This window comes from Streptomyces sp. NPDC001880 (assembly GCF_053594575.1).
Window position 1 is genome coordinate 1 of the sequence record NZ_JBSFET010000036.1, and the last position, 57,671, is coordinate 57,671.

General features: G+C 70.3%; 43 protein-coding genes and 3 pseudogenes (1 of these 46 running past the window's edge). 23 read left to right on the top strand and 23 right to left on the bottom strand.

Annotation, left to right across the window (positions count from 1 at the left end):
- Positions 1–26 precede the first annotated feature (26 nt).
- The 5 genes from ACWCQ6_RS20350 to ACWCQ6_RS20370 all read right to left on the bottom strand — a co-directional run bounded on the left by ACWCQ6_RS20350 (position 27) and on the right by ACWCQ6_RS20370 (position 6,996).
- Positions 27–1,628: a YfbK domain-containing protein gene (locus ACWCQ6_RS20350; RefSeq protein WP_451091049.1), complete on the bottom strand. Its 1,602-nt coding sequence runs from the start codon at positions 1,626–1,628 to the stop codon at positions 27–29.
- A gap of 132 nt (positions 1,629–1,760) precedes the next feature.
- Entirely contained in the window at positions 1,761–2,639 is an 879-nt protein-coding gene (locus ACWCQ6_RS20355) for an ABC transporter permease (protein WP_451091051.1), read from the bottom strand.
- Complete coding sequence (locus ACWCQ6_RS20360; protein ID WP_451091053.1) at positions 2,636–5,296, bottom strand: alpha/beta fold hydrolase; 2,661 nt, start codon at positions 5,294–5,296, stop codon at positions 2,636–2,638. Before ACWCQ6_RS20360 ends, ACWCQ6_RS20355 begins: the two co-directional genes overlap by 4 nt.
- A gap of 136 nt (positions 5,297–5,432) precedes the next feature.
- Positions 5,433–6,155 carry a DUF981 family protein gene (locus ACWCQ6_RS20365; RefSeq protein ID WP_451091055.1) on the bottom strand — a complete coding sequence of 241 codons (723 nt, stop codon included), beginning with the start codon at positions 6,153–6,155 and terminating at the stop codon, positions 5,433–5,435.
- A gap of 235 nt (positions 6,156–6,390) precedes the next feature.
- Entirely contained in the window at positions 6,391–6,996 is a 606-nt protein-coding gene (locus tag ACWCQ6_RS20370) for a DUF4291 domain-containing protein (RefSeq protein ID WP_451091057.1), read from the bottom strand.
- A 226-nt stretch (positions 6,997–7,222) separates the two neighbouring features.
- Between ACWCQ6_RS20370 and ACWCQ6_RS20375 the strand changes: the two genes are divergently transcribed.
- Both ACWCQ6_RS20375 and ACWCQ6_RS20380 read left to right on the top strand, forming a co-directional pair.
- A complete protein-coding gene (locus ACWCQ6_RS20375) occupies positions 7,223–7,993 on the top strand; it encodes a VC0807 family protein (RefSeq protein WP_451091059.1) in 771 nt (256 codons plus the stop codon).
- An 81-nt stretch (positions 7,994–8,074) separates the two neighbouring features.
- On the top strand, positions 8,075–8,497 hold the full coding sequence (locus tag ACWCQ6_RS20380) for a hypothetical protein (protein ID WP_451091061.1): 423 nt from the start codon (positions 8,075–8,077) through the stop codon (positions 8,495–8,497).
- Between the two features lie 67 nt (positions 8,498–8,564).
- Here the strand turns inward: ACWCQ6_RS20380 and mmsA are convergent, their stop codons facing one another.
- From mmsA to iolC, 5 genes are read right to left on the bottom strand one after another with little or no spacing between them, the layout of a single operon-like run.
- A complete protein-coding gene (gene mmsA / locus ACWCQ6_RS20385; RefSeq protein ID WP_451091063.1) occupies positions 8,565–10,064 on the bottom strand; it encodes a CoA-acylating methylmalonate-semialdehyde dehydrogenase in 1,500 nt (499 codons plus the stop codon).
- 12 nt (positions 10,065–10,076) lie between these two features.
- The gene (gene iolD / locus ACWCQ6_RS20390; protein ID WP_451091065.1) at positions 10,077–11,957 is read right to left on the bottom strand and encodes a 3D-(3,5/4)-trihydroxycyclohexane-1,2-dione acylhydrolase (decyclizing); all 1,881 of its coding nucleotides are present in this window, start codon (positions 11,955–11,957) and stop codon (positions 10,077–10,079) included.
- Entirely contained in the window at positions 11,954–12,838 is an 885-nt protein-coding gene (iolB, locus tag ACWCQ6_RS20395) for a 5-deoxy-glucuronate isomerase (protein WP_451091067.1), read from the bottom strand. The genes iolD and iolB overlap by 4 nt, the downstream gene beginning before the upstream one ends.
- A complete protein-coding gene (locus tag ACWCQ6_RS20400) occupies positions 12,835–13,794 on the bottom strand; it encodes a Cgl0159 family (beta/alpha)8-fold protein (RefSeq protein WP_451091069.1) in 960 nt (319 codons plus the stop codon). Before ACWCQ6_RS20400 ends, iolB begins: the two co-directional genes overlap by 4 nt.
- The gene (gene iolC / locus ACWCQ6_RS20405; protein WP_451091071.1) at positions 13,791–14,786 is read right to left on the bottom strand and encodes a 5-dehydro-2-deoxygluconokinase; all 996 of its coding nucleotides are present in this window, start codon (positions 14,784–14,786) and stop codon (positions 13,791–13,793) included. The genes ACWCQ6_RS20400 and iolC overlap by 4 nt, the downstream gene beginning before the upstream one ends.
- Positions 14,787–14,917: 131 nt before the next feature.
- Here iolC and ACWCQ6_RS20410 point away from each other — a divergent pair, with 131 nt between their 5' ends.
- From ACWCQ6_RS20410 to ACWCQ6_RS20430, 5 genes are all read left to right on the top strand, one after another.
- Positions 14,918–15,865 (top strand): sugar phosphate isomerase/epimerase family protein, encoded by a 948-nt coding sequence (locus ACWCQ6_RS20410; RefSeq protein ID WP_451091073.1) that lies wholly within the window; start codon positions 14,918–14,920, stop codon positions 15,863–15,865.
- Positions 15,866–15,968: 103 nt separating this feature from the next.
- A complete protein-coding gene (locus ACWCQ6_RS20415; protein WP_451091075.1) occupies positions 15,969–16,391 on the top strand; it encodes a peptidoglycan-binding domain-containing protein in 423 nt (140 codons plus the stop codon).
- A gap of 131 nt (positions 16,392–16,522) precedes the next feature.
- A complete protein-coding gene (locus tag ACWCQ6_RS20420; RefSeq protein ID WP_451091077.1) occupies positions 16,523–17,527 on the top strand; it encodes a PrsW family intramembrane metalloprotease in 1,005 nt (334 codons plus the stop codon).
- 89 nt (positions 17,528–17,616) lie between these two features.
- Complete coding sequence (locus tag ACWCQ6_RS20425; protein ID WP_451091079.1) at positions 17,617–17,925, top strand: heavy-metal-associated domain-containing protein; 309 nt, start codon at positions 17,617–17,619, stop codon at positions 17,923–17,925.
- Between the two features lie 122 nt (positions 17,926–18,047).
- Positions 18,048–20,357, top strand: coding sequence for a heavy metal translocating P-type ATPase (locus ACWCQ6_RS20430; protein WP_451091081.1), 2,310 nt, complete (start codon positions 18,048–18,050; stop codon positions 20,355–20,357).
- A gap of 531 nt (positions 20,358–20,888) precedes the next feature.
- Here ACWCQ6_RS20430 and ACWCQ6_RS20435 read toward each other — a convergent pair.
- From ACWCQ6_RS20435 to ACWCQ6_RS20450, 4 genes are all read right to left on the bottom strand, one after another.
- Positions 20,889–22,178: a citrate synthase gene (locus ACWCQ6_RS20435; RefSeq protein ID WP_451091083.1), complete on the bottom strand. Its 1,290-nt coding sequence runs from the start codon at positions 22,176–22,178 to the stop codon at positions 20,889–20,891.
- A gap of 197 nt (positions 22,179–22,375) precedes the next feature.
- Positions 22,376–24,607, bottom strand: a complete 2,232-nt coding sequence (gene recD2 / locus ACWCQ6_RS20440; protein WP_451091143.1) for an SF1B family DNA helicase RecD2 — start codon at positions 24,605–24,607, stop codon at positions 22,376–22,378.
- A gap of 274 nt (positions 24,608–24,881) precedes the next feature.
- On the bottom strand, positions 24,882–25,583 hold the full coding sequence (locus ACWCQ6_RS20445; protein WP_451091085.1) for a hypothetical protein: 702 nt from the start codon (positions 25,581–25,583) through the stop codon (positions 24,882–24,884).
- Positions 25,584–25,709: 126 nt separating this feature from the next.
- Positions 25,710–26,054, bottom strand: coding sequence for a hypothetical protein (locus tag ACWCQ6_RS20450; RefSeq protein WP_451091087.1), 345 nt, complete (start codon positions 26,052–26,054; stop codon positions 25,710–25,712).
- A gap of 115 nt (positions 26,055–26,169) precedes the next feature.
- Between ACWCQ6_RS20450 and ACWCQ6_RS20455 the strand changes: the two genes are divergently transcribed.
- Both ACWCQ6_RS20455 and ACWCQ6_RS20460 read left to right on the top strand, forming a co-directional pair.
- Positions 26,170–27,009, top strand: a complete 840-nt coding sequence (locus ACWCQ6_RS20455; RefSeq protein WP_451091089.1) for a helix-turn-helix domain-containing protein — start codon at positions 26,170–26,172, stop codon at positions 27,007–27,009.
- The gene (locus tag ACWCQ6_RS20460; RefSeq protein ID WP_451091091.1) at positions 26,981–27,205 is read left to right on the top strand and encodes a DUF397 domain-containing protein; all 225 of its coding nucleotides are present in this window, start codon (positions 26,981–26,983) and stop codon (positions 27,203–27,205) included. The genes ACWCQ6_RS20455 and ACWCQ6_RS20460 overlap by 29 nt, the downstream gene beginning before the upstream one ends.
- Before the next feature lie 40 nt (positions 27,206–27,245).
- Here the strand turns inward: ACWCQ6_RS20460 and ACWCQ6_RS20465 are convergent, their stop codons facing one another.
- From ACWCQ6_RS20465 to ACWCQ6_RS20485, 5 genes are all read right to left on the bottom strand, one after another.
- Complete coding sequence (locus ACWCQ6_RS20465; RefSeq protein ID WP_451091093.1) at positions 27,246–27,860, bottom strand: HNH endonuclease; 615 nt, start codon at positions 27,858–27,860, stop codon at positions 27,246–27,248.
- 140 nt (positions 27,861–28,000) lie between these two features.
- On the bottom strand, positions 28,001–29,395 hold the full coding sequence (locus tag ACWCQ6_RS20470; RefSeq protein ID WP_451091095.1) for an AAA family ATPase: 1,395 nt from the start codon (positions 29,393–29,395) through the stop codon (positions 28,001–28,003).
- A gap of 36 nt (positions 29,396–29,431) precedes the next feature.
- Positions 29,432–30,976, bottom strand: coding sequence for a type I restriction-modification system subunit M (locus ACWCQ6_RS20475; protein WP_451091145.1), 1,545 nt, complete (start codon positions 30,974–30,976; stop codon positions 29,432–29,434).
- A 74-nt stretch (positions 30,977–31,050) separates the two neighbouring features.
- The gene (locus ACWCQ6_RS20480) at positions 31,051–32,535 is read right to left on the bottom strand and encodes a restriction endonuclease subunit S (protein ID WP_451091097.1); all 1,485 of its coding nucleotides are present in this window, start codon (positions 32,533–32,535) and stop codon (positions 31,051–31,053) included.
- Positions 32,532–36,110, bottom strand: coding sequence for a DEAD/DEAH box helicase family protein (locus ACWCQ6_RS20485; RefSeq protein WP_451091099.1), 3,579 nt, complete (start codon positions 36,108–36,110; stop codon positions 32,532–32,534). Before ACWCQ6_RS20485 ends, ACWCQ6_RS20480 begins: the two co-directional genes overlap by 4 nt.
- Before the next feature lie 602 nt (positions 36,111–36,712).
- Here ACWCQ6_RS20485 and ACWCQ6_RS20490 point away from each other — a divergent pair.
- The 5 genes and pseudogenes from ACWCQ6_RS20490 (at position 36,713) to ACWCQ6_RS20510 (ending at position 41,011) form a co-directional block, all read left to right on the top strand.
- A pseudogene (locus ACWCQ6_RS20490) lies at positions 36,713–37,019 on the top strand (pore-forming ESAT-6 family protein).
- Positions 37,020–37,113: 94 nt separating this feature from the next.
- Positions 37,114–37,539 carry a DUF6507 family protein gene (locus tag ACWCQ6_RS20495; protein ID WP_451091101.1) on the top strand — a complete coding sequence of 142 codons (426 nt, stop codon included), beginning with the start codon at positions 37,114–37,116 and terminating at the stop codon, positions 37,537–37,539.
- Complete coding sequence (locus ACWCQ6_RS20500) at positions 37,536–40,127, top strand: YwqJ-related putative deaminase (RefSeq protein ID WP_451091103.1); 2,592 nt, start codon at positions 37,536–37,538, stop codon at positions 40,125–40,127. The genes ACWCQ6_RS20495 and ACWCQ6_RS20500 overlap by 4 nt, the downstream gene beginning before the upstream one ends.
- 28 nt (positions 40,128–40,155) lie before the next feature.
- Entirely contained in the window at positions 40,156–40,632 is a 477-nt protein-coding gene (locus ACWCQ6_RS20505) for an SUKH-3 domain-containing protein (RefSeq protein ID WP_451091105.1), read from the top strand.
- Positions 40,625–41,011 carry a YwqJ-related putative deaminase gene (locus ACWCQ6_RS20510; RefSeq protein WP_451091107.1) on the top strand — a complete coding sequence of 129 codons (387 nt, stop codon included), beginning with the start codon at positions 40,625–40,627 and terminating at the stop codon, positions 41,009–41,011. Before ACWCQ6_RS20505 ends, ACWCQ6_RS20510 begins: the two co-directional genes overlap by 8 nt.
- A 193-nt stretch (positions 41,012–41,204) precedes the next feature.
- Here ACWCQ6_RS20510 and ACWCQ6_RS20515 read toward each other — a convergent pair.
- Positions 41,205–41,360: pseudogene (locus tag ACWCQ6_RS20515) on the bottom strand (sugar phosphate isomerase/epimerase); the annotation flags it as partial.
- Positions 41,361–41,964: 604 nt separating this feature from the next.
- On the opposite strand from ACWCQ6_RS20515, the pseudogene ACWCQ6_RS20520 reads away from it, so the two are divergent.
- The 4 genes and pseudogenes from ACWCQ6_RS20520 to ACWCQ6_RS20535 all read left to right on the top strand — a co-directional run.
- Positions 41,965–42,141: pseudogene (locus tag ACWCQ6_RS20520) on the top strand (IS256 family transposase); the annotation flags it as partial.
- Between the two features lie 413 nt (positions 42,142–42,554).
- Complete coding sequence (locus tag ACWCQ6_RS20525) at positions 42,555–43,406, top strand: immunity 49 family protein (protein WP_451091109.1); 852 nt, start codon at positions 42,555–42,557, stop codon at positions 43,404–43,406.
- A 7-nt stretch (positions 43,407–43,413) separates the two neighbouring features.
- Positions 43,414–43,554 carry a hypothetical protein gene (locus tag ACWCQ6_RS20530; protein WP_451091111.1) on the top strand — a complete coding sequence of 47 codons (141 nt, stop codon included), beginning with the start codon at positions 43,414–43,416 and terminating at the stop codon, positions 43,552–43,554.
- 60 nt (positions 43,555–43,614) lie between these two features.
- Positions 43,615–44,433 (top strand): immunity 49 family protein, encoded by an 819-nt coding sequence (locus tag ACWCQ6_RS20535; protein ID WP_451091113.1) that lies wholly within the window; start codon positions 43,615–43,617, stop codon positions 44,431–44,433.
- Between the two features lie 348 nt (positions 44,434–44,781).
- On the opposite strand, the gene ACWCQ6_RS20540 is transcribed toward ACWCQ6_RS20535, so the two are convergent.
- The 3 genes from ACWCQ6_RS20540 to ACWCQ6_RS20550 are packed head-to-tail and all read right to left on the bottom strand — an operon-like array spanning position 44,782 to position 47,947.
- A complete protein-coding gene (locus ACWCQ6_RS20540; protein WP_451091115.1) occupies positions 44,782–45,609 on the bottom strand; it encodes a sugar phosphate isomerase/epimerase family protein in 828 nt (275 codons plus the stop codon).
- A complete protein-coding gene (locus ACWCQ6_RS20545) occupies positions 45,606–46,757 on the bottom strand; it encodes a dihydrodipicolinate synthase family protein (protein WP_451091117.1) in 1,152 nt (383 codons plus the stop codon). The genes ACWCQ6_RS20540 and ACWCQ6_RS20545 overlap by 4 nt, the downstream gene beginning before the upstream one ends.
- 38 nt (positions 46,758–46,795) lie before the next feature.
- Positions 46,796–47,947 carry a Gfo/Idh/MocA family protein gene (locus ACWCQ6_RS20550; RefSeq protein WP_451091119.1) on the bottom strand — a complete coding sequence of 384 codons (1,152 nt, stop codon included), beginning with the start codon at positions 47,945–47,947 and terminating at the stop codon, positions 46,796–46,798.
- A gap of 109 nt (positions 47,948–48,056) precedes the next feature.
- Here ACWCQ6_RS20550 and ACWCQ6_RS20555 point away from each other — a divergent pair, with 109 nt between their 5' ends.
- The 5 genes from ACWCQ6_RS20555 to ACWCQ6_RS20575 all read left to right on the top strand — a co-directional run.
- Complete coding sequence (locus ACWCQ6_RS20555; protein ID WP_451091121.1) at positions 48,057–49,121, top strand: LacI family DNA-binding transcriptional regulator; 1,065 nt, start codon at positions 48,057–48,059, stop codon at positions 49,119–49,121.
- 240 nt (positions 49,122–49,361) lie between these two features.
- Complete coding sequence (locus ACWCQ6_RS20560) at positions 49,362–52,400, top strand: type 2 lanthipeptide synthetase LanM family protein (RefSeq protein WP_451091123.1); 3,039 nt, start codon at positions 49,362–49,364, stop codon at positions 52,398–52,400.
- A gap of 240 nt (positions 52,401–52,640) precedes the next feature.
- Positions 52,641–52,826: a hypothetical protein gene (locus ACWCQ6_RS20565; protein WP_451091125.1), complete on the top strand. Its 186-nt coding sequence runs from the start codon at positions 52,641–52,643 to the stop codon at positions 52,824–52,826.
- Positions 52,827–52,896: 70 nt separating this feature from the next.
- The gene (locus tag ACWCQ6_RS20570; protein WP_451091127.1) at positions 52,897–55,815 is read left to right on the top strand and encodes a helix-turn-helix transcriptional regulator; all 2,919 of its coding nucleotides are present in this window, start codon (positions 52,897–52,899) and stop codon (positions 55,813–55,815) included.
- Positions 55,816–56,232: 417 nt separating this feature from the next.
- Positions 56,233–57,671: the 5' portion of a BTAD domain-containing putative transcriptional regulator gene (locus tag ACWCQ6_RS20575; RefSeq protein WP_451091129.1), read on the top strand. Its footprint extends 436 nt past the window's final position; the window shows 1,439 of its 1,875 coding nt (coding positions 1–1,439); its start codon is at positions 56,233–56,235; the stop codon falls past the right edge of the window.

The window sequence follows — 57,671 nt, forward strand, 5'->3', positions numbered from 1 at the left end:
CGTTGATCAGCCGGCCGTCGCCCCGTTCAGTTCAGTTCGCCCTCCGGCACTTCCCCGGAACCACCCTCTCCGGGCCCGTTCTTGAGCCGGTCGGCCTGTCCGATCATGGTCGCCAGCTTCCGCACCGACGCGTCCTCGGTCTCGGTGGCCAGCTTCCTTGCGTGCGCGGAGAGTTCACCGAGTCCGGGCGCGCCCGGCAGCCGGCCGCCGCGCAGCGCCTCGGCGAAGTACGCGGCGGTCGCGGTCACTTGGAGACGCTTGCTGTCGCCGCCCCACAGCGGCCCGTCGATCGCGTCCGTCCCGACCGTGCCCTGCTGCTCGTGCGGTGCCCGGGTCCTGGGGTCCAGCCAGCGGACGGTCGCCGTCGCCACGGGGCCGGAGGCACCCGCCCTGAGGCGTACGGCGTAGAGCGCGGTCACCGTGTGGCCGGGGCCGACCTCTCCGCCGTCGACGCGGTCGTTGCGGAAGTCCTCGTCGGCGACCTTGCGGTCCTCGTATCCGATGAGCCTGAACTGCTTGACGGTGTCGCGGTCGAAGGCCACCTGGGCCTTGGCGTCGCGGGCCGTCAGTTCGAGGTGGGCGGGCAGCTGGTCGACGAAGACCTTGCGGGCCTGCTCCTCGTCGGCGATGTACGTGGTGTGGCCGTCGCCCTTGTTGGTGAGCCGCTCCATCAGCGCGTCGCCGTAGGTGCTGCCGACGCCGACCCCGAAGAGGGTGATGCCGTGGTCGCGGCGGGCGGAGCCGATGCGTTCCAGGATGGCCTCGGCGTCGGTCTCGCCGGTGTTGGCGAGGGCGTCGGAGAGCAGGACGACCCGGTTGTTGGCGCCCTCGACGCGGCCGTCGACCGCCTCGTCGTAGCCGCGGCGGATGCCGGCTTCCACATTGGTGGAGTCGGTGGCCTCCATGGAGTCGACCCGGTCGCGGATCCTGCCGCGGTGGTCCCGCAGCCGGGTCATCGGCAGCAGGGTCTCCGCCTCGTCGCTGAAGGTGACCAGGGAGACCGAGTCGTCGTCGCGGAGTTCGTCGGTGAGGATGTCCAGGGACTTCTTCACCAGGTCGAGGCGGCCCGGCTCGGCCATCGATCCGGAGATGTCGACGACGAAGGTGAGCGCGGCGGGCGGGCGTTCCTCGCGGGCGGGGGCGGCCCGGGTGGCCAGCCCCACCCGCACCAGCGACCAGCCGTCGCCCTTCGCCCCGGCGCGGGCCCCGTCGACGTTCACGGTGAAGCCGTTGCCGTCCGGGCGCCGGTAGCCCTGGCGGAAGCTGTTGACGAACTCCTCGGGCCGCACGGTGGACGGATCCGGCAGGCCGCCGTCGCCGAGGGTGCGGCGGGCGTAGCCGTACGAGGCGGTGTCGACGTCCAGGGCGAAGGTGGAGAGGTAGTCGGGCGGTGCGGACTCCCGCAGCCCGTCCCGCTTCTTCGCCTCGTCGCTGTCGGCCGCGCCGCCCGGCGCGGCGGGCGCGGGGGCCGGGAGCGGTCCGCCGCCCCGGCTGTCGGCGGCGGTCTTGTCCGCGGTCGACGTCCCGGAGCACCCGGTGAGCAGCACCCCGCCCGCCAGCAGCGCACCGAGTGCCCCCTGCCATGTCCGCACGCACCTTTTCGCGTACTTGCCTGCTCGGCGTTCCATCGCCTGCCCCCAACGTCGTCGTGCCAGCACTTGTGAATGTGACGTGCGGGACGGCGCCGGGGAGCAGACGAAGACGTTGCGGAAGGATCTCGATGCGGCAACGGCGGGCGGCAAAGCAGCCGAACATCAAGATCAGGACACGATGTCCTTACGACTGAATCCGCGGAAGGCGCAGGCGAACAGGATCAGGGCATAGGTCACCGAGATCGCCGCGCCCTTGACCATGCCGCCCCATTCGATGCCGGGCTGGAGCGCGTCCGCCCAGGCGAACTGCCAGTGCGCGGGCAGGAATTCGCGCCAGGACCCGAGCGCGGTGACGGCATCCAGGACGTTGCCGACGATGGTCAGCCCGACCGCGCCGCCGACCGCGCCCAGTGGGGCGTCGGTCTTCGTGGACAGCCAGAACGCCAGCCCTGCGGTGACCAGTTGGGACACGAAGACGAACGCGACGACGAGCGCGAGCCGCGGCACGGCCACCGAGGCGGCGAGCGCTCCCCCGGTGGGCAGTTCGAGCGGCCCCCAGCCGTACGCGACGGCTCCCGCGGCCAGTGCGACGAGCGGCAGCAGCACCATCGCGGCCAGGCTGAAGCCGAGCGCCACGACGAGCTTGCTCCACAGCAGCCTGGCCCGTGGCACCGGCGCCGCCAGCAGATAGCGCAGCGAGGACCAGCTCGCCTCGGAGGCCACGGTGTCCCCGCAGAACAGCGCCACCGGGACCACCAGCAGGAACCCGGCGGAGACGAAGAGGCAGGTCGCGGCGAAGTTCGCGGCGGACGCGGTCGCGGTGTCCATCAGGGTGATCCGGTCGCTGCCGCCGCCCCGCGAGTCCGGGGTGCCGCCGATCGCGAACGCGATGATCAGGACGAACGGCAGCGCGGCCAGCACCCCGCCCATGAGCAGGGTGCGGCGCCTGCGCAACTGGCGTACCGCCTCGACGCGCAGCGGCAGGGTGTGCCGGGCCCGGTAGCCGGGGGCTTCGGCGCCGGCGGTGAGATCGACTGCGGCACTCATGCGGAGCCTCCGGAGATCAGGGTGAGGAACGCGTCCTCCAGGCGGCGGTGCGGTCCGACACCGGTCAACGGCACGTCCAGCCTGATGAGTTCGGAGATCAGCCCGGCCGGGGTGGCGCCGTCGAGCCGGACCAGAAGTCCGAGGCCGTCGTCGGTGCGGGCCGCCGAGCCGATCCCCGCCAGTGCGGCGATCTTCTCCACGAGCGGTTCGGCGACCTCCTGCGCGGTGGTGACGAGCAGCATGTCGCCGGAGCCGGTGATCTCGGCGACCGGGCCCGCCTGGACGAGTCGGCCGCGGTCCATGACCACGAGGTGGGTGCAGGACTGCTCGACCTCGGAGAGCAGATGGCTGGAGACGATGACGGTCCGGCCCCCGGCCGCGTATCGGATCATCACGTCACGCATCTCGCGGATCTGGGGCGGGTCGAGGCCGTTGGTCGGTTCGTCGAGGATGAGCAGGTCCGGCAGGCCGAGCATGGCCTGCGCGATGGCGAGCCGCTGCCGCATGCCCTGCGAGTACGTGCGGACGGCGCGGGCCAGGGCGTCGCCGAGCCCGGCGATCTCCAGGGCCTCCTCCAGGTGCGCGTCCTCGGCGGGGCGCCCGGTGGCACGCCAGTACAGTTCCAGGTTGGCGCGCCCGGACAGGTGCGGCAGGAAACCGGCACCCTCGACGAAGGAGCCGACCCGCGACAGGACGGGGGCGCCCGGCCGGATGGCCTGCCCGAAGACCCGGATCTCGCCGTCGTCGGGGGTGATGAGCCCCATCAGCATCCGCAGCGTCGTGGTCTTGCCCGCGCCGTTGGGCCCGAGGAGTCCGAGGACCTGACCCTTCTCGACCCGGAAGGACAGGTCCTGCACGGCGTACCTGTCGGTGGCCCCGGCGTACTTCTTGGCCAGGCCGGTGATCTGGAGGGGTACGTCGGCGAGCGCCGGGTCGGGTGCGGGCGTGGCGGTGCGGCGGCGGGCGGTGAGCAGCAGCAGGGCGGCGATCACGACGGCGGCGGCCGGGAGCCCCCAGGTCCACCAGGGCATGGTGGCGGGTGCGGTCTTCAGGGCGGGGGCGGTGGGGACGGTCAGCGGGCCGGCGGGGGTCACGGTGTACGTCGTCGGCTCGGCCGGTGAGGCGTAGCCGAGGTCGGTGGCGGAGAGGACGAGGCGGAGCCGGTGCCCCGGGTCGAACCGGTGGTCGATGGCGGGGAGGGTCAGCCGGACCGGCTTGCCCTGCTGGTCCGGGGTGATCCGGAAGGGGGCGACCAGCTGGGAGGGCAGCAGTTGCTGCTTTCCGTCCGGGGACACGTCGTACACCTTGCCGAACAGCACCGCGTCGCCCCTCTTCGCCTTGACGTCGACCCGGACGGCCGGTGTGCCGGTGACGTTCAGCGGCTCGTTCAGCGGGGCCGAGTCGAAGCGGGCGTACTGTCCGGGGAAGTCGATCGAGAGGCCGACGCCGAGGGACGAGAGCTGGGCGAGGCCGCCGCCGGTTCCGGGCACGGCGGAGATGGCGGGCGGGCCCGCCCCGGCGGGGTTGCGGAACGTCTGGGTACGACGGCCCAGGTCGACGCTCCGCGTGCCGTTGTCCAGCCCCGGGTAGGTGTCGCTGCTCGCCCCGCGCACCAGGGTGGCCCCGTCGGTGGAGTCGATGCCTCCGGTGCGGGTGACGCGGAAGCCGGGCCCGGTGTCGGCGCCCTTGTCGTCCTTGAGATAGCGGTCGAACCAGTCGCCGATCCGCCGTTGGACCCGGTCGGTCTCCAGGTTGCCGCCGTCGTGCCCGCCGGCGATCCAGTCGACGGCGACCGGTGCGCCGTTGCCGCTGATGGCCTTGGCCATGGCGTCGGCCTGGCCGAGCGGGAAGAGGGAGTCGGACTGTCCCTGCACGATGAGCGCGGGCACCTCGATGCGGTCGGCGACGGCGCTCGGTGACCGTTCGGTCAGCAGCGCACGCGCGGCGGCGTCCGGCTTTCCGCTGACGGCGACCCGTTCGTACATCTCGCAGAGCCGTTTCTCGAACTTCTGGCAGCCACCGCCGGTGGTGACGAAGATTCCGGCCCAGAGCTTCTTGAACACCCCGCCGGGGAACAGGGCGTCGGCGAGGTTCCAGTACGTGATCTGCGGTGCGACGGCATCGACGCGCTTGTCGTACCCGGCGGCGAGGAGTGAGACGGCACCGCCGTAGGAGACCCCGGTGATCCCGACGCGGGGGTCGCCTCCGGCGTCGAGTCGCACCTCGGGCCGGTCCGCAAGCCAGTCGATCAGCCGGGACACGTCCTTGACCTCGCGGTCGGGGTCGTTGAGCCCGACGTCGCCGCCCGACTTCCCGAACCCCCGGGCGGACCAGGTCAGCACCGCGTACCCGGAACGGGCCAACTGCTCGGCCTGCGCCCGCACATCGTCCTTGCTGCCGCCGAAGCCGTGCCCGATCAGCACGGCGGGCCGGCGCCCGGTGTCACCGGCGGTGAAGTACGAGGTGTCGATGGACACCCCGTCGGCCTTCATCAGCCGGTCCTGACGGTGCACGGCGGGCCCGCCGTCGTCGGCCGCGGCGTTCCAGGTGCCCGCACCGGCCAGCACGGCGAGCGCCGCCAGGCCGGCGGCCCACCGGCCGGGCCCGCGGGGCAGCAGGCGCCGCCACCGGGGCGTACGCACAAGAGGAGTCTCCATGGTTGTCGACCCTAGGGCGTGTCCGGCGCCGCGCGGGGGCAGCCCCCGGGGGGAACTCCCCGGCCTCCTTGCGGAGTACGGCGCTCCCCGCCGTACTCCGTCCGCGGTATGCCGGGGCCGCGGGATGCCGGGCGGCTCACATGGTGTTGACGATGAGGCCGATGTGGGTGAAGTAGTTGAGCCCGCCGAAGAGCAGGAACGCCAGACCGGCCAGTCCCCAGACGACGCCGGTCACCGGAGCCATCCAGCCCGACGGCCGGCGCAGCACGAACGGGAACAGCAGCGCGCCGATGCCCACCAGGACGTACAGGCCGGACATGAAGCTCGCCTCCAGGATCGGCCACTGCGCGAACTCCCCGGAGATGGGTTCCTCGGGCGGCGCGGCGAAGAGGGTGTACTTCCAGCCCGCGGCGGCGATTCCGAGGCAGGCGAGCCCGATCCCGAACACGAAGACCGAGATGGGCATGGCGACACGGGCCGACCGGGGGATGCGGTCCGCTCTGTTGAGTGCGGCTCCGCGTCTCCAGAGGTAGAAGGACGCGGCGAAGAGGAAGACGCCGAAGGCGAGCGCCGGTTCACCGAAGATGATGTTGTCGAACGGGAAGCCCTGTCCGGCGAGCGGCCAGGTCAGGGTCATGTGGAGGCCCGTGGTCACCAGAGTGAAGCCGAGGGCCCCGAAGGCGAGGACCCAGCCTTCGGGGTTGATGGTGCGTCCGGGCGTGAGGATCTGGCGTCCCAGCGCCACCACGAGCAGCAGCCCCGCGCCGGCGGCCACCGACATGATCGTGTTGTACGTCGGCATCCTGGCCCAGTCGATCTTCAGGCCGGATGCCGCCAGGGGGATGACATGGTGGATCATCCCGGGATCATATCGACTGATTTGTTCTTAATGCGGCATTTGCCAGCTCGCCCGAGTCGCGGGGACGGGTGAGCACCGCCGTCCCGCACAGCCGCCCGCTCGCCCGAGTCGCGGGAACCGGTGAGCGCCGCCGTCCCGCCGAGCCGTCCGTCCGTCCGTCCCGCACAGCGGTCTCCGCCGGGACCCGGCGGTCTCGTCATGGATGCTCAGTCACGGTCTGCTCGCTCAGCCCCGGTCAGGACGGCGCCTTCGCCGGCAGCGGGGCGCCGCCCAGCGGGTACGGCGACTCGTGCGGCAGAAGCGCCGCCGCCTCGTCGAGCCTTCCGTCACGCACCAGTTGACGGATCTGCCGGGCGAGCGGGGTGACATCGCGGATCGACACCGTCCACTCGTCCGCGTACCGCCGTGACGCCTCGCCGGAGAGCCCGAGCTGGAGGGAGCGGTGGGGCAGCCGGTTCAGGCGGAGGTCGCGCTCGGGATCCCACTGGACGCGGGCCGGGGCGCGGCGCAGGTTCCGCTGCCAGGTGGCGCGGTCCGGGTGGACTCCCCTGACGTAGTGCGAGAGTTCGGCGTTCTCCAGGGCCCAGTCGAAGCCCTCACGGGTGATCTCGATGGCCAGGACGGTCTCCTGACCCTCCTTCATCGCCCAGCCGCAGCGATACATCATCCACAGGAAGCTCGGCTTGATCCATGTCATGCGGTCGCGCTTCCATGCCTCGGGGAAGCGCCCGTCACGGGCGGCGGGAAGCCCGATGGAGGGGTTGTACGCCTGGTACACGGTGATGGTGGTGTCCGTGTGCTGGGCGCGGATCTCGTACTGCGGCCTGGTCGGAGCGGTCATGGCCCCCATCAGAGCACCGGCACGCCGGGCGCGGCGAACGGTTTACCGGCGCACCGGATTCCGGGGCTGAGCCGGGTGGTGAGCGGGTGTGTCATCGGCGGGGGCTGACATTCGTCATACGGAGCCCGGTACACGCGGCTCTGCCGGACACCGGGCCCCGGCGGCCAGTCTGTACGTATCGAGAGCGGGGCCGTGAAGGCTCCCGCCGATACGGGAGGAACCCCTCATGACCAGCCCGGCCGCCACAGTCACCGCCCCGGTCGCAGACGCTCCGGCCGCCACCGCTCCGTACGCACCGCGCAAGGCTCTGCTGGACAGCATGATGCCGCTGCTCGTGGACGTGGCGGTGCCGCTCGTCTCGTACTACGCGCTGAAGGCGGCAGGCCTGAGCACCTTCGCCGCGCTGGCCTGGAGCAGTGTGCTGCCGGCCGTGCGCACCGTGTGGGGCGTGGTGCGCGAGCGGCGGCTCAACGGGCTGGCGGCGCTGATGGTGACGGTCAACGCGGTCAGCCTGCTGACGAGCCTGATGGTCGGGGACCCGCGGCTGATGCTCGCCAAGGACAGCGGGGTGAGCAGCGTCATCGGGCTCGTCGTCCTGGTGACCGCGCTGAAGGGGCAGCCGATGATGAGCGAGGGGGTGCGGCCCGTGCTGGTCAAGGGGGACGCGGCCAAGGACGCCGCCTGGCAGCGGCTCTCGGCCGGCTCGGCGGCGTTCCGGCGGGCGGAGATCCGGTTCTCGGCGGTGTGGGGTGCGGCGCTGCTGGGCGAGTGCGTGGTGCGGGCCGTGGGCGCGTACACGGTGCCGGTGGAGACGATGGTGTGGCTCGGCACGGTGGTCATGGTGGCGACGATGGTGTTCGCGTTCCTGGTCTCGGGGCGGGTGGGCGCGGTCCCGATGCAGCGGATGATCGCCGAGGAGGCCGAGGGCTTCGAGGGCGGCGCGGACCGCGCGCTGACCGGCCCGGGGCGCCCGCTCGATTACCCCGGAGGTAATTGAGCGGGCACCCGCGCGTTCCTACCGTTCCCGTACAGGCATGCGCTCCCCTGTGCGGGCGTGTGACAACGGAAGGAAGACCTGATGATGTCGTCCCAGCACACGATGGCGGTCCGGCCGGCGGACACCGCCCGCTCCGACCGTCTGCTCCGGTTCGCCCTGGTCACGGACGTGATCCTCACCGGATCGAACGGCATCGGCTATCTCGGGCTCGCCACGGTCCTGGACCCGTTCCTCGGGGTGCCCCGCTCGGTGCAGTACCCGGTGGGGGTGTTCCTCACGGTGTACGCCCTGTGGCTGCTGACCGTCTCCCGCCGGGAGAACATCAGCCGCGGCGCGGTCGGCGTCGTCATCGCGCTGAACGCGGCGTGGGCGGTGGCCGGTGTGGTGGCCGTGGCCGTGGACGCGCTGACCGCCACGGGCGCGGGCAATGTCTGGATCGTGTTCCAGGCCCTGACGGTGGGGGCGATGGCCGCGCTCCAGTACGCGGGGCTGCGGCGGCTGTGAGGCGTACGGCGACGGCCCGTACGGATGCACCAGGCATCCGTACGGGCCGTCGGGGCCGGGCCGCTGATCAGTGGTTGCGGGGGAAGCCCAGGTCCACGCCCGCCGGGGCGTCGGCCGGGTCCGGCCAGCGGGTGGTGACGACCTTGCCGCGGGTGTAGAAGTGCACGCCGTCGTTGCCGTAGATGTGGTGGTCGCCGAAGAGCGAGTCCTTCCAGCCACCGAAGGAGTGGTAGCCCACCGGCACCGGGATCGGCACGTTGACGCCGACCATGCCGGCCTGGATCTCCAGCTGGAAGCGGCGGGCGGCGCCGCCGTCCCGGGTGAAGATCGCGGTGCCGTTGCCGAACGGCGAGGCGTTCATGAGGGCGACGCCCTCCTCGTAGGTCTCGGTGCGCAGGACGCACAGGACCGGGCCGAAGATCTCGTCCTTGTACGCGTCCGAGTCGGTGGACACGTTGTCCAGGAGGGAGAGGCCGATCCAGTGGCCGTTCTCGAAGCCCTCGACGGTGTACCCGGTGCCGTCCAGGACGACGTCGGCGCCCTGGGCCGCGGCGCCGGTGACGTAGGAGGCGACCTTGTCGCGGTGGGCGGCGGTGATCAGCGGGCCCATCTCGGACGACGGGTCGTTGCCGGGGCCGATCTTGATCTTCTCGGCGCGCTCCTTGATCTTCGCGACGAGCTCGTCGCCGATGGAGCCGACCGCGACGACTGCGGAGATCGCCATGCAGCGCTCACCGGCGGAGCCGTACGCGGCGGAGACGGCGGCGTCGGCCGCGGCGTCGAGGTCCGCGTCCGGCAGCACCAGCATGTGGTTCTTCGCGCCGCCGAGCGCCTGGACGCGCTTGCCGTTGGCGGAGGCGGTGGCGTGGATGTAGCGGGCGATCGGGGTGGAGCCGACGAAGGAGACCGCGGCGACGTCCGGGTGGTTCAGCAGCCCGTCGACGGCGACCTTGTCACCGTGCAGGACGTTCAGCACACCGTCCGGCAGACCGGCCTCGGCGGCCAGCTCGGCCAGCAGGTTGGCGGCCGACGGGTCCTTCTCGCTGGGCTTGAGCACAAAGGTGTTCCCGCAGGCGATGGCGAGCGGGAACATCCACATCGGCACCATGGCGGGGAAGTTGAACGGGGTGATGCCCGCGACGACGCCGAGCGACTGGCGGATCGCGGAGACATCGACCCGGCTGGAGACCTGGGTGGACAGCTCGCCCTTGAGCTGGGTGGTGATGCCGCAGGCCAGCTCGACGATCTCCAGACCGCGGGCGACCTCGCCCAGCGCGTCCGAGTGCACCTTGCCGTGCTCGGCGGTGATCAGCGCGGCGATCTCGTCGCGGTGGGCGTCGAGCAGCGCCCGGTAGCGGAACAGGATCGCGGTGCGGGCGGCCAGCGAGGACGTGCCCCAGGTGGCGTAGGCGTCCTTGGCGGCGGCGACCGCGGCGTCGACCTCTTCGAGGGAGGCGAGCGCGACCTGGGTGGTGACGGCACCGGTGGCCGGGTCGGTGACCGGGCCGTAGTTGCCCGACGCGCCCTCGACGGTCTTGCCACCGATCCAGTGGTTGACGGTCTTCATGACAGAACTCCTTCAGAGGTGGTGGCGTCGGTCGGCGACGTGGCGGTCGTACTCTTCCCGGGCTTTCACGGCCGACGGCCGGGCGGCCGTTTCGGCTACGGGAACATCCCACCATGCCTGCGCCGGAGGGGGGCCCGACACTGTGTCTGCCGTTTCGGTCTCGACGTAGACACAAGTGGGACGGTCCGCCGCGCGCGCCTCGGCGAGGGCTTCGCGCAGGTCACGCACGGTCTTGGCGCGCAGCACCCGCATGCCGAGCGACCCCGCGTTGGCCGCGAGATCGACGGGGAGCGGGGGTCCGGTGAACGTTCCGTCCGCGGCGCGGTGCCGGTAGGCGGTGCCGAGGCGCTCGGCGCCGACCTGCTCGGAGAGGCCGCCGATGGACGCGTAGCCGTGGTTCTGCAGGACGACCAGCTTCACGGGGAGTTCCTGCTGGACGGCGGTGACGATCTCGGTGGGGTTCATCAGGTACGTGCCGTCGCCGACCAGGGCCCAGACGGGCCGGCCGGGGGCGGCCAGCTGGACGCCGATCGCGGCCGGGATCTCGTAGCCCATGCAGGAGTAGCCGTACTCCACGTGGTACTGCTGCGGGGAGCGGGCCCGCCAGAGCCTGTGCAGGTCGCCGGGGAGCGAACCGGCCGCGTTGATGAGGATGTCGTCCTCGGTGACGAGGGCGTCGAGGAGGCCGAGGACCTGGGCCTGGGTGGGCCTGGCGTGCGGGTCCTGGGCGGTGAACGCGGAGGTGACGCGCTGCTCCCACCGCTCCTTGGCGTCGGTGTACTCCGTCTCGTAGGCGGGGTCGACGCGGTGGTTGCGGGCGGCGAGGGCGGCGGTGAGGGCTTCGAGGGCGGCGCGGGCGTCGGCTACGAGCGGGAGGGCGCCGAGCTTGTGGGCGTCGAAGCCGGTGATGTTGACGTTGAGGAAGCGGACCGCCGGGTTCGAGAAGAGCGTGGCGGAGGCGGTGGTGAAGTCGGAGTAGCGGGTGCCGATGCCGATGACCAGGTCGGCGGAGCGGGCCAGCTCGTCGGCGGTCGCGGTGCCGGTGTGGCCGATGCCGCCGACATCGGCCACATGGTCATGGCGCAGCGAGCCCTTGCCGGCCTGGGTGGATGCGACGGGGATGCGGGTGGCGGCGGCGAACGCGGCGAGGGTCTCCTCGGCGGCGCTGTGGTGGATCCCGCCGCCCGCCACGATCAGCGGCCGGCGGGCGGTGCGCACCGCCCGGACCGCCCGGTCGAGTTCGTACGGGTCGGGGGCGGGGCGGCGTACGTACCAGACGCGCTCGGCGAAGAACTCCTCCGGCCAGTCGTACGCCTGGGCCTGCACGTCCTGCGGCAGCGCGAGCGTCACGGCACCGGTCTCCGCCGGGTCGGTCAGGGTCCGCATGGCCTGGAGGGCGGCCGGGACCAGGGCCTCGGGGCGGGTGATCCGGTCGAAGTAGCGGGAGACGGGGCGCAGGCAGTCGTTGACGGAGACATCGCCCGCGGCCGGGACCTCCAGCTGCTGGAGCACCGGGTCGGCGGGCCGGGTCGCGAAGGTGTCCCCGGGCAGGAGGAGGACGGGGAGGCGGTTGACGGTGGCGAGGGCGGCGCCGGTGACGAGGTTGGTGGCGCCGGGGCCGATGGAGGTGGTGACGGCGTGCGTGGAGAGCCGGCCCGACTGGCGGGCGTAGCCGACGGCGGCGTGCACCATGGCCTGTTCGTTGCGGCCCTGGAGGTAGGGCATCGCACGGCCGGACTCGACGAGGGCCTGGCCGATCCCGGCGACGTTGCCGTGACCGAAGATCCCCCAGGTGGCACCGATCAGGCGTCGGCGCCGGCCGTCGCGCTCGGTGTACTGGCGGGACAGGAAGGTCATCAGGGCCTGCGCCGTGGTGAGGTGACGGGTACTCATGGGCGTTCCTCCGTCCCGTAGAAGGGGAGTCTGGGGTCCACCGGCTGCGCGGGCCAGGTGTCGCGGATCCAGCCGTGGTCGGGATGGTCGGTGATCAGCCACTCCCGGTGCTCCCCCGGGCCCGCCATCACATTGAGGTAGTAGAGGGTGCGGCCGGGCGAGGCGATGGAGGGGCCGTGCCAGCCGTCGGGGATCAGGACCGCGTCGCCGCCCCGGACCTCGGCGAGGAGGTCGGTACCGCCGTCGCGGGACGGCGAGACCCGGTGGTAGCCGAGGCCGTCGTGCTCCACCTCGAAGTAGTAGATCTCCTCCAGCACGGACTCGGCGCCGGGGCGGTGCTCGTCGTGCTTGTGCGGCGGGTAGGACGACCAGTTGCCGCCGGGAGTGAGGACCTCGACGGCGATCAGCCGGTCGCATGCGAAGGTGTCGGCGGCGGCGAAGTTGTTGACCTGGCGGGAGCAGTTCCCGGTGCCGCGCAGCTCGACGGGGACCTCCGGCGCGGGGCCGTAGCGAGCGGGGAGTCGTCGCTCGCACTTCGCTCCTGCCAGGGCGAAGCGGCCTCCTGCGCCGGAGGTGATCTGTGCCCGGGTGTCACGCGGTACGTAAGCGAAGTCGGATACCCCGCTGAACACGCTTTCCCGGCCCAGCAGTTCAAAGATCCCACCTGAGGAGTGCACCGTACAGCCACCGGTCAATGGCAGAACGATCCACTCGCTCTCCCCGGTGACCAGTGTGTGAACTCCACCGGGCGAAAGCTCCAGGACGCGCAGGCTCGACCGGTCCCAGCCGGCCCGCTCCGGATCGATGTCGAGGGTGTACGGGCCGCTCGCGGTGCTCCCGGCTTTCAGGTGGTACGGCGATCCGTCGTCGGTCGTCGTCATGCTCCCGGCCTCCTCTCTTCCGGCCCCGTCCCTCTCCGCCCCTTTCCTCCCGGCACCGTCCCTCTCGGCTCCAGCAGCGAAACGGCCGTGTCGACCGCCGCGGCCACCTCTCCGTCGGCCGGGTAGAGCAGCGAACGCCCCACCACCAGGCCCTGGACGGTCGGCAGCCGCAGCGCGGTGCGCCATCTCTCGAACGCCCCGTCCAGGTCGTCGCCCACCTCCCCGCCCAGCAGCACCGCGGGCAGCGTCGACGCCTCCATCACCCGGGCCATGTCGTCCGGGTTCTCGGTGACGGGGACCTTGAGCCAGGTGTACGCGGACGTCCCGGCCAGCCCGGACGCGATGGCGATCGAGGTGGTGACCGCCTCCGCGCCGAGGTCGTTGCGGACCTGGCCGCCGGTGCGGCGGCAGAGGAACGGTTCGACGAAGACCGGCAGCCGGTGCGCGGCCATGGCGTCGATGGCGCGGGCGGTGGCATGCATGGTGTCGAGCGAGCCGGGGTCGTCGTAGTCGATGCGCAGCAGCAGTTTGCCCGCGTCGAAACGGAGGCGGGCGAGGTCCTCGGGGCGGTGGCCGGTGAACCGGTCGTCGAGTTCGAAGGCCGCGCCCGCGAGTCCGCCGCGGTTCATCGAGCCGATGACGACCTTGTTCTCCAGGGCCCCGAGGAGCAGCAGGTCGTCGAGGATGTCGGCGGTGGCGAGCACCCCGTCGACGCCGGGGCGGGAGAGGGCCAGCCGGAGCCGTTCCAGCAGCTCGAAGCGGTTGGCCATGGCCAGTGCGCGGTCGCCCACGGCGAGGGAGCCCCGGGCCGGATGGTCCGCCGCGATGATCATCAGCCGTCCGCCGCGGCCGATCAGGGGGCGTCTGCGGCGTCGCGCTGCGGCTTCGGCGACGGCTTCGGGGTGGCGCATGCGCAACTGGACGAGTTCGGAGACGGAGGAGGCCGGGGGTGTCATGGGGTGGCTCCGGTGGGGCGGGAGGTGACGGCGCCTTCGGTCAGGGCCGCTTCGACTTCGTACGGGAACGGCATGGCGGAGGAGCAGGCGAGCCGGGAGGCGACGATGGCCCCCGCGGCGTTGGCGTACCGCATGATGCGCCCGGTCTCCCAGCCCGCGAGGAGTCCGTGGCAGAGCGCCCCGCCGAAGGCGTCGCCGGCGCCGAGGCCGTTGACCACTTCGACGGGCAGCGGCGGCACTTCGGCCACCGGGCCGTCGCGGTGGACGGCGAGCACGCCCCCTGGTCCCTGTTTGACGACGGCGAGTTCGGCGCCCGCGGCGATGAGGGCGCGGGCGGCCGCGTGCGGTTCGCGCTCACCGGTCGCGATCTCGCACTCGTCGAGGTTGCCGACGGCGACGGTGGCGAGGGCGAGGGCCTCCCGGTAGAGGGCGGCAGGGGCGTTTTCCGACGCGTCTTCCGCGGTGTCCCAGAACATCGGGCGCCAGTCGAGGTCGAAGACGGTGATGCCGCAGCGGTCGCGGGCGCGCAGTGCGGCAAGAGTCGCGGTCCGGCTCGGTTCGGCGCACAGCCCGGTGCCGGTCATCCAGAAGACCCGGGCGGACCGGATCGCTCCGAGGTCCAGTTCCGAGGTGTGGATCTCCAGATCGGGGGCCGTGGGCTGCCGGTAGAAGTAGAGGGGGAAGTCGTCGGGCGGGAAGATCTCGCAGAAGGTGACCGGTGTCGGATACGCGTCGACGGGCGTCACCCACCGGTCGTCCACCCCGAACTCCCGCAGCTGGTGGTGGAGATACTCCCCGAAGGCGTCCCGTCCCGTCCGCGTCACCACCGCCGCCCGCAGGCCGAGCCGGGCCGCCGCGACGGCGACATTGGACGGTGAGCCGCCGAGGAACTTCCCGAAGGTCTCGACGCGGGCGAGTGGCAGACCGGTCTGCAGGGGGTAGAGATCCACACCGATGCGGCCCATGGTGATGACGTCGTACCGCTCAGGCATAACCATCCCTTCGACCGCCGTCCGGGGTGACTGCCCCAGGTCTAGCCCTCCCCCGGAACCCTGTCAATCCTTTGTCCGGACATAAGGACGAACGATTGACACCCGCTCCCCCGGCCGGAAATCTGGACGTCATGACCTCCTCCGCAGGGGCCCCGGCCCGTATCCGCATCGGTTCGGCACCCGACTCGTGGGGGGTGTGGTTCGCCGACGATCCGCTCCAGGTGCCGTGGCAGCGCTTCCTCGACGAGGTCTCCGCGGCGGGTTACGAGTGGATCGAGCTCGGCCCGTACGGGTACCTGCCGACCGACCCGGCCCGCCTCGCAGACGAGACCCGCCGCCGCGGGCTCTCGGTCTCGGCCGGAACGGTTTTCACCGGATTGCACCATGGCCCGGACGTCTGGGACCGGACCTGGGAGCATGTCGCCGGCATCGCGGCACTCACCCGGGCGATGGGCGCCGGGCATCTGGTCGTCATCCCCTCGTTCTGGCGCGACGACAGAACGGGCGAGGTACTGGAGGACCGCGAGCTCACGGCCGAACAGTGGCGCCACCTCACCACCCAGACGGAGCGGCTGGGCCGCGAGGTGCAGGACCGTTTCGGGCTGCGTGTCGTCGTCCATCCGCATGCCGACACCCATGTCGACACCGAGGCGAACGTGAGCCGCCTCCTCGACGCCACCGATCCCGACCTCGTCTCGCTCTGCCTCGACACCGGGCACTACGCCTACTGCGGCGGCGACAGCGTCAGACTGATCGAGACCTACGGCGAACGGATCGGCTATCTGCACCTCAAGCAGGTCGACCCGGAGATCCTGGCCCAAGTGGTGGCGGACGGGGTGCCGTTCGGGCCGGCCGTGGCGCGCGGGGTGATGTGCGAACCGCCGGGCGGGGTGCCCGCGCTGGAACCCGTGCTGGCCGCCGCCCGCGCACTGGACGTCGATCTGTTCGCCATCGTCGAGCAGGACATGTACCCGTGCCCGCCCGACAGGCCCCTCCCCATCGCCCGCCGCACCCGGGAGTTCCTCCGCTCGTGCGGGGGTCCGGCGCACCCGGACACGCCGAACGACCCGGAGAAGTGACGCAGGGGCACCGTGCGGTGTTGTCCTCGGTGAGAAGCCGGAACGCGGCCCCGGTCGCGCCCCGCCGCCGTACGCCACCCCACCGCACAAGGAGCAGCTCACCATGGTGCACAAGATGCTGTCGTCCCGCAGGACGGCCGCGACCCCGGCGCTGACAGCGGCCGCCCTGGCCGCCGCCGCCCTGATCGTCGCCCTCGCCCAGGCACCGGGGGCCGCGGCCGACGAGAACAACCCGGCGCCACCGCCCGGCTCCAGCCCGGTCTGCGCCTTCTACGACGGAGACCGGGCGACCACCTTCGGCGAGCAGGGCGACCGGGTCTCCCAGGTGCAGTGCCTGCTGGCCAACCGCCACTATCTGCGCTGGTCCGCGGTGGACGGGACGTTCGGGCCCGAGACGCTCGTCGCCGTGCAGCGCTTCCAGGCGGACCACCCGCCGCTCCTGCCGGACGGCCGCGTCACCCCGGCCACCTGGTGGGCGCTCTGGCACGCGGGCCCGAACGACGTGACCCCGCTGCCCTTCCCGTAACCCGCCCCTCTTTCCGGTCCCGTACGGGGGCGAGCCCCCGTACGGGACCTTCGCCCGAATGCCGCACACCGCCACACACCATAGGATTCGGAAAAATTAGGAGATATGTACGAGATATAAAGGGAGTCCGCGTGAACTGGCACAGCGATCCCGGCAGCCCGCCATCCGCCACCCCGTCGAACGCCTGGCAGCCACCGCCCGCGCCGCCCCCTCAGGGGCCACCGGCCCCGCCGCAGCCACGGCCCGGACTCTGGAAGCGGTGCCTGTGGGGCGGCGCGGCCCTCTGGCTGCTGACCGCGGTCGTCACGTACGCCACCCTCAACACCAACCTGCTGCCGACCCTGATCCTGCTCGGCAGCTTCCTGGTCCCGGCCGTCTTCGTCCTGTGGGCGTACGAACGGCACGGCCGCGACCTCGGCGTGGGCCTCATCCTCGGCTCCTTCCTGACGGGCGGAATCCTGGGCGTGCTCGGCGCCTCCGCCATGGAGACCTATCTGCTGCACCCGTCCATCTGGGTTTTCCTCGGCGTCGGCCTGATCGAGGAGGCCGTGAAGCTCCTGGCGCTGATGTTCGTGCTCCGGCGCCACCCCGGCATCCACGGCATGCGAGCCGGGCTGGTGCTCGGTGCGACGGTCGGATTCGGGTTCGCCGCCTTCGAGAGCGCGGGCTACGCCTTCAACGCCGCCGTCACCCTGAAGGGCATCGACCTGCGCGCCCTGCTGGAGACCGAGGTGCTGCGCGGGGTGCTCGCACCGTTCGGACACGGGCTGTGGACCGCGATCGCCGGTGGCGTACTTCTCTCGTTCCGGAAGCCGAACGGGCGATTCCGCTTCGCCGCGCCGGTGATCGGCACCTATCTCGGCGTCGCCGTGCTGCACTCGCTCTGGGACTCGATGCACGGCATCGCGATCTGGCTGGTCGCCAGGATCACCGACACGGGCCTGAGCCGTGCGCTCTTCGCGCAGGGCTACATCCCGGCCCCCACCGACGAGCAGCAGCATCTGTTCACGCTCTTCTCGGTCGGCGGCATCGTCGTGATCACGCTCATCGCCCTGGCCTGGCTGCGGTCGCTGGCCCGCAGCGCGCGAACCTCCGGGGCGAGCGGTCGGCAGGGCGCTCGCATTCATACCCCCTAGGGGTATAGTGTGGAATGCGTTGGGCGCACCGGGCTCATCCCAGGGCCCCGACGCCACAACACTTTGCGCTCGCCGAAGAGGAGAACATCATGACCACCGAGACCCAGCTCCCCCAGGCCACCGGTTCCTGCTGCTCGCCCAGCGGCTCCTGCCACGACGGTGCGGACGCCGGTGCACAGGCGGGCGGCGTGACCACCGTCTACCAGGTGTCCGGCATGACCTGCGGACACTGCGAGGGGGCCATCTCCGAGGAGATCTCCGGCATCGAGGGTGTCACCTCGGTGAAGGCCGTGGCCTCCACCGGCCGGGTGACCGTGGTCTCCGTGGCCCCGCCGGCCGACGAGGCCGTGCGCGCCGCGGTCGACGAGGCGGGCTACGAGCTCGTCGGCCGGGCCTGAACACCGTCGGGGCATGCCCCGATACGCCGGATGCACCCGCATCGCCCCCCTTTGTCACCGGGCCGGACCGACCAGCAGATACTGGTGGGGCACGGCCCGGTCGGCATTTCAGGAGTTCGGACATGCACAGCGCAACAGAGGCCGGAACCCGGGTGGTGGAGGGTTCGACCGCTGAACTCACGATCGGCGGTATGACCTGCGCCTCCTGCGCGGCCCGCGTCGAGAAGAAGCTCAACCGGATGGACGGCGTCACCGCCACCGTCAACTACGCCACCGAGAAGGCCAAGGTCGCCTTCGGCCCGGGAACGGGGCTCGCGGACCTGATCGCCACGGTCGAGAAGACCGGCTACACGGCACAGCCGGTCCACCACCCCGAACCACCCCCGCCCGCCCCGTCACCGGCCACGGACGAGGCCCGGCCCGACACCGGGGACGAGGACCCCGAAGAGCGCGCCGCCGCCCAGGCCCTCGCCTCGCTGCGGCAGCGCCTGACCGTCTCGGCCGTACTGGCCGTCCCCGTCGTCGTGCTCGCGATGGTCCCGGCCCTCCAGTTCGACTACTGGCAGTGGCTCTCGCTCACCCTCGCCGCTCCCGTCGTCGTCTGGGGCGGGCTGTCCTTCCACCGTGCGACCTGGACCAACCTCCGGCACGGCGTGGCCACCATGGACACCCTGGTCTCGATCGGCACGCTGGCCGCCTTCAGCTGGTCCCTGTGGGCGCTCTTCCTCGGGGACGCGGGCATGGCCGGAATGCGCCACGGCTTCGACCTCACCGTCTCGCGCGACGGCGCCTCGTCCACCATCTATCTGGAGGTCGCGGCCGGGGTCGTCACCTTCATCCTGCTGGGCCGCTATCTGGAGGCGAGGTCCAAGCGGAAGGCCGGTTCCGCCCTGCGCGCGCTGATGCACCTGGGCGCGAAGGAGGTCTCCGTCCTGCGCGACGGTACGGAGGTACGCGTCCCCGTCGCCCGGCTCTCCATGGGCGACCGCTTCGTCGTCCGCCCCGGCGAGAAGATCGCCACCGACGGCACCGTCGTCGAGGGCACCTCGGCCGTGGACGCCTCGATGCTCACCGGTGAGTCCATGCCCGTGGAGGTCGGCGTCGGCGACTTCGTCACCGGGGCCACGCTCAACGCGGGCGGCCGGCTCGTCGTCGAGGCCACCCGGATCGGCGCCGACACCCAGCTGGCCCGGATGGCGAAGCTCGTTGAGGACGCGCAGAACGGCAAGGCGGAGGTGCAGCGCCTCGCCGACCGGATCTCCGCGGTCTTCGTCCCCGTGGTGCTGGTGATCGCGCTCGTCACCCTGGCCGTGTGGCTGCTCGTCACGAACGACGTGACCGCCGCCTTCACCGCCGCCGTGGCCGTACTGATCATCGCCTGCCCCTGCGCCCTGGGCCTCGCCACCCCCACCGCCCTCATGGTCGGCACCGGACGCGGCGCCCAGCTCGGCATCCTGATCAAGGGCCCCGAAGTCCTGGAGACCACCCGCCGCGTCGACACGATCGTCCTGGACAAGACCGGCACCATCACCACCGGCCGCATGACCCTCCTCGACGTCCACACCGCCGAGAACACCGACGAGACCGACGTACTGCGCCTCGCCGGCGCCCTGGAACACTCCTCCGAGCACCCCATCGCCCAGGCCGTCGCCGCCGGAGCCGCCGAACGCACCGACGCACCCCTGCCCACCCCCGAGGACTTCACCAACATCGCCGGCCTCGGCGTCCAGGGCGTCGTCGAGGGCCACGCCGTCCTCGTCGGCCGCGAACAGCTCCTCGCCGAACGGGAGATCCACCTCCCGGTCGAACTGGCCCGGCGCAAGGCCGCGGCGGAGGCCGCCGGCCGGACGGCCATCGCCGTCGCCTGGGACGGCCAGGCACGAGCCGTGCTCGAAGTCGCCGACGCGGTCAAGGACACCAGCGCGGAGGCCGTCGCCGATCTCCGTGCCCTCGGCCTGAGTCCCGTTCTGCTGACCGGCGACAACCGTGCCGTGGCCGACGCCGTGGCCCGTGCCGTGGGGATCGACGAGGTCCACGCCGAGGTCCTGCCCGAGGAGAAGGTGCACGTCATCGAGCGTTTGCGGGCCGAGGGCCGCTCGGTCGCCATGGTCGGCGACGGGGTCAACGACGCCGCCGCCCTCGCCACCGCCGACCTCGGCCTGGCGATGGGGACCGGCACGGACGCCGCGATCGAGGCGAGCGATCTCACCCTGGTTCGTGGAGATCTCAAGGTGGCCGCCGATGCGATCCGGCTGTCCCGGCGCACCCTGACCACCATCAGGGGCAATCTCTTCTGGGCATTCGGCTATAACGTGGCCGCCTTGCCCCTTGCGGCATTTGGCCTGCTCAACCCTATGATTGCGGGAGCGGCGATGGCGTTCTCATCGGTCTTCGTCGTGACGAACAGCCTGCGGTTGCGCGCCTTCACGTAATTTCCACAAAGAGATCCAGATCACATGGATTTCAGGGTAACCATCCGGCGGGTTCGTGAGTCTAAGAGTGCGATGCCAAGGATGTCTTGGGGGATGTCCGTCGGAGTGTCTTGGGGGACGCTCCGGGCAAGCGTTGGCCGGGGCACGTGCACCGGGGAGCTTTGAGCGGCCCTCCCGTGCGTACGTACCCCGGCAGATCGCACGAGCAGGACGACAAGTGAAGAGCGCAGTTCACAGCTAGTCGAGGAACGCAGGAGCTCCGGCTCCCACAGACGCCCGGCCGGATCCCGTGGGGGGAATCCGCTCCGGGACATGGGAAGCGCCTCGCTGTCGGCCCGTGGGGGGATCGATGGCGAGGCGCTTCTCTCTGCCGCTCAACGGTCAGCCCGCCGCCGGGCACGGCCGCTCGACGGTCAGCCCGCCGCCGGGCACGCAAATCGCCCCGTACACCGCGCTCTGTGCGAAAGCGCGGTACGCGGGGCGAAGTCGACCGGCCTCGTCGGCCGGGGTCGTGCGAGGGTGTTACGAGGCTCAGCGGGCCTCGACCGGGACGAAGTCGCGCAGGACCTCGCCGGTGTAGATCTGGCGCGGGCGGCCGATGCGGGAACCCGGCTCCTTGATCATCTCGTGCCACTGGGCGATCCAGCCGGGGAGGCGGCCGAGCGCGAAGAGCACGGTGAACATCTCGGTCGGGAAGCCCATGGCCCGGTAGATCAGACCCGTGTAGAAGTCCACGTTCGGGTAGAGGTTGCGCGAGACGAAGTACTCGTCGGAGAGCGCGTGCTCCTCCAGCTTCAGCGCGATGTCGAGCAGCTCGTCGGACTTGCCGAGCGCGGACAGCACGTCGTGGGCGGCGGCCTTGATGATCTTGGCGCGCGGGTCGAAGGACTTGTAGACGCGGTGGCCGAAGCCCATCAGCCGGACGCCGTCCTCCTTGTTCTTCACCTTGTTGATGAAGGAGTCGACATCGCCGCCGTTGGCCTGGATGCCTTCGAGCATCTCCAGCACCGACTGGTTGGCGCCACCGTGCAGCGGGCCCCACAGCGCCGAGATGCCGGCGGAGATGGAGGCGAACATGTTCGCCTGCGAGGAGCCGACCAGACGCACGGTGGAGGTCGAGCAGTTCTGCTCGTGGTCCGCGTGCAGGATGAGCAGCTTGTCGAGCGCGGAGACGACGACCGGGTCCAGGTCGTACTCCTGGGCGGGGACCGAGAAGGTCATGCGCAGGAAGTTCTCGACGTACCCGAGGTCGTTGCGCGGGTAGACGAAGGGGTGGCCGATCGACTTCTTGTAGGCGTACGCCGCGATCGTCGGGAGCTTGGCGAGCAGCCGGATCGTCGAGAGGTGGCGCTGCTCCTCGTCGAACGGGTTGTGGCTGTCCTGGTAGAACGTGGACAGCGCGCTGACGACCGAGGACAGCATGGCCATCGGGTGGGCGTCGCGCGGGAAGCCGTCGAAGAAGCGCTTGACGTCCTCGTGCAGCAGCGTGTGCTGGGTGATCTCGTTCTTGAAGGTCGACAGCTCGTCGACCTTGGGAAGCTCGCCGTTGATGAGCGTGTACGCGACCTCGAGGAACGTCGAGCGCTCGGCGAGCTGCTCGATGGGGTAGCCGCGGTAGCGCAGGATGCCCTGCTCACCGTCGAGGTAGGTGATGGCGGATTTATATGCCGCGGTGTTGCCATATCCGCTGTCCAGCGTCACGAGACCGGTATTGGCCCGGAGCTTCCCGATGTCGAAGCCCTTGTCGCCGACGGTGCTGTCGATCACCGGGTAGGTGTACTCGCCGTCGCCGTACCGCAGTACTACAGAGTTGTCGCTCACGTCATCCCTCACCGACGTAGTGCCTCTTCTTCGAGGTTCCCTGACTGTCTCCACCCTCCCCCATTTGGCTCAGGAGAGTGCACTCGGGGTCGTCCATTGGACCTACTCGCGGCACTGAGTGCCGCGAGCCTACTCATCCTGCCCCCTCGGTCCCGGTTCTGGAAGGGCTGCGTGATGTTTCCCACCGATTTGATCGATCATTTTTCCGCCGATCCTCCGTCCGAGCCGCCCGACAGCCGGTAATCCAGCGCCGTACAGCGCCTGCCTGCGGAAACCGTGCGGACCGCCTGGCCGATCGCCTGCCGTGAGCCGACCAGCACGACGAGCTTCTTGGCCCTGGTCACGGCGGTGTACAGCAGGTTGCGCTGGAGCATCATCCAGGCGCTCTTGGTGACGGGGATGACGACGGCCGGGTACTCGCTGCCCTGGGAGCGGTGGATCGTCATGGCGTACGCATGGGACAGCTCGTCCAGCTCGTCGAAGTCGTAGCCGATCTCCTCGTCCTCGTCGGTGAGAACCGTCAGCTTCTGTTCGTCCAGGTCGAGGGCGGTGACGACGCCGACCGTGCCGTTGAAGACGCCGTTCTCCCCCTTGTCGTAGTTGTTGCGGATCTGGGTGACCTTGTCGCCGACCCGGAAGACCCGGCCGCCGAACCGCTTCTCGGGGAGGTCCGGGCGGCCCGGGGTGATGGCCTGCTGGAGGAGTCCGTTGAGCGTGCCCGCACCGGCCGGGCCCCGGTGCATCGGGGCGAGGACCTGTACGTCGCGCCGCGCGTCGAGGCCGAACTTGGCGGGAATACGACGGGCCGCGACGTCCACCGCGAGCACGCCGGCGTCCTCCGTCTCGTCCGCCACGAAGAGGAAGAAGTCCTTGAGGCCCTGAGTGAGGGGCGGCACGCCGGAGTTGATCCGGTGGGCGTTGGTGACGACACCGGACTGCTGGGCCTGACGGAAGATCGTGGTGAGCCGGACCGCGGGAACGGGGCTGCCGTCGGCGAGCAGATCGCGCAGCACCTCCCCCGCGCCGACCGACGGCAGCTGGTCGACGTCCCCGACGAGCAGCAGATGGGCACCGGGTGCCACCGCTTTCAGCAGCTTGTTGGCGAGCAGCAGATCCAGCATGGACGCCTCGTCGACGACGACCAGATCGGCGTCCAGCGGGCGGTCCCGGTCGTACGCGGCGTCGCCGCCCGGCTTCAGTTCGAGCAGCCGGTGCACGGTGGACGCCTCGGCCCCGGTCAGCTCGGAGAGCCGCTTGGCCGCCCGCCCGGTCGGCGCGGCCAGCACCACCTTGGCCTTCTTGGCCCGCGCCAGCTCCACGATCGACCGGACGGTGAACGACTTCCCGCAGCCGGGCCCACCCGTCAGCACCGCGACCTTCCGGCTGAGCGCGAGCCGGACCGCCGCCTCCTGCTCGGGCGCCAGATCCGCCCCCGTACGCGTGGCGAGCCAGGCCAGCGCCTTGGCCCAGTCCACGTCCGCGAAGGCCGGCATCCGCTCCTCGGGCGTCCGCAGCAGCCGCTGGACCTGGGCGGCGAGGGCGATCTCGGCACGGTGGAAGGGCACCAGGTAGACGGCGGTGACGAGCTCGCCGCCCTCGGGCGACGGCACCTTCTCCCGTACGACCCCCTCCGGGTCCTCGGCCAGTTCGGCGAGGCACTCGATGACCAGCCCCGTGTCGACCTGGAGCAGCTTCACGCCGTCCGCGATCAGCCGCTCCTCCGGGAGGAAGCAGTGCCCCTGGTCGGTGGACTGCGACAGTGCGTACTGGAGCCCGGCCTTGACCCTCTCCGGGCTGTCGTGCGGAATGCCCACCGCCTGGGCGATCTTGTCGGCGGTGAGGAAGCCGATGCCCCAGACGTCGGCGGCCAGCCGGTAGGGCTGGTTCTTCACGACGGAGATCGAGGCGTCCTCGTACTTCTTGTAGATGCGGACGGCGATGGAGGTGGAGACGCCGACGCCCTGGAGGAAGACCATCACCTCCTTGATCGCCTTCTGCTCCTCCCACGCGGCGGCGATCATCTTCGTGCGCTTGGGGCCGAGACCGGGGACCTCGACGAGCCGCTTCGGTTCGTTCTCGATGATGTCGAGGGTGTCGACGCCGAAGTGAGTGGTGATCCGGTCGGCCATCACCGGGCCGATGCCCTTGATCAGCCCGGAGCCGAGATAGCGGCGGATGCCCTGGATGGTGGCGGGCAGGATCGTCGTGTAGTTCTCGACGGTGAACTGCTTGCCGTACTGCGAGTGCGAGCTCCAGCGCCCCTCCATCCGCAGCGACTCACCGGGCTGCGCACCGAGGAGCGAACCGACCACGGTCAGCAGATCGCCCGCACCGCGACCGGTGTCGACGCGCGCGACCGTGTATCCGTTCTCCTCGTTGGCGTACGTGATGCGCTCCAGCACACCTTCGAGGACGGCCATGTTCGGCAAGGTGGACATACCCGTGACGTTACCGGGTGGGTACGACAGCCCGTTCGGGAGCGGTCAGGCGGCGACCGCGGTCAGCGAGCGATGCGGGCATCGCGGACCGCCACCCCGGGCGCGGTCTCCACCACGCCCCCGATCCCGATGAGAACCAGCCGGCCTGCCCCGGCCCGGGGCAGGCCGTCCAGCAGCGCGTGCGCCGCACCTTGCTCGCCCCGATGGCCGCCTGCTGCGCGTGGGCGGCGGCACATCTGCCGGAACTGATGGACGCGAGGGAGGCTTACGAGGACCTTGCCCCCGCGCCGGGCACACCTCGGCGCTGATCGGCCTGCTCGTCGAGTACGTGCGCCACGGCCAGGGCGATGCGGTCAATCCAGTTGATCGCGTCCGTGACGTCGTGCTCGGTGATGGGCCGTCGCTGCTTGAGGTCCCCGTCCACCAGGTCCGCATCGTGCGCGATCCTGTTGCGACGGTCCGTGATGGCCGCGAACCGGCTCTTGAGCGTCTTCTCGGTGTACGTCGTACGGTTGCCGTGCCAAGCACTGATCTGCTTGGCCGCACCCTGCCAGATGTTCACGTCGGTGATCAGCTTCAAGGCTTCGGAGATCTTGGCCGGATTCTGGAGCGAGGCATTGCCCCATTTCTCCTTGACGTGTTCGACGACCACCTCGGCCAGCTCGGCGTCACCGCGCCTCACCGCTTCGACCCGGTGAAGAGGAATCTCGTAGTTCCGGAGTCGCTGCGGCATGTCCGGGCTGTCCTTCGCGGCCAGTTCGGCGACGCGCCGGAACAACTCCTCGTGGAACCAGTGGTCGATGGCGGCCACGGCCTGCACCCAGGCGGCGCGGTAGAAGTCGTCCACGTCCACCGTCGCCGGCTGGAAGGGCGCCAGATAGCGCCCCGCGTCCACCATCTTGCGCGCATAGGCGATGTTCGTGGTGAACGCCTCGAACTGGCTGCTGCGCGGCCTGGGAATGGCCATCCGGAAGCCCCCGTGCTGTCGAAAGATCCACTCGGTCTTCTCCGAGCTGCCCCAACAGGCTTGGCGACAGCACGGGAGCCAGTCAAGCCATGATCCGACTCATGGAACTCCAACGTCCGGTTCGCGTCACTCCGAACGTGGGCCGGAACGGTCCGGCGAGGCCGCGTCGAGTCGCAATCCCCGGCTCTCCGCGACGCGTACGACCTGGCGCAGCGACTCGGTCAGCCGCTCGGCGAGAAAGCGGATCTGCGGGGACGTGGTCCGGCGGTCGGCCAGTAGATCGTCGGCATGGCCGAGCAGTTCACCCGCCATGTCGAGCTGGACGTCCTCTGTTTCGTCGGCCATCCGCGACACGGGTCCGGTGCCGTCGCCGACGACGAGGTAGCAGGGTTTGCCACCCTCTCCCGTCCACGGCAGCAGCCGCATCGCGGGAGCCTCGGCGTTCGGTGGCCGGGCGGTTACGTGCTCCATGTCAGCCTGCCTTCTTTCTGTAGCGAACCCATCACAGAGTGGGGTCGCGCGTCGTTACGCTGCCAGGGGGGCGGGGATGACAGCGCGTCGGTCAGGAAGAGGAGTTGGGGACCGCATGAGGACGGAGCGAACACCGCGCACACCGCGGGAGAAGTACGGCGAGGAGCTGCGGCTGCGGCGGCTGGCCGTCGGGCTGACCCAGGAAGCCCTGAGCGAGATCATCGTCTGCTCGCCCACACTCATCAGCCACTACGAAGCGGGGCGGCGACTGCCGACTCCGGAGGACGCCCAGCGGATCGACCGCGCATTGGGTACGGACGGGTTCTTCGCGCGGTGGCTGGAGGACCTGGACACGAAATTCGCCCACTACTTCGTGGACGTCACCGAGTTGGAGCGCGAGGCTACGGAAATCCGTCAGTACGGCGCCGCTCTCATCCCGGGCCTGCTCCAGACGAAGGAGTACTCCCGAGCGGTGTTCGAGGCATACCGCCCGAATTACCGCGCGGAGGAACTTGACGAGTTGGTCGTCAGTCGCGCCCGACGCAGTCAGCTGCTCGACCAGCCGACGGCGCCAGTAGTCTGGACGCTGCTCGACGAGGCCGCGCTCAGGCGATGCGTCGGCGGGCCGCTGGTGATGGCAGAACAACTGCATAAAATCGCGGACATGGCCGATGCTGGTCGTCTGCGTCTGCATGTGCTGACTCTCGCAACGGGAGCGCACGCTCTCATGGAAAGCATGCTCTACCTGCTGTCCTTCGCGGACGCGGCTCCTGTGGCATGGGTTGAGGGGCTTCGCACTGGGCGTCTGATGGATGATCCGGCGCTGGTCGCGGCCTGCCGCACGTCCTACAGTCTCGCCCTGGGCGACGCTGCCCCACGGCGGAAGTCAGTAGCGCTAGTCAGGGCCATCGCGGAGGAACACGAACATGCACAGCACCAAACCCACCATCGCTGACAGCGCACCCCTGACCGGGTGGCGCAAGTCCAGTTACAGCGGCGGGGCCAACGCCGAGTGCCTTGAGGTCGCCGATGGCTACGCCTCGGTCCCCGTGCGCGACAGCAAGGCCCCCACCGGTCCGGCCGTCGTCTTCTCGCTGGCCGGATGGTCGTCGTTCGTCGCGGCGGTCAAGGACGGACACCTCACCGCCTGACGCGCACGCTGCCCCGCCGGTCGGAACCGCCGGGGCAGCTTCATGCTCGTGCCAGAAAGGCCGTACGCAAGACCTGGTCCCTGAGCAGCCCCAAGGTCTCCTCCTCGCCGTCGAAGAGCAGATCCGCGGCCGGATGGCCGGACTGATGGAACATCCCGGCCAGGACATCCGCGAGCGGTCGGTTCCAGGCCAGCCGGACGACTTCCGCCGCCTTGGCGTGCTGGCCCCGGTCCGTGGCGATGCTCCAGAGTTCGACCGACTGCTTGGCCGTCCCATAAGCCGTTCTGCGCCCGTCGACGAGGGCCCCGCGTGAGTTGAGTCCGAACACGTCTATGCACGCCTCGCCTTGAGGCGTCAGCCCCTTGTACGTGCACAGGGGCAGGACCAGGCGCAGATGGTCCAGCGGGTCCTGAAGTGTGGGATCGAGGAGGAGCGGGCTGCCGTCCTCCGCGGATCGGGGGAAGGTGTTCCGCTTCTGGTTGCTGTTGCAGTACGAGCACGCCAGTAGGTGGTTGAGCCACTCGAAGGTACGCAGCGGGGCAAGGCTCTTCGGCTCGAAGTGATCGATGTCCGTGCCCTGGCTGTCACCGCAGTACATGCAGCGCTGGTGGCCGGGAGCCATGTCCGCGAGGGTGGCGAGGATGCCTTCTCGCACGCGTCTCCGCACGGTCGAATGAGCCCATAGATCCAGCGCTTTCGCCTTGCGTTTCGACTCTGCGGTCTGCTCGATCTCCTGAGTGTACGTCTTTAAGTGCGCTGCCACGGCTGGGGGCAGGCCGGTGCGTTGCAGCCGGATCATTCCGCCTCGGCCACCTCTCCGTTCTCGATCTCCTCGGCGATGCGGTGGAGTTGAGCGGACGTTTCGAGCACCCGCGCTGCGGGAGAGCTGGCGAGCAGGCCCTTCAAGGTCTTGTAGCGGGCGACGGTGTCCGGCGAGGTGTCGCCCTCGTACACCTTGGACTCCAGCGCGACGAACTCGGCGCGGGCATGCTCGGCCCGCTCGGAGTACGGGGTGTCCAGGCCGAAGAGGTCGGAGAGGACGGCGTCGTCACCGCTGCCGTACACCACACGCTCGTACAGCTCCTCCGGTACCACCTCGGGCGCGGCGTCCTCGTCCACACCCGGCAGGCGGATCAGGCCGCCGGGGTCGGCCGCCTGGCAGATGTACGGGCTGTGGGTCGTCACGATGAACTGGATGTTCGGGAAGTGCGTGGTCAGCCAGGGGCCGATGCGGCGCTGCCAGGAGACGTGGAGGTGGGCGTCGATCTCGTCGATGATCACAACGCCGGGGACCTGGAGGGGGCTGGGTCCGTCCCCGTTTCCGCCGAACACCTCGTCACCGAAGGTGTCGTGGATCTGCTTCAGGAGGTCGACAACGAGCGCGGCCACAGTGCGGAACCCGTCGCTCATCTCGCGCAAGGGGTACCGGTGACCGTCGCGAGTGACCCACAGCCCCTCGGAGTCCACCTCTTCGACGCGGTAGCCGTCCGGGAGAAGCCCGTCGCCCAGAACGGAGAGCGCCGACGCCTTCAGTTCTGCGGCGCCCTCCCTGCCTTCCAGCGCACGCAGATGCTGCTCGATGAGCCAAGCGACCCCTTCGGCCAGCGAGGCGTCCTCGTGGAACAGGCCCGCCTGCCGGGCCACCGGCCCGGAGGCCAGCATCAGCCGCTGTACCTCGCCCGAGCCCCCGGCCATGCGCCGGAACGGCCCGTACGCGGCACAGAACCAGCCCACCGGGTTGTCGGCCCACGGGCCGCGCTGGGCAGGACTGGCACCCTGCGCTCTGGGGTTGTACCTGATTTCTCCCAGGGCCGGCTGGGCACTCCTGCGGCCTCCGGCACCGTCAGCGGGGGCGGTCCATCGCAGCCCGGTCCAGAACTCGTGCTGGGTGCGCCCCGAGGCGGTGAACTTGTCGAAGAACCAGTCCCTGACGACCTCTGCCTCGGCAGTGCCCGAATCCGCCCCCCGCGTGACCCAGTTCTCGAAGCTCTGGACCAGGCCACGCGCCGGCACCGGGCCGCTCAGCGCAAGAGCCAGGGCTCGGAGCAGTGTCGTCTTTCCCGAACCGTTCCGGCCCGCGAGAACCGTCCAGCCGGCGTGGGAACCGTCCGGGCGGGTCAGTGTCAGGTCGACGACGCGCGGGCCATGGAACGACTTGATGTTCTCGACGTGCACGCGGGAGACGTACATGGGTGACGGTTCCGTCCGGTGTAGGAGGGGCGGGGGCTATTCCGGTTCCGCGTCGGCCGGGACCTCGCCGCCCAGCGCCTCGGCGATCGCGGCGAACTCGCTGAGTGCGGCCTGAAGGTCCTGGACGATCTCGGCGGCGATCACCTCCGGCGGCAGAAGGCTGTCGGCGTCCTCCAGGGCCGGGTCCTTCATCCAGGTGAGGTCGAGGTTGACCTTGTCGCGCTTGATCAGCTCGTCGTACGTGTATGCCTTGAAACGGCCGCCGTCCTCGGCGGAGGTGTCCACCCGGTCGGCGGGCTTCTCGCCGTACGCCTGGACGAAATCCTCCAGGTCGGCCCGGGTCAGCGGGCGCTGCTTGAGGGTGAAGTGCTTGGCGGTGCGGAAGTCGTAGACCCAGACCTGGGTGGTGTGCGGCTTGCCGTCCGCGCGAGGGGTCTTCTTGTCGAAGAAGAGGACGTTGGCCTTCACGCCGCCCGCGTAGAAGATGCCGGTGGGCAGGCGCAGGATCGTGTGCAGGTCGAACTCGTCGAGCAGACGTCGGCGGATCTTCTCGCCCGCGCCGCCCTCGAAGAGAACGTTGTCGGGGAGGACGACCGCTGCCCGGCCGTCGATGGCCGTCAGCGACATGATGTGCTGAAGGAAGTTGAGCTGCTTGTTGGTGGTGGTGGCGCGGAAGTCGTCACGGTCGTAGGAGATGTCCTCCTTCTCGGCCTTGCCTTCCGAGCCGATGATGGTGATCGCCGACTTCTTGCCGAAGGGCGGGTTGGCGAGGACGAGCGACGCGTGCTTGTTGCCCGGCTTCGTGGCGAGGGCGTCGCCGACATCGATCAGGCTCCTGCCCTCGCTGCTGCCGATGCCGTGGAGCAGGAGGTTCATCGCGGCGAGGCGGGCCGTGCCGGGGACGAGTTCGTTGCCCCAGATCTTGCCGTCGCCGAGTGCGAGGCGCTGCTCGCGGGTGAGGTCCCGCATGTGGTGCTTGCGGATGTAGGAGTGCGCGGCGATGAGGAAGCCGCCGGTTCCGCAGGCGGGGTCGGTGATGGTGTCCTCGGGGCCGGGGCGCATCACCTCGACGATCGCGTCGATGAGCGGGCGCGGTGTGAAGTACTGGCCGGCTCCGGTCTTGGTGTCCTCGGCACCCTTGGCGAGCAGCCCCTCGTAGGCGTCGCCCTTGAGGTCCGCGTCGCCGACGGTCCAGTCCTGCTTGCCGATGAGGTCGACGACGAGCTTTTCGAGGAGGGCGGGCTCGGTGATCCGGTTCTGGGCCTTGGCGAAGATGGTGCCGAGGGTGGTGCCGGGGCGGGTGCCGAGGGCGTCGAGGACGTTGCGGTAGTGGAGTTCGAGTGCCTGGCCCTTCTTGCGGGCGAGGGACTTCCAGTCGTACTCCTGCGGCACGATCTCGGCGGCGTCCTCCTCCGAGAAGGGGTTGTCGTTGATCTCGTCGACCATCTTGAGGAAGAGGAGATACGAGAGCTGCTCGACGTACTCGATGGTGGAGAGGCCGTTGTCGCGCAGGACGTTGCAGTAGTTCCAGAGCTTGGCGACCAGGGTGTTGGTCTGGGCGGCGGCCTGCGGGGCGAGCACGATGTTGTCTTCGACGGATTCGGTGGGGGCGGGTACGGAGGCGGGGGCCTGGTCGGAGGTGGTGACGGGCGCGGTCACAGGTCGAACTCCTGCTGTACGGCGTGGGCGGGGGCGAGGGTGGGTGACGGCGCGGGCGCGGGGGGCGAGGTCGTGAGGGCCTTCGACTTGCGGGGCGCAGGGGCGCGGCGGGCGCGCTTGGCCTTGGGTTGGGCGGCACGCTCGGCCTGGATGCGGGCGAGGAGGGCGGAGGCGGGCTCGTCGGCGGGGTCCTGGGGGACGAGGGCGCCGGTGAAGGCGCGGTTCAGGATCGCGCGGCGAAGGGTGGCTGCGCGTGACAGCGCCTGAGCCGTGAGTACCTCAGCATTCTCGATGAGTGAAACCTGCCCCTCGATTCGTTCCAGAATCTGCTCCTGAACTTCTGGCGGTGGAACCGGCACCGGAAATTTCTTGATCTTCGAGAGGCTGATGGACGCGAGGTTCACGCTCTGCTTGCCATTGACCTCGAACCACTTGCCCGATCTATTTGCGTGCCAGGACAAGAGCTTGGGATGCAGTCGGCCATCACGAATTCGAGCACGGAATACGTGGTTCTGATGGATAGCATTCTCAATCTGACCGTCCCAGATCCAGCCACGGCCGAGCTTGTTACGGTCACCTCCCTCATTCAGCAGAACGTCCCCGGGGAGTAGCTTGAGCTGTTCCGCCTTCTTGGCGGAGACCCTGATGTGCGTGACGTGATCCAGGTCCAGCTTGCCGCGCTGGACATTCGCCACTCGCAGATACGGAACTTCCGGGACTTGCGGATCGGACTGCTTCTTCTGGTCCTTGGTCACCCCACCCACGACCTCCGCCAGATCGCCAAGACGCTCCCAATGCCAGTTCGATGGAAGCGTCGGCAGAGCGCCATCGTCCGAACCCGCCGGTGGCAGAGGCGGAGCCCCTTCGGCACCTCCAGGAATGGCGTGCTGCAGGGTGATATCCGTGACGGATGCATGGAGGTGAACGACGCGCTCCGCCACCCGGCCGACGAGGGCCTCCGCCGCGTCCAGGCGGGAGAGGTGGCCTTCGAGGGCCTCGACGATGCGGTGCTGCTCCGCGAACGGCGGAACCAGAACGGGCCATGCCCTGAGGACCGTCTGGCTGATGTTCTGCTGGGTCCCTCCTTTTCCCGCACGAAGTAGCGCGGCCCGCTGCGAGCGCAGGTACCAGAACAAGAATTTCGCATCCATGAGGCGGCCATCCGGAATCGCGAATGCGATTGCCTGGTTCGTCGTGAGACGCCGCCTGGCGACCCCTAGTTTCCCAATCGAGCCGTACATCGCGACCAAGACTGCGCCCTCGGGAACCCACTTGGCCGAACTATTCGCGAGTCCGGCTTCTGTGATCGTCGACTTCGTCTCACTCAACGGGCCGTCCATGAGATCACCGATGACTGTCCAGGGAATATCCCCTCCGTAATAGGCCGACGTTCCGGCCTTCGGCGTTCCCCCACTCCCCCAGGCAGCCACCTGGTCCAGGGTGGTGATCGCCCACCCCGCCGGAAGTTCCTTCTCGCTCAAGCCAGTTCCCGATTCAGCTCAGTCAACAGATCCAGCGCCGGCTCTTTCCCGCCGAACGCCATCATGAAGCCGCGCCCCTTGCCGCGCTCCGTGAACGGCTCGTGGGCGAGTTCCGCCGGCTCTATGCCGACGTCGCTGGCGACGACGTCACGGATCTTCTCCAGCCACCACAGCTGCTCGTCCGTGAATTCGACGCCCGCCTGTCGCTGCCGCAGCAGCCAGCCCTCGAAGCGCTCCTCGACCACCGTACGGTACGGACGGAGCTCACTGTCCGCACCCAGCTCGTAACGGATCAGGCTGATCAGATCCGGGATGGCGGCCTCCCGCCCCGGGCGGGCCACGGCCTGGTTGAGGTCCTCGTGGAAACCCCAGAGGACCTTGGGCGTCCAGGCCCGCCGGGAGGCCCGGATCGTCGCCGCGAGTTCCTGGAGCGCGGCCCTGGCCTCGCTCGGCGCGAACGGGCTTCCGCTGCCCAGGGCGACCTGGATCGCCGCGTTGCGGTCGCGCTGCTTCTTCAGCAGGTCGCCCCACTCGTCCAGGTTCTCGCGGGCGCGCTTCTCGCGCGGGACCTCTTCGACCTCCGTCACCGTGACGGCCGTCGTCTCGTCGTACGTCAGGTCCTTGTCCCGGCGGATCTCCAGGATCTGGCGCCGCAGCTCCGGGTTGCCGGTGAGGATGGCCACGGCGTCCTCGACCAGTTCGCGGGCCGCCCCCGCGCCGCCCTGCCGCCTCGCCGCGTCCTGCGCGTCGACGTCCACCGCGTCGACGATCCGGCGGGCGATCTCCGAGAGGGTCGTACCGCCCGCCGTGGTGGCCAGAAGGTCCCGCTCCTCCGGCTTGAGCTGCTGGTTCAGGCGGGACAGGCGCCGCTGGAGGATCTCCGCCTCCTCCGCACTGATCGACCTCGATCCCGTCTTGTCGAGCAGCTTGGCAAGCGATACCTGCTTGCCCGTCGCCGGGACCATGGGCCGTGCGTCGACCAGCGGGGAGGTGGTGACGCCCGCCGCGTCGATGAGGACGAAACGGTCCTTCGTCACGTCGTCGTCGGCGTCCGGGGTGACCTCGCGCAGTTCGGTGGCGTCGATCGTGCGCGCGCCGCGTCCCTTCATCTGCTCGAAGAGCACCGCGCTGCGTACCGACCGCAGGAAGATCACGCACTCCAGGGCCCGCACGTCCGTACCCGTGGCGATCATGTCGACCGTGACGGCGACCCGCATCCGGGGCGAGTTCCGGAGGTCGTTGATCAGCTCGTCGGGGTTGTCGCCGTTCTGACGGCTCTTGTACGTGATCTTCTTTGCGAAGTCGTCGCCCCGGCCGAAGACCTCCTTGACCTGCTTGAGCACGTCCTCGGCGTGGTCCTCCCCCACCGCGAAGATCAGGGTCTTCGGCAGGTCCTTGCGGCCCGGGAACCAGCGCTGCCAGTTGTTCCTGTACGTCGTGAGCACCGCGCGGATCTCATCGACAGCGATCACCGACCGGCCGATCTGTTTGGTGGTGTACGTGAGGTCGTCGTCGAGTTCCACGTACCGCTGGGCCCTGGTCGCGCGGTCCTTGATCCGGACCGTCGTCCCGGCCTCGATCTTCGCGCCGCCCTGCTCCCGCAAATCGGTGTTGACCCGCACCACGTCGAAGTCGACGTTGACCCCGTCGGCGACGGCCTGCTCGTAGGTGTACTCGGAGACCGTGTTCTGATCGAAGAAGCCCCGGGTCTGCGCGGTCGGAGTGGCGGTGAGGCCGACGAGGTGGGCGTCGAAGTACTCCAGGACACCCCGCCACAGTCCGTAGATGGAACGGTGGCACTCGTCCACGACGATCAGATCGAAGGACTCGGGAGGCACGTCCGGCTGGTACTCGACCTCGATGGGCCGGTCGGCGGCGTAGTCCATGTCGGGGTCGTCCACCGCGGGTGTGGGGGTGGTCTGCCGGCCCGCGTCGATCGCGTCGTCACGGGCGTCGTCGTCCGTCAGCTGCTCGCCCCTGAGCAGGGCGTACATCTTCTGGATGGTGCAGATGACGACGGACGAGGTCTCCTGGAGACCGGCCGCGCCGAGTCGGTCCACGTTGTAGAGGTCGGCGAACTTCCGGCCGTCGTCAGGGGTGGTGTAGTTACGGAACTCCGACAGCGCCTGGCGGCCGAGGTTGTTGCGGTCGACGAGGAAGAGGACACGGCGGGCGCCCGTGTGACGCAGCAGGCGGTACGTCTCGGTGACCGCCGTGAACGTCTTGCCCGCGCCGGTCGCCATGTGGATCAGGGCACGGGGCCTGTCCTGGGCCAGGGACTGCTCCAGGCCGCTGATCGCGTCGATCTGGGCCAGCCGCAGACCGTACGGCTCCAGCCTCGGCATCCGTCGCAATCCGGCCCGGAAGGTCGGGGCCCGGCGGTCCTCGGCGCGCTCCATCCAGGCGGCGACGGTCTCGGGACGGTGGAAGGAGAACACCTCGCGGGACCGGGGCTCGGGGTCGAGACGGTTGACGAAGTAGGTCTCGGTCCCCGTGGTGGCGTAGCGGAAGGCGAAGGGCTCGGCCTCCCGCCAGACGGCGAGGCTGTGCTCCTTCAGCACTCCCTTGGCGTAGCGCTCGTTCTGCGCGAGGGCGCTGGAGAGGTGGTCTCCCTCCCGCTTGGCCTCGATGACGCCGACGATCCTGCCGTCGACGTAGAGGACGTAGTCGGCACGTCCGGTCGCCAGGGTGAACTCCCGTACCGCGACGCCCTGCCCGGCGAGCGGGTTCAGGTCGGCACGGTCCTGGACCAGCCAGCCCGCCTCGGCGAGCATGGTGTCGATCTTGGTGCGGGCCTGGACCTCGTTGAGGGGGGCAGGGCGCTGGGCGCGGTGCACGATGGCGTCGCGGGCGGCGGCGTTCACCCGGCGCGGCTGCTTGCGGTCGGTCTCGTACTGGACCTGCTGCGCGGACCGCAGGCTGACGATCTCGGCTTCCATGTCCACGAGCCGGGCGGCCAGCGCCGCCTTGGCCTGCTGCGCGCTGACCATCAGGGCTTCGGCCTCGGTACGGGCCCGGCGCTCGGCTTCGAGGCGGTCGGTGGACTCGCTCAGCTTGACCCGGGACTGTGCCAGGGCGTCACGGTGCCCATCGAGTGCTTCGCGCAGCTCGGCCACCTCGGCCGGGTCCGCGAGGACCGGCATGGCGGGCGGAACGAAGGCGGTGACGGTGCGCTTGCCGGTCAGGGCGCGGTGGTAGAAGACGCCGAGTTCGTAGCTGAGCCGTACGGCCTCAAGGGCGCGGGTGGTGTCGAAGAGGTGGGCGTGGGCGGCCTCGTTACGGTCGCGACGGAGCTGGTCGAAGGCGTCGCGCACGGCCGGGGTGAGCGCGCCGATGTCGGTGAGGGCTCGCAGTCGGTCGATCTGGCGGGTGCCCGCGACACGGATGCCCGTCCGCGTGACGAGGTCCTCGGCCAGGACCTCGCCGAACTGGCCCGCCTGGACCTGAGCGGCGTTCGGGTTGCTGAAGACGTTGAGTTCGGCCTGGGCGCCGTACAGGGCCAGGAGCGGCTGGTGCTGATAGAGCACCCCGAAGTTCAAAGATGCCTTGGCCAGGTCCCGAAGCCGGTCGTCCACGCTGTTCCCACCCCACTGGTACGTGCCGTCAGGGTGATCGATTCTACGAGGGGTGGGGTGGCCCGGCTCCAGAGTTTCGCCGCGTTCATTTCCCAGGCGAGCCAGCCGTTTCCAGCGCGGGCCGATGGGCCGTAGAGACGAAACGGGGCCCGGTCGAATGACCGGACCCCCCTCGCTTTCCCCCACCGTCAGGGCTTCCCGATCCCCCCAGATCCCTCCCCGGAAGCGCCCGACGCAACATACGACTCGACTGGGTGCCGAACGGTTGCACGTCTTGACGATCTCTTTGCCTTTGCGGCAAAGCGCCCTGTCAGCAGGCGTGTTCGGCGTACCGGGACACCGGCCCGGCCGGCCCACTTCAACGTGACCTTGCTCGCGTCGAGTTGGCGCCGGAGGTCCAGGTGCTTGTTGATGAAGGCGGCACGCGCCCGATACACCGAACGCGAGGCACAGTCACGCACGCGTGAGAACGCCCTCGCACAGGAAAGGTAGTTCGGGTATGTACAGAATCAGGCACCCTGGCTCCGGCTGCGGCTCTGTCGGACGCCACTCGCAGCGCGATGCCCCTTGATTGCATCGGCAACGCAGAGTTGATAAAGGTGATGGCACATACGTTCGCGAGACATGGCGGGGGACTGCACGAAGTTCGGCGTAGGGGCGCAGGTCCTCTCCAGGCGGTGATCGCGCGGCTGGAGGAAGTGATCGCGGCGCGCAGGTGAAGGCGGCGATGGCGGACTTCGTGGCCGACGGGGTGGCGGATGAGTGCCACGGCAAGGCACTGCGGTGGAACCGTTTCGTCGCAGGAGATCAAGCACATCATCCGACTGTTGAAGACGACGCTGGAGAAGAACGACGGGACGGCTCAGCACACGACCACGCGCGAGGGTCGCGGTCGGCAACATCGGCTGAGGCGCTCCTCCCCGCATCAGGAAGAACGATTCTGCGGGGCATGGGTCGTGGATACGTGGTTGTGCCAAAACAGTTCGGCAGAGGGGGCTTTCGCATGGTGGCGTGGGACATCAGACCGCAGGGGGTGCAGGGCCAGTTGAAGGTCACCGGTACGCATGCCGGTGACTTGGAGAAGGCCCTGACCGCACTGATGGCGACCATGTCGGAGGCTGCGCAGGCGGCGGGCACGGCCGTGCCCGGCCCGCAGGCTGCAACGCCTCTGCAGGGCCCGGTGGCACCGGGGAGTGCGCCGTTGACACAAAAGGCGATGGGGCCGGTGGCCGCGGCGCTGGGCGAGTACCTCAGCGAGCGCCAGAAGGACTTCAAGGCGATGGCCGAGCGCATCGAGGCGGCCGTCCTGGGAGCGGTCGAAGCCACGAACGCGTACTGCGAGGGCGACCTGGATGCCGCCAAGCACGCGCAGGACGCGGCGAAGGCCGTACGCCTGGATCTCCTCAAGGACACCGGGGGACACAGGTGAGCGACAACGCTCCGGTCGACCCGGTCGGGATACCGGTCTTCACCGGTGACCTGGCCCTGCTCGACACGAAGGTGACCGCGCTGTCGGGCAGCGGCGCCGATATCGCGACGGCCGCCGGTGACGTCCACACCAGCTTCGGCGGACTGAGCGCCTTCTACAAAGCACCCGAGGCGGAGCAACTGTTCGCCACGACCAAGCCGGTGGCGGATACCGGGCTCTCCCTGAGCTCCGACCTGTGCGTCATCGCCGGTGCGCTGGGCACCTACTCGGACGACGCCTACCCGCTGGTCGAGAAGCTCAAGGAACTCAAGCGGGACGCGGTCGCCTTCCGCGTCAAGGTCGACGGCGACGACAAGTGGCGCGAGGACGGCGATCTGGTCGAGGAGAACAACCATCGCCGCAACGAGATAGCCGAGGTCTGGGCCGCCTTCCAGGAGGTGGAACGCGCCTGCCACGCCAAGATCGTCGCCTTGGTCGGAGGCAAGGCGCTCAAGACGAACGACGGCTCCGGCAAGGAGGGCATGTACGGCTATGACGCCGAAGCCCTCAAGCAGGCGAAGAGCCTGCCGTGGGGAGACGCGGTCGAGGAGTCGACTCCCTGGTGGCAGGTGTGGGAGCACGCCTACGACTTCGGCAAGGGCTTCGTCGTCGACGGCGTCTGGGGCACCATCAAGGGACTGGGCACCCTGGTCGGCGTCGACGGCTGGGACGCCGCGAAGCAGGCATGGACCGGCCTGGCCAAACTCGCCACCGGAGTGGCGATCGCCATCATCCCAGGTGTGAACGCCGCCTTCTGGGCACTCCCCGACGACAAACTCCCTTCCTGGATAAGGGACTCGCGCACCGCGATGAAGGAGACCGGAAAGGCGCTGGTGGCCTGGGACCAGTGGGGCAGCAACCCCTCCCGCGCCGCCGGAGCGGTCACCTTCAACGTCCTGACCACCGTCTTCACCGGCGGCACCGGCGGCGCGGTAGCAGGCGCGGGCAAGGCCGGCATGGCGGCCAAGGCACTGTCCTTCGCGGGCAAGGCCGGCCGGATCGTCGACCCCATGACCTACGTCTTCAAGGGCGCGGGCGCGGGACTGTCGAAGATCGGCGACGTGATGGCGGGGCTCAAGGGCATGGGCCGCGTCGAGTTCCCACCACTCCCCGACAACGTCATCACCTTGCCCGAGGGCACGGTCAGACTCCCCGACGGCACGATCAACCTCCCCCAGGGCGCGACGCTCCCGGACGGAGCAATCACACTCCCCAACAGCACAATCAAACTCCCCGACGGAGCTGTGGCACTGCCGGAAGGCACAATCAAGTCACCCTTCGACGAGGGCGCGCCGTACATGGACCGCGACGGCAACCTCTACAACGAGGACGGCAGCATCGCCCAACACGTCGACCAGTCGGGGAAAAACCCTCGCGTGGAGACCCCGGCCCCGGTGCGCGAACCGGCCCTGGTCGGCGCGGGCATCCACGCGGGCGAGAACGCAGGCCACGTCATCCGCAACGGCGACAGGCTCGGCAACGATCTCGGCGACATCGGCCGGGCAGGGGACGACGTCCCGGGCGGCGGACCCGCCGGAAACGCGGGAAACCATCAGCCGGGCAGCGGAGCCAACCACATGCCCGGCGGCGGTGTCGGCGACAACATGCCCAGCAACAGCCTGGACAACAGCGCGCCCAGCCACAACTTGGGCGACAACATGCCCGCCAGTCACACCGAGACACCGGGCACAGCCACCGCCGCCGGCCACGGCCCGACCGCCGGACATGAACCGCCCGCCCATCGCGCCGGTGGACGTGACGACGGGCCCAGCGGACCGCACGACCCGACGCCCGCTCACCTCAACGACTACACGCCGAACAGCCATGCCGACGGCGGGCTGCCGCATGACGACGGCGCCCGTCATCCTGATGGCGAGCACAGCTCCGACGGTTCGAATCACCACAACGGCGACGGCCCAGACGGCCAGCCGCAAGGCACGCCTGTGGACCCTCAGCCCAACTGGCACGGCCAGAGCGCGGACCAGATGCGTCACTACCGACGCCCAGCCCTGGATGTTTCACACCTGCCTCTGCAGGATCAGCTTTCTGTTCTGGAACGCGAATCAGCTGCCCTCGCCGACGACGCCCTTGACGCTACGCCCGGAGCGGCGCACCCCGGCCAGAACCAGCTCAACTCTGGATGTGCAGGAAGTTTCTTGCACGACAACGTGATCGCCACGCACAGTAGCACCACGAAAATGCATGGGCAGAAGCTACCGAAAACTCATCAGGTCCTCGATGGGATCCTGAAGGATGTCGGCGACAAGCTTGATGCTGCCGGAATGAAGAAGGGGTTGGGTCATGGAAAATGCGCCGAGGTGTCCCTGATCAGCGACCGCCTGCACGAGCTGGACCCGACAGGATCATCAATCCGCACAATTGATGACGCAAAGAAGGCACTTGAAGGGGGCGTGATGCACACACGCCAAATCGGGAACGTCTATGATCGCGTCACTGGCGAGCTCGAACGGTCGCATGGCGACTTCCTCGCCCCGTGTTACACATGCAGGCATGTACTGCCCCAGTTAGGCATTCACGTACACTCGTAATGCCCCAGCTCGCAGAAAGGAACGAATGATGAGCTCCGAAGACTTGACACCTGAAGTGCGCGACTGGCTGACCGCAAACGGCTGGTCTCCAGGACGTGATATCGGAGGCCATGCCGAAGAGCTCATTCAAGTTCGGGTACAGGATGCCCAGCGGCAAGGAGTTGTTCTGACTCCGGTACCCGCCGCAGTACACCTCCTCCACACGTACGGCTTGCTGCGCCTTAACCACCCCAGGATTCCGGAAATGGCCTGGGTCATGAAGCCGACGATCGGATACGAAGGCGACGCGGCGGCCATCAAGGAACTGGCTTCCGGGCTCGGAACGGAACTCTTCCCCATCGGCTACGAATCTTCCGAGTACGGGATTCTTCTGGCTGACGAGAAAAGTCGCATCTTTCACCTCCACCACACTGGAGGGTATTACTTGGGCGAGAACGCGTCAGACGCATTTTCCAGGTTCCTGGGCGGCGTATCCGACCCAGATGCGGAGGATTTCTTTGTCTGAGCATTTTCCCGCCGTAGCCTCCTCCCTGCTGATCGGCGGAAAGATTTTCAGCCACACCAGCTTGACCGGAAAAGGACCCCTCAGACTCCACCCGGCCATCCGGTCGTTCATCGACATACTGCCGTCCGACGTACGCAAGTCCTTCACCGGACGCTGCGCCGAATCAGCCCTCCTGTCCGACCAGCTATGGGCGCTCGACTCTGCACGAAGCGATGGCCGCACGACAACTCTCGGCGAAGCGGCGCCCCACTTCACTGAATCAGCCATCATCTCCAAGATGATTCGTGGCCACGGGCACCCCGATCACGGCAAAGTCACCGGACCGTGCGGTGTCTGCCAACTACTACTTCAGAAGTTGGGCGTGCGTGTGATCTCCTGAAGCTGCAACGCCACGTCCCCACAGCTCCTGACCACACCTTCCGATGCCCGGATACCGCGCGATCTCACGGGCTGCGCTCAGCCTGCCGTGTACGCGACAGACGCCGCTCGGCGCGCGCTCTGTCTCCCACCCCTCGGCTCGGAGACCTCCTCGGAGGACCGGCCTGTTTTCGACAGGCCGACTTCCGTGAAGCAACCCAGGCGCCGTCGCGGGCCCAGAGGGCCTCGTTGAAGATCTCCACCTCGATCGGGCCGTCAAAGCCCATTGCCTCAACCAGCGTGCGGCACGCGCGGAAGTCAACGGCCCCATCGCCCAGTTGGCCCTGTCCGACCAGGACGCCCGCCGGAACACCACGCCCAGCCCACCGAAGCGCTTGCGGGATCGGGCCGTCGGCAGCCGAAGGGCTGCCCCGCCTCCACGGTGAACGGGCCCAGCATGAGCGCCCGGCCTGCCCATATAGCAGCCCGCCGCTCACCAGCTGCGATGTACCAGGAGCAGCGTCGCGTTCGACTTTGCGAACGAGACGTGAACGACCGAAAGTGAGTGGCAGACGGGCCACTCAAAAACGGTTACCGCCGACGAATGGGCAAATCGTCCAAGTATGAACAGAATTGGACACCCAGATTCCTACTCCGAACCTCACACGGGCCGCTTGCGGCGCAAGGCCCTTTGATTGCGCCGGCAACGTAGAGTCGGAGTGTCTTATCAACGGCGGATCTGATGATCAAGGAGATGCGTCTGGTGACGGAGACCGCCGTGGAGAACGAGCAGGCCGAGCAGGTGGTTCAGCACCGTCGAGTGCCGTGTCAGGCGAGCAGCTCGTTGCGATGCTCGTTGACCGGGCCCGGAAAGAGGGACTGCAGCTGACCGGCGAGGGCGGGCTGTTGCAACAGTTGACCAAGCGGGTGCTGGAGTCCGCCCTGGAAGGCGAGATCACCGACCACGTCGGCTACGTCCGCGCCCGTGGACACTTCCCCAACGAGGCCGCCGCCCTCAAGTGCATCTACATGGCGCTGATGAGCCTGGACCCGACGGGGAAGGGCCGCAAGAGGTGGACCATGCGCTGGAAGGCACCACTCAACGCCTTCCAGATCGCCTTCGAGGGCTGCCTGACCCCGAGCAACAACTGACCACTCAACAACCACGATCAGTCGTTAAATTGACACACCCCATGAGATCACCGACCTCCCTGAGACGGCCACGGTTCGAAGAGGTTCGACCAGCTCTGGCGTGACAAGAACGGCAACCTCGTCATCTTGAGGCGAAGAGCCCCGACGGGACGCTGGAGTGGCGCCGTGGTAACGGTCGGCTCGACCGCGACTTCATGGTGAAGCAGGGATCCCTCGAGCACGTCCGCACGATCATTGCCGATATGAAGGATCGCGTCATGACTTCACCGGGGGGAGGCCAAGTACATCACCGAGCTCGAGAACGCCATCAAGGACAAGACGCTGCGCTACGTCCTCGTCCAGGCCGCTGAAAACACCGGTAAGTGTGCTGGGGCCGAGCTCAGGCACTTCAAACTCCTCTAAGGAGAAATGCGTTGGCCTCGATCATCCCCCGTCCCCCCGTTCCCACGAGCAGGGCGGAAGAGGGCATCGCCTTTCTCCAGGGGAACGCACAGGAGCTGATCGACGGGCTGGAGGCGGACTCCACCGATCTGGGTGATGCTCAGCACATCACACTCACGTTGGCCAATTCGCGCTGCCTGCTCGACCCGAGGGCATCGATCTTCCCCACGTGGGATGCCTGGGTGAACGCGATGCAGGTGAGTTCCGCCGTGTTCGCCGCCGCGACCACGACCGAGGAGCAGGTGCAGTGCCGCATCGCGCACAAGGACCGGACGCTCAAGGCCACCGGACCGGAGTGGTATGTGACTCCGGGCACCTGGCTCGCTGCCTTCCACCTGGCGGTGGTGTGCCGCGAGAAGGACAGGATCACGGCCCTGTGCCAGGTGCCCATGTCCCTGCTGCGGGAGAACGGGTCGCGCTTCGAGGAGTACCACTACGCCTGGATCGACACCCTCCAGACCTACTGGCTCGGCGGCCCTGAGCTCGTGCCGAAACTGGTGGCCGCAGTCGACGGCACCGACCCGGAGGCCGTCGCAGACCCTCAGATGGTCGGCAAGCTGATGTACCCGCCGATGGAGATGTTCCACCGCTTCATCCGCAAGGACAACGAGGGCTTCAACCGTGCGCTCGCTGCCGCCCTCGAATGGCACAAGGAGTACTGGAGCGAGGAGAGCCGGGCACTCCAAGCCTCGGGCTTCGTCGCGCTCGCGCCGCTGGCCATGGCCTGCTTCGCCCACGATGCGGGCATCCCCATCGAAGTCGAGTCCGAGTACCTGCCCGCCACCCTCCTGGGACGCAACTGGTGCGGCGAATTCCCCACGTAAGGCACGCATGACCGCCGTCGTTCCCCGCCACACGTTCCGTACGGACAACGCGGCCGAGGCCATGGCGCCGATCGTCGCGTCAGCCCAGGACGCCGTCGAGGGCAAGGGTGCGTACGCCGGCGCGGTCCTCGAATACTTCAAGATCTGAATCTGACAAGGGAGATCAGTGGTTACGAGCGTGTCCCGCCAGAGCTATCCAGTGGCTGAGATGGAGGCAGTCGTCCCCGTCATGAAGAAGTCCCTGGCCAATTCGCTGCAGACCATCGAAACCTCGCATCGCGCCAGGAGCGGGGCGCTGACCACGTCCCTGAACGTGGCGCGCATCCGCTGTGTCGGGGACCCGGACGCGGTGATGCTGGAGACCTGGGAATCCTGGCTGCTGACCATGCAGGTGCACTCGGCGGTCTTCGCCGCCACGTTCACCGACCAGGAGACCGTGACCTGCAAGATCCGCCAGGAGGAGCGGCAACTCGATTCCACGGGACCGCAGTTCTATCTCAACGCGGGGACCTGGCTCAACGCCTTCTTCCTGGCGCTGATCTGCCGGGAGACGGCCCGCCTCGACATGCTGGCCCAGGTGCCGGCGTCGTTGCTGCGTGACTGCGGCGGTGTGCTGGACGAGTACGTCTACGCCTGGGTGGAGACCCTCCGGAGCTTCTGGCTGCGGCGTGACGATGTCAGCCAGCACCTGGTGCGGGCCGTGGACCTGAGCGCTCCCGAGGGCACCCACGTACTCGACGCCGAGACCATGGGCAAGCTGGAGTACCCGCCGATCATGATGTTCTACCGCTACCTGCGCAACGACGCGGCAGGCTTCAACGAGGCCCTGAACGACGCTCTTCGCTGGCACAAGGAGTACTGGACGGCCGACGAGGACCGCACGCAGAACATCGAAGGGGCCGTGGCCATCGCCCCACTGGCAATGGCCTGCCTGGCGAAGGCCAACGGCATTCCGATCGAGGTCGAGTCCGGCTATCTGCCGAGCGCCTTGCTCGACTTCGCCTGGCGCGGCGAGTTCGACGCGTAGCAATCGAGGTCAAGTGCGAGTACCTGCCCGTGGCTCTTCTGAAGCGCGACTGGGCGGGTGAGTTCGGTACCTGAGCCTCGCCCTCGGCCAGCGCGGAACGTCGCCGTCAACTGCGGCTCAACGGGGGGACCCCAGTAAAGAACATGACCGACGCATCTGCGCCCAGGGGCGCGGAATGGGGCCCGGTCGAATGACCGGGCCCCTCGCTTTCCCACCTTCGGGGCTTCCCGATCCTCCAGGTCCCTCCCCGGAAGCGCCCGACGGCACGTACGGTCCGGGCGGGGGCGGAAGGGTTGTACGGGGTCGCGTGGCTTGACGATCTCTCTGCCTTGGCGGCAAAGCGCCCTGTCAGCAGGCGTGTTCGGCGTACCGGGCCGCCACTTCCGCGAGGACTTCCGCGCCGTCGCGGGCCCAGAGGTCCTCGTTGAAGATCTCCACCTCGACCGGGCCGTCGAAGCCGGTGGCCTCGACCAGGGCGCGGAAGGCGCGGAAGTCCACTGATCCGTCGCCGAGTTGGCCGCGGCCCACCAGGACGCCGGCCGGGAGTGGGGTGATCCAGTCGGCCAGCTGGAAGGAGTGGATGCGGCCGCCCGCGCCCGCGCGGGCGATGTGTGCGGGCGCCTGGTCGTCCCACCAGATGTGGTACGTGTCGACGACCACCCCTACCCGGTCGGCGGGGAAGCGCTCCGCGATGTCCAGGGCCTGGGAGAGCGTGGAGACGACGCAGCGGTCCGAGGCGAACATCGGGTGCAGCGGTTCGATGGCGAGGCGTACGCCGCGTTCGGCCGCGTACGGAGCCAGTTCGCCCAGGGCGTCCGCGACGCGTTCGCGGGCGCCGTGCAGGTCCTTGCTGCCCTCGGGGAGGCCGCCGGATACCAGGACCAGGGTGTCGGTGAACAGGGCCGCGGCCTCGTCGATCGCGGCGCGGTTGTCGTCCAGGGCACGGGCCCGTTCCGCCGGGTCCGGCGCGGTGAAGAAGCCGCCGCGGCACAGGCTGGTGACGGACAGTCCGGAGTCGGCGAGCAGCCGGGCGGTGCGCTCGATGCCGTACGACTGGACGGGGGCCCGCCACAGGCCGACCTTGTCGATGCCCGCCTTGACGCAGCCCTCGGCCAGTTCGGGCAGCGACCACTGCTTGATGGTCTCCTGGTTGACGGAGAGACGGCCGTCGCTCATCGGGTGCCTCCGATACCGCCGTTGACCGCGAGGACAGCGCGCATACGGGATTCGGCCAGTTCCGGGTCGGGGAACAGGCCCAGGCGGTCGGCGAGTTCGTACGCCTTCGCCAGATGCGGCAGCGAGCGGGCGGACTGCAGGCCGCCGACCATGGTGAAGTGCTCCTGGTGGCCGGCCAGCCAGGCGAGGAACACCACGCCCGTCTTGTAGAAGCGGGTGGGCGCCCGGAAGAGGTGCCGGGACAGCTCGACCGTGGGGTCGAGGAGGTCACGGAATCCCTGGGTGTCGCCGGTGTCGAGGACCCGTACCGCGTGTGCGGCCAGCGGGCCCAGCGGGTCGAAGATGCCGAGCAGGGCGTGGCTGAAGCCCCGGTCGTCGCCCGCGATCAGCTCGGGGTAGTGGAAGTCGTCGCCGGTGTAGCAGCGCACCCCGCCCGGGAGGCGGCGGCGGACGTCGATCTCGCGCTCGGCGTCCAGGAGCGAGATCTTGATGCCGTCGACCTTGTCCGGGTGTTCCGCGATGACCTCGAGGAACGTGTCGGTGGCGGTGTCGAGGTCGAAGGAGCCCCAGTAGCCGTCCAGTGCGGGGTCGAACATCGGGCCCAGCCAGTGCAGGACGACCGGTTCGGCTGCCTGGCGCAACAGGTGGGCGTAGGTCTCCAGGTAGTCCTCGGGGCCGTTCGCCGCCGCGGCGAGCGCGCGGGAGGCCATCAGGATGGCCTGGGCGCCGCTCTCCTCCACGAGCGCGAGCTGCTCCTCGTACGCGGAGCGCACCTCGGCGAGGCCGGCGGGGCCGGTGAGCTGGTCGGTGCCGACGCCGCAGGCGATGCGGCCGCCGACCGCCCTGGCCTCGGCGGCGGAGCGGCGGATCAGTTCGGCGGCGCCGGCCCAGTCCAGGCCCATGCCGCGCTGGGCGGTGTCCATCGCCTCGGCGACGCCCAGGCCGTGCGACCAGAGGTGGCGGCGGAAGGCGAGGGTGGCGTCCCAGTCAACGGCGGCCGGGGAGTCGGGGCTGGTGTCGGCGTACGGGTCGGCGACGACATGGGCGGCGGAGAAGACGGTGCGCGAGGCGAGCGGGCTGCCGCCGGGGGCCAGGTCGAGCGGGGTGGTGCGGGGTTCGTACGGACCCTGCGGGAGGTGGATGGTCACTCAGATCAGCTCCGGTGTGCCGTGCTCGGGACGGTTCTTCACAGCGACAGCTCCGGTACGTCGAGGCGGCGGCCCTCGGCGTGGGACTTCAGGCCCAGCTCGGCGAGCTGCACGCCACGGGCGCCGGCCATCAGGTCCCAGGTGTAGGGCTCGTCGAGGACGATGTGGCGCAGGAAGAGCTCCCACTGGGCCTTGAAGCCGTTGTCGAAGACCGTGTTGTCGGGGACTTCCTGCCACTGGTCGCGGAACGACTCGGTGACCGGGAGGTCGGGGTTCCAGACCGGCTTGGGGGTGGCCGAGCGGTGCTGGACGCGGCAGTTGCGCAGGCCCGCGACGGCGGAGCCGTGGGTCCCGTCGACCTGGAACTCGACGAGCTCGTCGCGGTTGACGCGGACCGTCCAGGAGGAGTTGATCTGCGCGACCGCGCCGCTCTCCAGCTGGAAGATGCCGTACGCGGCGTCGTCGGCGGTGGCGGCGTACGGCTTGCCCTGCTCGTCCCAGCGCTGCGGGATGTGTGTCCGGACGTGCGCCTGGACGGTGGAGACCCGGCCGAACAGCTCGTGGAGCACGTACTCCCAGTGCGGGAACATGTCGACGACGATGCCGCCGCCGTCCTCCGCGCGGTAGTTCCACGACGGGCGCTGGGCCTCCTGCCAGTCGCCCTCGAAGACCCAGTAGCCGAACTCGCCGCGCACGGAGAGGATCTCGCCGAAGAAGCCGCCGTCGATGAGGCGCTTCAGCTTCAGCAGGCCCGGCAGGAAGATCTTGTCCTGGACGACGCCGTGCTTGATGCCGGCCTCGCCGGCCAGCCTGGCCAGCTCCAGGGCGCCCTCGACGTCCGTGGCGGTGGGCTTCTCGGTGTAGATGTGCTTGCCCGCGGCGATCGCCTTCTTGATCGCCTCGACGCGGGCCGAGGTGACCTGGGCGTCGAAGTAGATGTCGATCGTGTCGTCGGCGAGGACCGCGTCGAGGTCGGTCGACCATTCGGTCAGGCCGTGCTTCGCGGCGAGCTCCTCCAGCGCGTGGGCGCGGCGGCCGACCAGCACGGGCTCGGGCCACAGCACGTCCCCGTCGCCGAGGTCGAGGCCGCCCTGCTCGCGGATCGCGAGGATCGAACGCACCAGGTGCTGCCGGTATCCCATGCGACCCGTGACGCCGTTCATGGCGATGCGCACTGTCCTGCGTGTCACGAAACTTCCTCCATGCAGCCTCAGCAAGCGCTTTCTATCCGAGATAACGCTAGCCTGCCGACAGCGGCCCGGACAAGAGGGCCCGGCCCAAAACCCTCGGAGGAAAGCGATGACGGTCACCCTGGCGGATGTGGCGGCTCGCGCCCGGGTGTCGCCGGCCACCGTCTCCCGCGTGCTCAACGGCAACTACCCGGTGGCCGCGTCCACCCGCGAACGGGTGCTGCGTGCGGTGGACGACCTGGACTATGTGCTCAACGGGCCGGCGAGTTCGCTCGCGGCGGCCACGTCCGACCTGGTCGGCATCCTGGTCAACGACATCGCGGACCCGTTCTTCGGGATCATGGCGGGCGCGGCGCAGACCGAGATCGGCGGCCCCGGGGACGGTTCGGGCCGCGCGGGCGGCGAGAAGCTGGCCGTCGTCTGCAACACCGGCGGCTCCCCCGAGCGCGAGCTCACCTATCTCACCCTGCTCCAGCGCCAGCGCGCCGCGGCCGTCGTGCTGACCGGCGGCGCCGTGGAGGACCCGGCGCACCAGGCCGCGGTCTCCGCCAAGCTGGCCAAGCTCGCGGACGCGGGCACCCGGGTGGTGCTGTGCGGTCGGCCCCCGCTGCCGGACGGCGAGGCGGTGGTGGCCGCGCTCGCCTTCGACAACCGGGGCGGCGGGCGCCGACTCACCGAGCACCTGCTCTCGCTCGGCCACCGGCGCATCGGCTATGTCGCGGGCCCGCCGGAGCGGACGACGACCCGCCACCGGCTGGAGGGCCACCGCGAGGCGATGCGGGCGGCGGGGCTCGTCGGCGACGAGGAGCGCCTCACCGTCCACGGACCGTACGACCGCCGCTCCGGCTACGACGCCACGCTCGAACTCCTGCGCCGCGAACCGGAGGTGACGGCGGTCGTCGCCGCCAACGACACGGTGGCGCTGGGCGCGAGCGCGGCGGTCCGGGACCGCGGTCTGCGCATCCCCGAGGACATCTCGGTGGCGGGCTTCGACGATCTGCCGTTCTCGGTGGACGCGGTCCCGGCGCTGACGACCGTACGGCTGCCGCTCTTCGAGGCGGGGGCGCGGGCGGGCCGCCTCGCGATGGGCAAGGAGACGCCGCCGCCCGGGGGCATCGCGACGATCGCGGCGGAGCTGATGGTGCGGGGGTCGACGGCACCGCCGCGGGCGTGAGCCGCGACCTGTGCCCCCGGCCCCGGTTCCGGCCCCGCTCCAGCCCCGGTTCCGGCCCCCGGCCTGGGGCGCTACGGGCCCGCTCTGGTTCCCGTTCGAGGGCGCGCCGGGGTCCGCTCCGGTTCCCGATCGGGTCACGGGCAGAAAGATGGGGGCGTTGCCCCCATGTCCCGCGAACGCATCGCCGGAAGTATGGGGCGTGGCGGACCGGCGGTGCCGGCGCCGGACCGAGGAGGTGCGATGGCGGAGATTCATGCGGGCGGCGGCGAACGGCTGGGCGTCTCTTCCGCGTCACGTCCGGCCGCGGCAGCGGGTTCCTCCGCCGATGCGGTCGGTCTGCTGGAGGCCGAGCGGCCGGCGGCGGACGGGGCCTCCTGGGCCGGTGGTTCGTGGTGGCGGCCGGCGCTGACCGGTGACACGCTGCCCGAACACGTCCCGGACTGGGCCGCGTTCGTCCAGGACGCGGTCTCCGCCGCGCCCGAGCAGGCGGTGATCGGCGACCGCGAGGACCTTTCGGGGCTCCGTGGATTCGAACGCGTCCTCGCCCCGTTCACCGCCTGCGCGGCACGGCGGATGCAGGACGGGCTGCCGAGGCTGCTGAACCGGTGCGTCGATCTGGACTCCGTACGCGAGGACTTCGAGCGCCACCTGTCCCGGCGGCTCGCGCGGCTCGCCGCCCGGACCCTGGTCCTGGAGCTGCACACGGCCCGGCGGAACGGGCGCCTGGCCGGGCACGGTCCCGAGGACCGGTTCACCGACTTCCTGCGCAGGACCGGCGCCCGGTCCGGACTGACCGCGCTCTGCACCACATACCCCGTACTGGCCCGGATCCTGGCACGTGCCGCGCTCGACGCCGCCGCCGCGCTGGCCGAGATGCTGGTCCGGTTCGCCGCGGACCGGCCGGTGCTGCCGGGCGTTCGCACCTCCCTGGGCGAAGAGGCCCGGAACGGCCGGCTGACGGCGGTCGAGCCCGGTGCCGGGGACGGCCACCGGGGCGGGCGGACCGTGATGCTGCTCCGGTTCGAGGACGGTGCCCGTCTGGTCTACAAGCCGCGTCCGCTCGCCGCGCACCGGCACTTCAACGAACTGGTCCAGTGGTTCAACGCGCTGCCCGGCACCCCCGGACTCCGTACGCTCGCCGTGCTGGACCGGGGCCCGTACGGCTGGGTGGAGTTCGTCGCGGAACGGCCCTGCCGCTCGGCCCGTCAGGTCGATGCCTTCTACCGGCGCCAGGGCGCGCTGCTGGCCCTGCTGCACACGCTGGACGGCACCGACCTGCACCACGAGAACCTGATCGCGGACGGGGAGTACCCGGTACTCGTCGATGTCGAGACGCTGTTCCACCCGCCGCTGCCCACCGCGGATTCGGACGATCCGGCAGCCCGCGCCCTGCACGACTCGGTGCACCGGGTGGGGCTGCTGCCGCAGCTGCTCGTCGGGGACGAGTCGGCGCTCGACATGTCCGGGATCGGCGGTGGGCAGGCGGCCGATTCCCCGGTGCGCAGGGTCGACTGGGCCGACGCGGGGACCGACCGGATGCGGCTGGTGCGGCGGACGGCCCGGATCGGCGGGTCGGCGAACCGGCCCCGGCTGACCGGCACGCCCGCCGATCCGTCCGCCTTCACCCGCGCTCTGTGCGCCGGATTCCGCGCCGGATACACCGCGATCAAGGAGGCCCGCACCGAACTCCTGTGCACCGGAGGGCTGCTGGACCGGTTCGCGCACGACGAGGTGCGGGTGGTGGCGCGGCCCACCTGGATCTACGCGTCGCTCCTGGACGAGTCCACGCACCCGGACCTGATGAAGGACGCCGCCGAGCGGCACGAGGTGCTCGCGCTGCTCGGCACCGACACCCTGGGATCCGCCGCGCTGCCCGGCCTCCTGGACGAGGAGATCGCCCAGCTCTGGTCGGGCGACGTGCCCCTGTTCACCGCCCTTCCCGAACGCACCGACCTGTGGAGCGGTACCGGCCGGCTGCTGGCCGGCACGCTCGCCCGGACGGGGCTGTCCCTGGTCCGGGCGAAGCTGGCGGCCATGGACACGGTGGACCGCCAGGACCAGGAACGGATCATCCGCGCCGCGATGGTGACCACCTCGCGCGAGCCCGCCCACGAGTCCCGGCCCGGCCCGCGCCGGGTCCGTACGGCCGCGACCGCGCCGGAGCCGGAGCAACTGCTCGCGGCGGCCCGGTCGGTCGGCGACGAGCTGGTGTCCCAGGCCTACTCCGGGCCCACCCGGCTGAACTGGATCGGCCTGGAGCTGCTCGACGAGCGCTACTGGCGGCTGGGACCGATGGCCGCCGACCTGGCGGGCGGCTACACCGGTGCGGCGTGCTTCCTCGCCCAGCTCGCCGCGCTCACCGGTGCGGACCGGTACGCCGCGGCTGCCCGGGACGCGCTGGCACCGCTCGCCGGGCTGCTGGACGCGCTGCACGCGCGCCCGGACGATCTGGGCCCGGTGGGCTCGGGTGCGTTCGCCGGGCTCGGCGGGATCGCGTACGCGCTGACCCAGGTCGCGGACACCCTGGACGACCCGCACCTCGGCCGACTGGTGGTGCCCGCACTGCGGTTGACCGGTGCGGCGGCCGTCGCCGAGAGCGAGTACGGGGTGCGCGGGGGCACGGCCGGCGGTCTGGTCGGTCTGCTCGCCGGGTACCGGGCCACCGGACGGGCCGATGTGTGGCGGGCGGCGGAACGCTGCGCCGGGCTGCTGCGCACGGCACCGCTGCCGGGCGCACCGGGGTTCGCCGACGGGTCCGCCGGGATCGGCTGGGCGCTGCTGCGCTTCGCCGAGGCGGGCGGCGGCGAGCCGTACCGCGCCTCGGGGCTCGCCGCGCTGCGGGCCGCGACCGACGCCGTGGGCTGCGACATCTCCTGGTGCCGGGGCCGGACGGGCGTGGCGCTTGCCGTTCTGGACAGCCCGGCGGCGCAGGCCGACGCGCTGCTGTCCGCCTGGGCGCGCGAGGCGGCGGCAGACATCGCGGGGGCCGAACCGCCGCCGGACGACAGTCTGTGCCACGGCGAACTCGGCGTCCTCGAACTGCTGCGCCGCGGCGAGCCGTCGATGGCCCGCGCCCGCTGGGTGGAGCGGGCCGGGGCGCTGCTCGCGGCGGCCGACCGGGTCGAGCCGCGCTGCGGAACGCCCGGCCAGGCGCCGCATCCGGGGCTGCTCACCGGGCTCGCCGGGATCGGGCACGGGCTGCTGCGGGCCGGATTCCCCGACCGGGTGCCGTCGGTGCTGCTGCTCGCCGGCCCCAGGACGCCGGTCATGCCCGGCTGAGCCCGCCCCCGGCCGAGCGCGCCCCCTGCGCCCCGCACCACTCACGTACCACCCGCACCACAGCACCGCACCCCGCACCACTCACGTACCACCCGCACCGCACCCCGCACCACTCACGTACCACCCGCACCGCACCCCGCACCACAGCGCCGTACCCCGCACCACTTGCACACCACCGCGTCGTACACGTCCCATCGCATCGCTCACGCAACGACAACCTCCCACGAGAAGAGGCAGACCATGCAGACCACCGACGCTTCCGCCTTCCGCGCCCACGAGTTCGACGATGTCGCCGACGAGCACCCCGCCGGCCGGATCGCTCTGGGTGCGGGCGGCAGACTCGGCTTGCGCAGCAGAATCCTCGGCGCCATGGACAGCAACCCCGACACCTCGGACCTGCCGTGGACCACCATGACCTGGAACTGAGTCAGTTCCGTCTCGTATCAAGCGATTTGACGCCCTGACCGGTGGGTAGCGGATCAAGTAGCCTGCGTCCATGCGTGCCACTTCGTCGGTGATTGTCGGGCGTGTCGCTGAGACCGGCCTGCTGAGCGACGCCCTGGACACCGCCTCGCGGCGTTCGGGGCGTGCGGTCTTCTTCGTCGGTGACGCGGGCATCGGCAAATCCCGGCTGGCCGGTGAGTGCGCCTACCGGGCGTACGAGCGGGGTATGCCGGTGCTGCGCGGCAGGGCCACGTCGACCGGGCTCGTGGTGCCGTTCCGCCCGCTGATCGAGGCGCTGTCCTCACGGTTCCGGGCGGCCGGGACGCCCACCGACCCGGAGCTCGACCCGTACCGCCCGGCGCTGGCCCGGCTGGTGCCGGAGTGGCGCCAGGGCTCCTCCCCCGGCTATCCGGAGACGGTGGTCGAGCTGGCCGAGGCGCTGCTGCGGCTGCTGTCGGTGCTCGGCCAGGAGCACGGCTGCGTGATCCTGCTGGAGGACCTGCACGACTCCGACACCGAGACGATCGCGGTGGTGGAGTACGTCATCGACAACGTGGCGGACCTGCCGGTGCTGCTGCTGGGGACGCTGCGCCCGGAGCCCGGTGTCGCGCTCGACCTGGTGCGCTCGGCGGAACGGCGGCAGGTCGCCACCGTGCGCGAGCTGGCACCGCTCAGTGACGCGGACGTGCGGGAGATGACCGCCTCGTGTCTGGAGGCCGCCCCGGACGAGGTGCCGCAGGCCACCCACGAACGGCTGGCCGGCCGGGCGGGCGGCAACCCGTACCTGGTCGAGGTGCTGCTCGCCGACCTGCTCGACTCCGGACAGCTGCGCCGGGCCGGCGACCGGTGGGAGGAGCACGCCAACCCGGACGCGTCGGTGCCCACCGGGGTGGTGCGCAGCTGGTCGCGGCGGCTGGACCGGTTCGACGAACCGGTGCGCGAGCTGCTCCTGTGCGCGGCCACGCTGGGCAGCCGGTTCTCGGTCACCGTGCTCCAGACCGTCACCGGCTTCGACGACCGTACGCTCTTCAGTCATCTGCGCTCCGCCGTGGAGGCGAACATCATCGCCCCCGACGGGGCGGACCCCGACCGCTACACCTTCCGGCACGCGCTGACCGCCGAGGCGCTGGTGGCCTCGCTGGCACCGGCGGAACGGGCCGCGACGGCCCGCCGTGCGGCGCTTTCCTTGGCCGCGGCCGGGCATGAACTCGGTGACGAACAGCGGCAGTTGATGGCGACGCTGCAACTGGCCGGGGGCGACCGGCACGGCGCCGCCCGCCAGTTCGCCGGCGTCGGCCGCCGGATGCTGGCCGCGGGCGCGTCCGGTTCCGCCGTCATCCTGCTGGAACGGGCCCGCTCGCTCGCCCACGAAAGCGATCTGCGGGACATCACGGAGTCGCTCGCCGTCGCCCATGCCGAGGCCGGTGAGCTCGACACGGCCCTGGCGCTGACCGCGGAGCTTCCTCCGGTACCGCCGCGCTCCGACGCCTCCGAGCAGCGCGGCGAGACGCACATCCGGATCGCCTGGGCGGCCGTGATGGCGGAACGGGTGGACGAGGCGGCCGGGCAGATCCGGACCGCGCGGAGCATGCTCGGCACGGCCGTCCGCCCCGAGCTGGCGGCGGCGCTCGACGTGGTGGACGGTCATCTGGCCCTGCTGCCCGGTCATACGGACCACGGGCAGCAGGAGAGCGCACAGGACGCCGCGCGCCGGGCCGCCGCCGTCGCGGAGGAGCGCAGCCTTCCCGTGGTCGCCTGCCAGGCCTGGCAGTTGCTGGCACTGCTCTCCCGGGAGCGGGGCTTCGACGAGGCCGACGCGTGCCTGGAGCGGATGCTCGCGGTCTCCGAGCAGCACGCACTGCCGGTGTGGCGGGTGGAGGCGCTGGTCCGGCTCGGCGCCAACACGTTCATGCGCACCGGTGACCCGGCCCGGCTGGAGACGGCCCGGACCGCCGCCCAGTCGCTGGGCGCGCTGGTGCCGACGCAGACCGTGGACGGGCTGCTCGCCATGAACGCGGTGATGCGGGGCGAGTGGGACGGGGCGCACGAGATCATCGAGCGGTCGGTGGCCGCCAGCGCACGGGTCCGCAATCTGGGGGCGCACCGCTATCTGCTGCTGGCCTCGGCAACGCTCGCCGCGCACCGGGGCCGAAGACGGGACCTGGACCGGGCCATGGCCCGGTTCCGTCGGGCGGGCGGCGAGGAGTCCTTGCTCGTCCCGTTGCAACTGGGTCTCTGCCGTGCGTTCGCGGCGCTGCTGGAGGAGGACCGCGAGGGCGCGCTGGCCGACCTGGACGCCTCACTGGCCTGGGAGCTCGAACACCCCAGTTTCTTCTATCTGAGCGGGCGTTACGGTCTGCGTCCGCTGCTGCGGACACTCGACGGCCGGGGCGGCCGGGCGGAGCTCGAAGCGATCCTGGAGAGCCCCGGCGCGGACCTGGCCTGGAACCAGTTGTTCCTGCGACTGGCCGACGGCGTACTGCACGGCCGTGCGGGCGACGCGGACCGGGCCGCCCGCACGGTCGGGGCAGCCGTCGGTGACGCCGCCGCCTTCCCGCTCGCCCGCCATCTGGGACTGCGGCTGGTCGCCGGCGCGGCCCTCGCCGAGGGGTGGGGCGAGCCGGTGGCCTGGCTGCGGGCGTCGGAGGAGTACTTCTACGGGGCGGGCATTCAGCCGGTCGCCGCCGCGTGCCGGGCGGCGCTGCGGCAGGCGGGGGCCAGCGTCGGGCAGCACCGGGGCGGCTGGGACCGCATCCCGGCGCCGCTGCGGACGAGCGGGGTGACGCCGCGCGAGTACGAGGTCTTCGTGCTGCTGGCGGAGCGGCCGGGCAACCAGCAGATCGCCCGGCGGCTGTCCATATCGCCGCGCACGGTGGAGAAGCACATGGCGAGCCTGCTGAACAAGACGGGGCGCGCGGACCGCGCGGCACTCTGCGAGTTCTCCGCCGAGTGCGCGGCCGATCGCGACTGACGCGGGGCCGGGTGCGGCAGTTGGGGCCGAGCACGGCGGTGCGGGGCCGAGCACGGCGGTTGGACGCCGGGCCCGGTGGCGGGCAGCCGAATACGGCCGTGGGGGCCGGGGACGAGGTGAGCGCCGGGGACAGCGGTTGGAGGCCGGACACGGCGGTGGCAGCCGAATGCGACAGTCGGGCCGGGTGCGGCAGTTGGGGCCGGCCCGCGGTGTCTCCCCCGGCCTGCGGCGTCTGTCCCGGGTACGGATGACGGGTACCCGGGCCCAACATGGGGGCGCGGGGCGGATTTGGTCGGGTGCCGGTACGGAACATGCGGGTCCGGCACCGATGTGGGGGCCGCTGCCCTCGGCGGACCATCCAGGGGTGTGACCGGCAGCCCGCCGCCCCCCGTCCCCCGGTTCTTCGGAGGCCCGTCCATGACCCGACTCCCCACCCGCGCACCGTCGACCGGTGCGCTGAGCCTCTCGGTCCTCGGCCCGCTCTCCGGGCAGCTGGACGGGCGACCGCTGCTCCTCGGTCCGCGCAAGCAGCGGCTGGTCCTGGCCATGCTGCTCAGCCGGCCCAACACACCGGTGCAGGTGGACGTGCTCACCGACGCGGTGTGGCCGGACGCGCCGCCCCGTACGGCACGCAAGAACCTCCAGGTGTACATCAGTTCCGCCCGGACGCTGCTCGGCGCACGGTGTCCCGAGGGGCCGGACGGCGGTGGCGGGGAACGGCTGGTGCACTCCTGCGGCGGCTATCTGCTGCGGGTCGGCGAGGACGAGCTGGACTCCCTGCGCTTCCGGTCACTGGCCGCGGCCGGCCGCCGGGCCGCCGACGACGGCGATCAGCGCGCCGCCGCCGGTCTGCTGCGCCGGGCGCTGGACCTGTGGCAGGGGCCGCCGCTGCACGATCTGCGCGACTCGCCGGAGGTGGCCGCGGAGGCGGAGCGGCTGGAGGCCCGGTGTCTGACCGTGCACGAGGACTGGGCCGAGACGGAGATCGCACTCGGGCGGGCGCCCGCCGTGGTGGACGGGCTGCGGGACCTCGCCGAACGGCATCCGTCGCGCGAACGCATCCGGGCGGCGTGGATGGACGCCCTGCACCGGACCGGCCGCCGGGCCGAGGCGCTCGCCGTGTACGACGACTACCGCCAGCTGCTGGCACGGGAACTGGGGCTGGAGCCGGGGGCGGCCATCGCCGCCCGGCACCGCGCGATGCTGACCGGCAGGGACGCCGCGGACCGGCCGAGGAACGCGGCTCCGACGCGCCGGGCCCCCGCGCTGCGGGCCGTGCTGCCCGCCGACGTACCCGATTTCACCGGCCGGGGCGAGCAACTGCGGGAACTGCTGGACGTCCTGGGCACGGAGAGCGGCCGGGTGGTGGCGGTCACCGGTGCCGCCGGGACCGGGAAGACGGCACTCGCGGTGCGGGCCGCCCATCTGCTGGCGGACCGGTTCCCGGACGGCCGGATCCACATCCGGGTCCGTGACGAACAGGGGGCGGTGCGCCCCGCCGCGGTGCTCGTCGGCGAGCTGGCCCGGCTGACCGGCGGTCCGGATCCGGCTGAGCCGATGACGGACGCGGAGCACTGGCGGCACTGGCTGGCCGCGCACCGCGCGCTGGTCGTGCTCGACGACGTACCGGACGAGGCGGCGGTGCGGGCCCTGCTGCCGGGAACCGGGGGCAGTTCGTTCGTCCTGACCGCGCGCGGGCAGCTGGCCGGGCTCGCACCGGTGCACCGGATCGCGCTGCCGCCGCTGGCCCCGGCCGAGGCGCTGGCGCTGCTGGGCCGGCTGATCGGGCCGGGGCGGGTGGGGCTGGACCGGGCCGCCGCGCTGCGCATAGCCGACGCCTGCGGGCTGCTTCCGCT

What these genes read in the sequence shown, in the direction of transcription:
- ACWCQ6_RS20350 (WP_451091049.1), bottom strand. Translation starts at nt 1,628, where the DNA reads ATGGAACGCCGAGCAGGCAAGTACGCGAAAAGGTGCGTGCGGACATGG.
- ACWCQ6_RS20355 (WP_451091051.1), bottom strand. Translation starts at nt 2,639, where the DNA reads ATGAGTGCCGCAGTCGATCTCACCGCCGGCGCCGAAGCCCCCGGCTAC.
- ACWCQ6_RS20360 (WP_451091053.1), bottom strand. Translation starts at nt 5,296, where the DNA reads ATGGAGACTCCTCTTGTGCGTACGCCCCGGTGGCGGCGCCTGCTGCCC.
- ACWCQ6_RS20365 (WP_451091055.1), bottom strand. Translation starts at nt 6,155, where the DNA reads ATGATCCACCATGTCATCCCCCTGGCGGCATCCGGCCTGAAGATCGAC.
- ACWCQ6_RS20370 (WP_451091057.1), bottom strand. Translation starts at nt 6,996, where the DNA reads ATGACCGCTCCGACCAGGCCGCAGTACGAGATCCGCGCCCAGCACACG.
- ACWCQ6_RS20375 (WP_451091059.1), top strand. Translation starts at nt 7,223, where the DNA reads ATGACCAGCCCGGCCGCCACAGTCACCGCCCCGGTCGCAGACGCTCCG.
- ACWCQ6_RS20380 (WP_451091061.1), top strand. Translation starts at nt 8,075, where the DNA reads ATGATGTCGTCCCAGCACACGATGGCGGTCCGGCCGGCGGACACCGCC.
- mmsA (WP_451091063.1), bottom strand. Translation starts at nt 10,064, where the DNA reads ATGAAGACCGTCAACCACTGGATCGGTGGCAAGACCGTCGAGGGCGCG.
- iolD (WP_451091065.1), bottom strand. Translation starts at nt 11,957, where the DNA reads ATGAGTACCCGTCACCTCACCACGGCGCAGGCCCTGATGACCTTCCTG.
- iolB (WP_451091067.1), bottom strand. Translation starts at nt 12,838, where the DNA reads ATGACGACGACCGACGACGGATCGCCGTACCACCTGAAAGCCGGGAGC.
- ACWCQ6_RS20400 (WP_451091069.1), bottom strand. Translation starts at nt 13,794, where the DNA reads ATGACACCCCCGGCCTCCTCCGTCTCCGAACTCGTCCAGTTGCGCATG.
- iolC (WP_451091071.1), bottom strand. Translation starts at nt 14,786, where the DNA reads ATGCCTGAGCGGTACGACGTCATCACCATGGGCCGCATCGGTGTGGAT.
- ACWCQ6_RS20410 (WP_451091073.1), top strand. Translation starts at nt 14,918, where the DNA reads ATGACCTCCTCCGCAGGGGCCCCGGCCCGTATCCGCATCGGTTCGGCA.
- ACWCQ6_RS20415 (WP_451091075.1), top strand. Translation starts at nt 15,969, where the DNA reads ATGGTGCACAAGATGCTGTCGTCCCGCAGGACGGCCGCGACCCCGGCG.
- ACWCQ6_RS20425 (WP_451091079.1), top strand. Translation starts at nt 17,617, where the DNA reads ATGACCACCGAGACCCAGCTCCCCCAGGCCACCGGTTCCTGCTGCTCG.
- ACWCQ6_RS20430 (WP_451091081.1), top strand. Translation starts at nt 18,048, where the DNA reads ATGCACAGCGCAACAGAGGCCGGAACCCGGGTGGTGGAGGGTTCGACC.
- ACWCQ6_RS20445 (WP_451091085.1), bottom strand. Translation starts at nt 25,583, where the DNA reads ATGGCCATTCCCAGGCCGCGCAGCAGCCAGTTCGAGGCGTTCACCACG.
- ACWCQ6_RS20450 (WP_451091087.1), bottom strand. Translation starts at nt 26,054, where the DNA reads ATGGAGCACGTAACCGCCCGGCCACCGAACGCCGAGGCTCCCGCGATG.
- ACWCQ6_RS20455 (WP_451091089.1), top strand. Translation starts at nt 26,170, where the DNA reads ATGAGGACGGAGCGAACACCGCGCACACCGCGGGAGAAGTACGGCGAG.
- ACWCQ6_RS20460 (WP_451091091.1), top strand. Translation starts at nt 26,981, where the DNA reads ATGCACAGCACCAAACCCACCATCGCTGACAGCGCACCCCTGACCGGG.
- ACWCQ6_RS20470 (WP_451091095.1), bottom strand. Translation starts at nt 29,395, where the DNA reads ATGTACGTCTCCCGCGTGCACGTCGAGAACATCAAGTCGTTCCATGGC.
- ACWCQ6_RS20495 (WP_451091101.1), top strand. Translation starts at nt 37,114, where the DNA reads ATGGTGGCGTGGGACATCAGACCGCAGGGGGTGCAGGGCCAGTTGAAG.
- ACWCQ6_RS20505 (WP_451091105.1), top strand. Translation starts at nt 40,156, where the DNA reads ATGAGCTCCGAAGACTTGACACCTGAAGTGCGCGACTGGCTGACCGCA.
- ACWCQ6_RS20530 (WP_451091111.1), top strand. Translation starts at nt 43,414, where the DNA reads ATGACCGCCGTCGTTCCCCGCCACACGTTCCGTACGGACAACGCGGCC.
- ACWCQ6_RS20535 (WP_451091113.1), top strand. Translation starts at nt 43,615, where the DNA reads ATGGAGGCAGTCGTCCCCGTCATGAAGAAGTCCCTGGCCAATTCGCTG.
- ACWCQ6_RS20540 (WP_451091115.1), bottom strand. Translation starts at nt 45,609, where the DNA reads ATGAGCGACGGCCGTCTCTCCGTCAACCAGGAGACCATCAAGCAGTGG.
- ACWCQ6_RS20555 (WP_451091121.1), top strand. Translation starts at nt 48,057, where the DNA reads ATGACGGTCACCCTGGCGGATGTGGCGGCTCGCGCCCGGGTGTCGCCG.
- ACWCQ6_RS20560 (WP_451091123.1), top strand. Translation starts at nt 49,362, where the DNA reads ATGGCGGAGATTCATGCGGGCGGCGGCGAACGGCTGGGCGTCTCTTCC.
- ACWCQ6_RS20565 (WP_451091125.1), top strand. Translation starts at nt 52,641, where the DNA reads ATGCAGACCACCGACGCTTCCGCCTTCCGCGCCCACGAGTTCGACGAT.
- ACWCQ6_RS20570 (WP_451091127.1), top strand. Translation starts at nt 52,897, where the DNA reads ATGCGTGCCACTTCGTCGGTGATTGTCGGGCGTGTCGCTGAGACCGGC.